Genomic DNA, 57,671 nt, shown 5'->3' with positions numbered 1-57,671 from the left:
CATTTCTTTCTTCCTTTAATTAAAGTGTAATGGTTTTTGGTGATTGTGCTGCATGAGGATGCTCTGTACCTGCATAAACAAAAAGGTTGGTGTATAATTTAGCACCAAGTTTTGTTTTAGGTAACATACCACGTACCGCTTTCTCGATAACACGCTTAGGATGTTTCGCCATTAACTCTTTAGGAGAAATGAAACGCTGACCACCTGGGTAACCAGTGTAAGAAATATAGCGTTTGTCGCTGAATTTATTTCCTGTCAATTTAACCTTATCTGCATTGATAACGATAACGTTATCACCGCAGTCTACGTGTGGGGTATACTCAGGCTTGTTTTTACCACGGATGATCATAGCGATCTTCGATGACAAGCGCCCCAAAATCTCGCCTTGTGCGTCAACAACAACCCACTGTTTGTTAACAGTTTTTGCATTGGCAGAGACAGTTTTGTAACTTAACGTATTCACTTGCTTGTATTTAATTTGTTAAACAATTATTTATTGACCCTAAGATTTAGGGACTGCAAAGATAGACAGAATTATTTAAATACCAAACAGTTGGAGAAAGATAGTTTGTTTATTTAATGCAGATACGAAAAATTAACCGCAGCAATATGAAAGAGAAGTTGCGATCAGTTCAATAAATGGAGAAAGCCAGGAAGTAGTATCCGGGAAGACTGGCTCCTTCAGATAGGGCTCAGAAGGGCTTCGATAAGGGTTGGGATAGGGTTGGCTTAGGGTTTAGCTATCCGAACCCTAAGCCAACCCTATCCCAACCCTTACCAGACCATAGACTCTTCCCGGACAGTACTTAGCTTCTTTTTCCTCGAAAAAACTTCTTTAACTATTAAAAGTTAGTATGAAAGTAGATTAAATTCTAAATGGATAGCCAATTGGTTCCAAAGGAGCAATCGCTAAATAGCAGCTTGATGCTTTCTAAAATACCGAAAACATAAAATCAGTTGCAGCAAGATGACCAACAGGAATACTCCGGTCGGAATCAAATAGCTCCAAACATCGGCATAATACCGATGGTCTATCGCAAACTGTACAACATATGTACAACCAAGTGCCAAATATGCCCAAAAACAAAGACAGCCCGTAGCCAACAGGCCAAGTATCAAATCAAAACGACCTTCTTCTTGTATCTTTTTAATCACAAGCACATTAAAAAGCACCAGGATGCCAATTCCCACAATTAACAGTAAATTGTAGGCTGTTATAAACAGCAGCGTGTAAGTCATGGCCAGGAAAATATTCAGATAAGACAGTTGTTTCAACATTTTCTCTAATTTACCACATAATCATTGCCTAATTTAACTCATTTCAACTCCATTTAAAAGCACAAACAAATTATTCGGCACCGTCTTTGTTAACTATTTGACGAAAATTAACAATTAAAGAACGTATCGGTTTTACCCTGTTCTACAGGAATATGGCTGATCGTGGATCACAAATCAAAAACTACATTTATGAAAAAGGAAACTAAAATAATTGCAGGAATACTAGCTGGAGCTGCACTTGGTGCTGCCATTGCGTTGATTATTTCATCAGATAAAGATGGAGAGATGAAAGACAAAGTATCAGATTGGTTTTGTGACCTATTAGATTCCTCAAAAGAAAAACTAGTAGATGCTGCGAGTCAGGTAAAAGACACTATTGCTAAAGTTAGAGCTTAAGGGAATTAATGAAGATTGCATTTCATGGGGCGGCACGTACCGTTACAGGTAGTAAACACCTGATTACTTTAAAAAATAACACTCAAATATTATTGGACTGCGGGCTGTTTCAGGGTCTTGGTAATTTGACTGAAGGATTCAATGAATCTTTTGGTTTTGATCCTGCTCAGGTAAATTCTCTCGTTTTGTCTCATGCACATATAGACCATTGCGGTTTATTACCTCGATTGGTTGCTGAGGGGTTTAGAGGAAATATTTACTGTACTCCTGCCACCAAAGACCTTTGTCGGATTCTGTTGCTGGACTCTGCAAAGATCCAAACACAGGATGCCGAGTACGCAAATAAGAAATTGCGAGAGGGCGAACCCGCTGAAATGCCTTTGTACACAGAAAAAGATGTGCTGCAAACCCTGGAACAGTTTAAAGTTGTTCCCTACGATCAGGATTTCCAAATCGACCCAAATGTGTCTCTAAAATTTACAGATGCAGGTCATATTGTGGGCAGTGCAGCAGTGCATTTGAAAATCACTGAAGATGGAAAAACGATAAACCTTACTTTCAGTGGTGATGTGGGTAGGTATGGAGACTTATTATTAAAAAGCCCCCAATCCTTCCCACAGGCAGATTACGTTATCATTGAATCTACTTACGGAGACTCCCTACATCAGGATGTTGCACCGATGGAAGATACTTTAAGAGAAATTATCGAGCAGACCTGTATCATTAAAAAAGGTAAAGTCATCATTCCGGCATTTAGTGTGGGCCGTACTCAGGAATTACTTTACGCATTAAATGCGATCGAGCTGAAAGGTGAGTTGCCTGATGTGCAGTATTACGTAGATAGTCCCTTGTCTTTACAGGCAACGGAGGTATTGAGAAACCACCCGGAAGTATACAACAACGGGGTAAAAGAAGTGATGAAAGTTGACCGCGACATCTTCGGGTTTAAAGGCTTAAAATTCATTGAAAGCGTGGAAGAGTCGAAAGCGTTGAATGGCGATCCCCGTCCATGTGTGATCATTTCTTCTTCCGGAATGGCCGAAGGAGGCCGAGTGAAACACCATATCCGCAATAACATCAGCGATCAGAAAAACACGATCCTGATGGTTGGTTACGCAGAACCGAGATCATTAGCGGGAAAACTATTGGCGGGGCAAAAAAAAGTATGGTTGTTTGGCCAGGATTATGACGTAGTTGCCGACATCCGTTCCATCAAATCGATGAGTGCGCATGGCGATTATGAAGATCTGCTACAGTTCTTATCCGGTCAGAATCCAGCCTTACTGAAACAGGTTTTTCTGGTACATGGAGAATACAAAGTCCAGCAGATATTTGCACAGCACCTACAGGATAAAGGCTTCCAAAATATCGTTATCCCGGAACAACATCAGGAATTTGAGGTCTAACCATTAAAGGTTTTTTTATCTTTGCCAGATGGACGTTTTTGGTGAAGCCTTAAAAGATCAGTTTAGAAAACCACCTGCAGAGACCCTGTGGGTACATAATTCTTATGATGAACCGGAAGAGATGCCGGTTGACATTTATTTTAGAGATGAAGCAGAAATGCCAGAGCTTGAGCTTAAAGCCATGGAACTCTGTAAAGGAAAAGTGCTGGATGTGGGTGCAGGTGTGGGTAGTCATGCCCTTGTGCTTCAAAATCGCGGCTTCGATGTGACTGGTATGGACATCTCCGCTCCTGCGGTTGAGATCATGAAGGAACGTGGATTGAAGCAGGCTATTGAAGGGAATATCCTGACCTATACCGATCAGAAATACGACACGCTTCTGTTCATGATGAATGGAATTGGCCTGACAGGTTCCATCTCCGGATTAACATCCTTCTTAAAACAAGTTAAAAACTTATTGAATCCAGGTGGGCAATTGATATTTGATAGTTCCGACCTCTCCTATCTTTACCAGGAAATTCCATTTCCGAGTCATGGGTATTTTGGGGAGGTGAGTTTCAGGTATGAATACAAGGGACTAAAAGGCAATTGGTTTAAATGGGTATACGTAGACCAAAGCACACTCCTGGAGATTGCGAAAGCAAATGGCTGGGATCCGGAAATTATTTTTGAAGATGGACAGGATCAATACCTGGCCAGACTGACTATAAAAGCATAATTGAATCAATAAAAAAGGGGCCTGTCGTTATCAAAACCGCAGGCCCCCTTTTCTTGTTGATCGATTAGGCTTTTTCTTCCCAGATCGCTGCTATATTAATAATCGTTTCTACTGCTTTTTCCATATCCTGAACTGAAGCCCATTCTTGTTTGCCATGAAATGCATGCTCGCCGGCAAAGATATTAGGACAAGGTAAGCCCATAAAAGAAAGACGTGAACCGTCGGTACCACCTCTGATGCTTTGTCTTTTTGGCGTAATTCCAGCTCTTTCTATAGCTTCTACACCATAAGCAATCACTTGTGGATATTCATCCAATACCTTTTTCATATTGCGGTATTGTTCTGTGATTTTAAGTTCGTAGGTAGAGTTTGGAAAGTCTTCAATGATGTTTCTTACTGTTGCATCCAACAATTCGCCGTTTGCTTCCAGTTGTTCATCATCAAAAGCGCGTAGGATAAAACGTGCTTCTGCCTGTTCTACACTTCCGCTGATCGTTACAGGATGAATAAACCCTTCTTTTCCTTCTGTAGATTCTGGAGAAAGGCAATCTGAAGGCAATGAACTGATCACATCTGACAAAATTTTGATGGCACTTTCCATCTTATCTTTTGCAAATCCAGGGTGCGTACTTACTCCTTTAATGGTCAATACTGCTCCATCTGCTGAGAAAGTCTCATCTTCAATGGATCCTAAAGTTTCTCCATCTACGGTATATGCAAACTTAGCACCTAATTTTTCCAGGTCTGCTTTATCTACACCTCTGCCGATTTCTTCATCAGGGGTAAATAAAATCTTTATTGTCCCGTGTTTGAAGCTTGGATTTTGCATTAAGAAAGATGCGGCTTCCATAATTTCTGCCAAACCGGCTTTATTATCAGCCCCTAACAATGTTGTTCCACTCGCCGTGAAGATGTCATTACCGATCTGGTGTTTCAAATCAGGGTGTTCCGACATTTTCAACACAATGCTATGGTCATCAGGAAGGATCAGGTCCTGTCCTTGATAATTGGCATGAATAATTGGTTTTACATTGGTTCCGCTACAGTCTGGAGAAGTATCCATATGCGAGCAAAAACAAATTACAGGTACATCCTTCTCTGTATTTGAAGGAATAGTCGCATATACGTAACCAAAATCATCAAGATGAGCATCAGTGATCCCCAATTCTAATAATTCCTCCACAAGAACCTTCCCTAAGTTCTTTTGCTTCTCTGTAGAAGGTACCGTGGTTGACGTTGGGTCTGATTGCGTATCGATTTGCACGTATTTAGCAAATCGGTTTTGAAGGGAATTGTTTTTATTTTGATAATTTAGCATAGTCTTAAAAAAAAACAAAGCTAAATAATTTGAAAGCAATTATCACTGGATGCCTGTCACTTCTATTCGTTATTCCTGCTAAATCTCAATCCAATTTCTATAAAGTCAGTGCCGGTGGAGGTTTCGGACTTACCCAATCTTTTACTGATGTTAAAAAAAGTAATTTCGGTTTGGCCGGTTATGGGGTAATTGACTACTACTTCAGTCCTTTTATCAGTGCAGGAATAGAGGGCCAAATGGGAGAAATAAATGGCAGTGACGCGAAGAAAGACCCTAACGCGAGACAATTTATCAACGCTTATACAGCGATTAACCTAAATACAAAATTCGGATTAGGGGCATTGATCGATTATAACCCCGGTAGCTTTGCGAGTAAAATCAAAGGGCTATACCTTGGAGCTGGACTTGGCGTAGTGATGAACTCGGTGAGTAACGTACGAAAAAGCACACCGACTCAGGTCACACGATATCCGGGTAAAGATCAATCCAATGACATTCTTGTTCCGATCAATCTGGGAATTAATTTTTATTTCACAGAAAGATCCGGTTATACCCGATACATCCTAAATTTCAATTATCAAAGCAACTTCACTTTGGGAGAAGGTCTGGATGGCTACGACAACTCTACTGTAAATTTCAAAAGCGGCAACCCTGATATTTATACTTATTTTTCTGCCGGAATACGATATCAGTTTGGCAGTATGGGCCTGCATAATAAAACCATATTCTAATCCAATATTCATGAACCGTTTCATACCCGCTCTTTTTCTTTGTGTCTCGCTTAATGGCTTTGCGCAACAAACCCCATATGAAAAAAGTGGAAAAACTGCTACCGCAACTTATACAGAGGCCATACAGCATTACCAGACTTTGTCGGATAACTATCCACAAGCCAGATTACTGACTTACGGGGCTACTGATTTCGGCAAACCTTTACAATTACTTGTATTGTCAAAAGACAAGGTATTTGATCCTGTTGCCATCAGAAAAAATAACAAAAGAATATTATTGATTAATAATGGCATCCATCCGGGAGAACCGGAAGGCATTGATGCAAGTATGATGTTGGCCAGAGACTTACTTCAGCGGAAACAATTGCCCAGTGATGTAGTCATCTGCATCATTCCTATCTATAACATTGATGGCGCCTTTAACCGTAACGGAACATCCAGAGCAAATCAAAATGGCCCTGTGGCCTATGGATTTCGGGGGAATAGTAAAAATTATGACCTGAACCGTGATTTTATCAAGACAGATTCCCGCAATTCCGCAGCGTTTCAACAGATCTTCAATATCTGGCAACCGGAAATATTTGTAGACACACATACCAGCAATGGCGCCGACTATTCCTATACCATGACGCTCATACCTACTCAAAAGGATAAATTGCAATCCGGTCTGTCTACCTATTTAACGGAGGCTATGCTGCCTTCCTTATACGATCAAATGAAAAACAAGGGTTATGAAATGACTCCTTATGTAAATTCTGTGGAAGAAAGTCCGGATCAGGGCATCACTGGTTTTCTGGAATCACCGCGTTATTCTACAGGCTACACAACCCTGCACAATACCATCGGCTTTATGCCTGAAACACATATGCTCAAAGCCTACGGTAAAAGAGTAGATGCTACTTATAAATTGTTGCAAACATATATTGATGTTGTGGAAAGAGATGCGGCCCTTATTGGTGAAAACCGGAAAAAAGCTGATGCTGCAGTTTCCTTACAACAACATTTCCCTATCAGCTGGACGCTCGACAAAAGCAAGGAAAGTAAAATTGTTTTTAAGGGTTATACCGCAAAATATAAACCCAGCGAAGTAAGCGGTCTCCCGAGGTTATACTATGACAGAGCTGCTCCTTATACTAAAGAGATCAAGTCCTGGAATACTTTTGTACCCGCAATAACAGTAGAGAAGCCCATTGCCTATATCATCCCGCAAGCCTGGACGAAAGTAATTGAGTTGCTAAAGTTGAATCGTGTAAAAATGCAGCAATTGTCAAATGACACAGAGATTCCTGTAGAAATATATGAGATCCGCGATTATAAAACAGCAACACGTCCTTATGAAGGCCATTATATGCACACTGCGGTGGTGGTAAATCCAGTGCAACAGAATTTGTTATTTTATGAAGGTGATTATGTTGTGTATGTGAACCAGCCAGTGAACCGATACATTGTGGAAACACTGGAGCCACAAGCCATGGATTCTTTTTTCAACTGGAACTTCTTCGATTCGATCCTTGGGATGAAAGAACATTTTTCTGCGTATGTATTTGAAGATACCGCAGCAGAACTGCTAAAAAAAGACCCTGCTTTAAAGGCGAAATTGGAACAGGAAAAGTTGGCAAAACCAGAATTATCAAAAAATGCGGAGGCTCAACTCGACTTTATCTATAAAAATTCCGTTTATTACGAGAAAACTCACCTGCGCTATCCTATTGGAAGAATGCAGCAAGCACAACAATTAAATTTAAAATAACAATGGATTACCTTACCCATACCCCCGTTGCCTCGATCATTTTCCTTTTCACCATCATTACCAGTATTTATGCTTTTAATGACCACGGACTGTTTGGGAAGTTTATGTTACACCCTTATAGCGTGTCCAGGAAGCACAAATTATACACGTTAGTTACTAGTGGTCTGATCCATGCGGATTGGATGCACTTGATTTTTAACATGATGACTTTTTACTTCTTTGCCTTTAGACTGGAAGCCTTAATTGGTTCCTGGGAATTTGGCTTGTTGTACTTTTTGGGTCTGATTTTAAGTGATATCCCATCGGTAATCAAACATAAAGACGACATGTGGTACAATAGCCTTGGTGCTTCCGGCGCCATTAGTGCCGTATTGTTTAGCTTTATCTTATTTGATCCGATGTCTAAGATGATCATTTTCCCGCTACCAATCCCTATCTGGGCATGGTTGTTCGGATTGCTGTATTTAGCGTATTGCTGGCAGATGTCAAAAAGGGCTCAGGATAATATCAATCATGATGCCCACTTTTTCGGTGCATTAACAGGAATGATCGTTACCGTACTTCTTGTTCCGGGGATCATTCCTAATTTTATTGCTCGCCTTATTGGGTAGCAGGCAAACAAGCCGGTTCAAAATAACTGATTGGCTTTGTTGGGTCTTTAATAATTTCAAATAACGTATGTCCCCAAGGTTTCCAGAAATCCTGTAATACCTGGGCATACGTTTTATGTTGCCAATGGTCGAACAAGGCCTTATTCATCGTCCCTCTCAGTGGCATGGCATCAATATAAATAGTTCCTTCTACTGGCATTACCGTATACTCCGGCAACCTGTTAAACAGATAGGCGGAATAATAGAAACGCGCGCAAAGTTCTTCAAATTGTTGAGCGGAAAGTGGTGTTTTACCGATCTGTTCCAGGATTTCCTGATGAAACTTCTTATTTGTTCCATTGTCTTGTAAGCAGGCAATAATCCCAAAATCTTTAAGTTTCAAAGAGAAGGTCAAGGTATTGATTTCATCTCTAAAGCTGAAGCTGGTATCTTGTTCTTCTAAAGGTACGACAACGATAGACCATGGGGTAAAATCTTCATATACTATCGGTCTGTAAATACTTTGAAGCATGGTATTCAGGTTTCCGAATTTATGCATCAGTCCCTGTGACATATTTACACCATCTGCAGAGATCTGCTGTAAACGTACTGCAGCATTCATCTCAATATAAATGAGGCTATACATAAACTTACCGATCCATTTGAATAGCTCTTCTTCTGATAAAGCAGAAACCGCAGCATAACCTTCCGCGAAAGCAGCAGCAATTTTATCTTCCAATGGCTGGATAAACTGAGTATATACTTCGGTATTGCAAGGTACCTTTAAGGTATTGTAAGCACGCACACTCTCGTCCAGCAGCTTGATCTGTTCCTCTCCGGAAAAGTTGGCGACTTTCAATAGCCAGTCGGGCAATACATTGATTTCCTCCACAGGAGCATTAAAGTTGTCACCACTTAAGAAGCAGTTTTTATATTTAAAATCGAAGTTTTTAAATGGCTGATATATCGTGCTATTCATACTGGGTACAATATTAAGTATATTATTTTTACATTCGTTGCAGCGCTGATTTTTTAACTTTGATATTACTAAATACCCAATTTATGTCCATGCAGGTCGCCTATACATCGTACAATCTGGAATTGAAACATCCTTTTACTATTGCCAAATTTTCGAGAACCAGTACTCCTGTGATGCTCCTTAAACTGCGACATGAAAATGAGGAAGGCTATGGAGAAGCATCGATGGTTCCTTATCTGGGAGAGAGTGTAACAACAGCTACTGAGTTTCTAAAAAAAGTAGACTGGAATCGATTTGTATTCCCCTTCAATTTCGAAGAACTGGGTGCTTATCTGGATCATATTGATACGGGGAATACGGCTATAAAAGCAGGTATAGACATCGCATTGAATGATTTAAATGGGAAGCTATTGCATAAAGCCTGCTATGAAATCTATGGTGCTGATCCTTCCAAAATGCCGCTTGCGTCTTATACCATTGGTATCGATGAACCGGAGGTGATTAAGGAAAAAGTACTCGATGCTAAAAATTTTAGCATTCTAAAAGTGAAGTTGGGAAGAGACAATGATAAAGAGCTGATTCAAACTATCCGCAGCCTAACAGATGTCCCTTTATATATCGACGCTAATCAGGGTTGGAACAACAAAAAACAAGCTATTGATATGATTTACTGGCTCCATGACCAGGGGGCGGTGCTGATTGAGCAACCGATGGATAAGTCAGATCTAGAGGGCAATGCCTGGTTAACTGGACGGAGTCCTATCCCTATCCTTGCGGATGAGGCTGTACAAAGGTTAAGTGATTTAGATGGGCTTCGAGGTGCTTACCATGGCATCAACATTAAGCTAATGAAAAGCGCCGGAATGTATGAAGCTTCGCTGATGATCAAAAAGGCACGTTCTTTTGGAATGAAGGTATTGATTGGCTGTATGAGTGAGACTTCCTGTGCTACCCAAGCTGGCATGGCGCTTGCCCCATTGTGCGACTGGGCTGATTTGGATGGCCCCTGGCTAACCAGGAACAATCCTTTTGATACCCCGCAAATCATTGCGGGGAAATATCAGTTGAAAAATCTACCAGGATTAGGTCTAGAAGGGATTAACCCTTCAATTCTGCTTCCTTTTTCTTAAGTGTTGCACGCATCTCTTTCATCAGTTGCAGCTTTACATACAGGAAGAAAATACCAGTAGCCACAAAAAGGGCCATGGCCAGGTATTGTTTGTTATTGAACCCCCATGTTCCACCGAAGATGGAAATGATCAGTCCTAAATTGTAAAAAACGTTTAATGCTATTTTCTTTCCCATGATTTAGTATACAGGCATATTAGGATCGAAAGCCTCTTTCCAGGCAACGATACCACCTTTAAGGTTATATAAATTGGTTAATCCAAGCATCTGCTCTAATTGCATTACTGCTGCTGCGCTTCTTTTACCACTTCTGCATTGAATAATTACTGGTTTATCCTGAGCAATCTGATCTGCTTCAATTAGGATACCACCTAAAGGGATGTTCAAACCATCAAGATTCGAAGTTTCATATTCGAAAGTTTCCCTAACATCAATCAATTGGAAGTCTTCTTTATTGTCGATCTTTTCTTTTAGTTCCTGAACGGTTATTTCCTTTATCATATTTTTAGCTTTTTTCAAAGATAAGCAATGCTCAAAATATTAAGGATAAAAAAACCACAAAATCACATTCAAATGAAGATAATGAGATCATTTCGAGCAAATTACTGTAACAACTAAGTGAGCTGGGCGTTTAATAGTCAGTCTTTAGTAACTTTGGATTTTACATCATGAATTCTATATCTCGTTTCTTCTGGTTCTGCTCGGGGGCGCACATTTCCACACTCGAGAAACACCCCACTGAACATAATAAATACCTGGGAATAGGTGCTACCATTTTCTTTACAGGTTTATTTGCCGCTCTATCAGGTGGCTATGCTATGTATTTCGTTTTTAAAGGAGATACAGCCGCAGTATTGTTTGCTCTGTTTTTTGGCTTGATCTGGGGATTAGCCATATTTAATATGGACCGGTATATTGTGGCCAGTATCAATAAAAACGCCAGTACGAACAAGCAAATTCTACAGGCTACGCCAAGGATTTTACTGGCCATCATGATTGGACTGGTGATCTCTCGTCCACTGGAATTGAAAATATTTGATAAAGAGATCAAGGAAAGGCTGAAAGTAAGTTATCTGAACAACCAGCGTTCCAAGATTGACACGTTAAATGCTTCATTCGGGAATAAGTATAAGATAGAGATCGGAAAACTTAATGAAGCAAAGACTGAGCGCGATTCTTTGGCGGGTGCCATTAAGACGGACCGTCAGAAGTTAAACTTTGAGATCTTTGGTAATAAGACATTGGAAACTTCCGGTGTAATGGGTTATGGTCCTTATGCGAAACGGAAAGAAGCTGAGCTGAAGCAAAGGGAGCAAAATTTGGATACATTAACAGCTGACGTCCGTGCCTTAGAGAAATTTGTGGACGGGAGAAAACAATTTGATGGGCTGATGACGGAGAAACTGTATACCGGGAAACAACTGGACAGTCTTAGCAATCTTGCGGGATTTGCAGATAGAAACTGGGCATTGGGACAGTTGAGTTTCAATACCGACGGTACCAGAGATGTGAATACCTCCCTTGCGGTCACTTTCATTGGCCTTCTTTTTATCTTCTTTGAATGTTTGCCTGTATTTGTGAAACTCATGAGTGATAGTGGTCCTTATGATCATTCTGTACAGAACCTGGAAGCCACACAAGTGTACGCTTCCGACAAGGATAAAGAGTACGAGATTGCCGTTATAGATGGCGTTCAGGAAACGCGTATTGAGACAGAGATTGAACGTAGAAAAAGACAGCTAACACATCCTACTCCGGTAGAATAGCCTCTTGTCTATAAAGTAAATAAGGATTTACTATTTAGCCTGGCTAGTACACCAGGCTATTATTCCTTAATCAAGGCGTAACATTTCGCTTTATCAACTACTCTAATCAATTCCTCATAAACCGCTACCTAAAAGCAGGAATGAGGAACAATGTGAACCATAAAAAAACAATTATATTCTGATGAAAAAAACCATTTACACTTTATTTATAGTGTTCCTGGCGCAGCAATCTTTTGCGCAGAACATTGATAAGATCATTACCCGACCATATGTGGAGCGCCTGATTAAGACGCTAAGCAGTGATGAGATGGAAGGCCGTGCCACTTACTCTCCGGGAATTGAAAAAGCCGCAGATTTTATTGCCGCTGAATTTAAAAGTATCGGCCTCAAACCCCTGGAAGGAACTAGCTTCCGACAGTCCTTCAGCAAGAAAAAGTTAAAACCGGTTAGTACGAAAGTAATTATTGATGGCAAAGAGGTTCCTGCTTCGGATATCCTTGTATATGGAAACACAGCGGAAAACCAGGTATTCGATAAGAGTAGCAGTGCTGGCTGGATAAAAATGGACCCAGAAAAACCATTCATGGCTCAACTCAGAGCATTGAGTAAAGAAAATAAAAAGCAGCTGGTTCTGGTAGATCCGAAATTTGCTGATGCTTTCAAAAGAATCCGCGATTACCTGGCTCAAGGTGCAGACCTTGATGAGAAAAAAGCGAATGATGATGCTACTGCTTTTGTTCTTGTACTCGGTGTAGATACAGTTGCTAATGATTTTAAAGTAGAATTAAAAAATAAGCTGGAAACATTGTCTTTGTTTAATGTAGCTGGTGTACTCCCAGGAAAATCCAAAGCAAAAGAGCTGGTGGTATTTTCAGGTCATTATGACCATTTGGGAATCATGAAAGCAGAAGGCACAGACAGCATCGCTAATGGTGCAGATGATGATGCTTCCGGCACTACTGCCGTGATCGCCCTAGCGAAATACTACAAAAAACTAAACAACAATGAACGCACGCTCATCTTTGTTGCCTTTACTGCAGAAGAAATCGGTGGTTTTGGCGCAAAACATTTCTCAGAAAAACTAAACCCTGATGAAGTGGTAGCGATGTTCAACATTGAAATGATTGGTAAAGACAGCAAGTTCGGTAAGAACACGGCCTTCATCACTGGCTTCGACAAGTCTGACTTTGGGAAGATCTTACAGAAAAACCTGGAAGGCACAGAATTTACGTTCCATCCAGACCCTTATCCACAACAAAACCTCTTTTACAGAAGCGACAACGCGACATTAGCCGCATTAGGTGTTCCTGCACATACCATCAGTACGGATCAAATTGATAGTGATAAATTTTATCATACGGTAAAAGATGAATTTGAAACACTGGATGTAGACAATATCTTATCGACCATCAAAGGGATTGCAAAAAGTGCAAATACAATTGTAAAAGGCACAGACACCCCTACCAGAATTCCTAAATTAAGTAATTAACTATAGCCCTATTTTATGACCTTTCTTAAACCTAATCAACTGTCATTTCTAGCCGCTGCAGCATTATCGGTCACGATGACATTGGGATTTACCCTCCCTGTTAATGCGCAAAAACAAGAAACCCTTTTAATCCGTAGCCCTTCAGTAAGTGCCAATCATATGGCTTTTGTTTATGGTGGCGACATCTGGATCTCCGACAAAGACGGTAGCAATCCAAGGCGGCTGACTGTAAACCCGGCCGTTGAACAAAATCCCTTGTTCTCTCCTGATGGGAAACAAATCGCTTTTACCGGAAACTATGATGGCAATACGGATGTTTATGTCATTCCAATTGAAGGTGGCGATCCTAAGCGTGTCACTTTTCACCCTTCAGCAGATGTACTGAGAGGATGGCTTGACAATAACCAATTGTACTTTACTTCGACCAGAGACTTTCAATTTGCTTTAAGTCCGAGGATGCACCAGATCAATATCGATGGAACTGCTGAAAAGGCATTACCTATGCCGGAAGCTGCGCAAGGGACGCCTTCAGCTGACAAAAGATACTGGGCTTACATCAAAAACTCAGACCCTTCTGAACGCTCGAATGTCGCTTTTAAACGTTATCGTGGTGGAGGGATGCCACAGATCTGGATCTTTGACACCCAAACAAAGGACATAGAAATCATTCCTGGTCCGGGTTCCAATAATGTGAAACCACAATGGATAGGCAATAAGATTTATTTCTTGTCAGACAGGGACCTGACCATGAACCTATTCAGTTATGATGTTAAAAGCAAAAAGACTGAAAAGTTAACGAATTTCAAGGATTACGACATCAAAACATTGACTGCCGGTCCAGGAGCTGTTGTTTTTGAACAAGCTGGTAAAGCACATATTTTAGAAACTGCGAACAACAAAGTTAGTAGTGTAGCCATCAATATTCAGGCAGATGCACCCTACAAAAGGCCTCATTATATTAATATGGCCGGTGATATCCGCAATTCAGAAATCTCTCCTTCCGGAGTCAGAGCTTTGTTTGAAAGTCGCGGGGAGATCTATTCTGTTCCTAAAGAAAAAGGTGATGCTAGAAACTTATCTAACTCACCAGGTAGTTATGAGAAATTCCCGGCATGGTCGCCAGATGGGAAGTATATTTCTTATTTGTCCGATAAAAATGGCAGTTATCAGTTGGTACTCCTGAATCAGGCAACGAAAGCAGCACCAATTTATATCCCTCTTGGAAAAACGCCGTTTTATTATCAACCAGTATGGTCGCCTGATAGTAAAAAACTATTCTATGGTGATGCTCACTTGAATTTGTTCTATATCGATATCAATGACCGTAAGCCGGTATTGGTGAAGGCAGATAAAGATGGTTCCTCTCCTAACAGGTCATTTAGTGCGCTACAGCCGGCCTGGTCGCCGGATTCCAAATGGATTTCTTATGTAGCAACCTTACCAAATTCGGTAAGTGCCGCCTATATATACAACCTGGATACTGAAAAACATACACAGGTAACTGATGGGATGAGTGATGTTAATGGACCTACTTTCAGCAGAGACGGTAAATATCTATTCTTCCTGGCGAGTACTGATGTTGGCTTAACCAATAGCGGATTACACATGTCGGCTTACCAACGTCCGGTAAATTACAACGCTTACGCACTGATTCTTTCTAAGAAAACACCTTCTTTATATAAAACAGAAAGTGACGAAGAGGTCGTAAAATCTGAGGATACACCAGCGAAGAAAAAAGAAGAGCCTAAAAAAGACGCTTCGAAAAAAGATAAGAAAGGAAAAGAAGAAGAGAAGCCAGCTGCTCCTCCGGTAAAGAAAACCACAGAGATTGACCTTGATGATTTGAGTGGTCGTATTATTTCACTTCCTATTCCTTCCAGTGGACTTCAAGGACTGGATGGTGCTGTAGACGGCCAATTGCTTTATTTTAGAAATGGAGAACTTGGTGCCCTGGATTTGAAAAAAATGGAAACCAGCACACTGGTTACCGGAATTTCTAGTCTGAGCATCAGTGCTGATGGAAAATCTATGCTATATGGCTCCAGAGGGAACTATTATATTGTTGATGCCGGAAAAAAACCAGGTAGCTCAGAAAGTGGAAAGCTAAAACTGGAAGGTATCAAGGTATTGGTAGACCCTGCAGCTGAGTGGAAACAGATGTTTGATGAGGTTTGGAGTATGGAGAAAGATTTCTTCTATGTAGAAAACATGCATGGTGCCGATTGGCCTGCGATGAAAGTGAAGTATGAGAAGTTCCTTCCATATGTAAACCATCGCTCAGATCTTTCTTATGTTTTCAATGAGATGATGGGTGAGATGGTTGTTGGACACAATTACATATCTCCAGGTGATGAGCCTGAAGCGCCTTCTGTTTCTGTAGGCATGCTGGGTGCAGACTATGAAATCGAGAATGGATTTTATAAGATCAAAAAGATTTTCACCCGTTTGGATTGGAATCCAAGCTTTAAAGCGCCACTTGCAGAACCTGGGCTAAACATCAAAGAAGGTGATTATATCCTGTCTGTAGAGGGTGTACCCTTGACTTCAAAAACTTCTATTTATAGTCTTTTTGATTTCAAAGCAGGTAAGCAGGTTGCAATAAAAGTGAACAGCAAACCAAGTTTAGATGGTGCGAGAGAAGTGGTGGTGGTACCTGTATCTGGCGGACAAGAGTTCGAGTTGAGAAAGATGGACTGGGTTGAAAGCAACCGTAAAAGAGTAGATAAACTAAGTGATGGCAAAATCGCTTATGTGTATATGCCTAATACCGGTCCTGATGGATACGCGTATTTCAACAGGTATTATTTCTCACAAATGGATAAAAAAGCCTTGTTGATAGACGAAAGAAACAATGGTGGCGGTTGGGTAGCAGATTATGTGATCGACCTGTTGAGCCGTGAGTTGATGAGTTACTGGGCCATCAGAGATGGGAAAAGTTTCACCACTCCAGGTAATGGAATCTTTGGTCCAAAAGCCATGTTGATGAATGAGAATGCAGGTTCTGGAGGCGATATGATGCCGTATATGTTTAAAAAGAGAGGCTTAGGTAAATTAGTTGGTCGTACTACGATGGGTATCCTTGTAGGAATCAGCGGTTATCCAAAGTTACTTGATGGTGGAAGCATCACCTCCCCTAACTTCGGTGTTTATGATACTGATGGAAAATGGATTATCGAAAATGAAGGCGTAGCACCTGATATCTTCGTAGAACAGACGCCTAAAGACTTACTGGAAGGTAGAGATCCTCAATTAGATCGTACCATTAAAGTGCTGCAGGACGAAATGAAAACTTATAAATACCCGAATGTAACTAAGCCTAAAGATCCAATACGCGGTCATTAAGCAATGAAAAGGCCATCTTTTATCAGATGGTCTTTTCCATTACATAATCATTCATAAAGAAACCGTTGCCAATTTCCAGGTTAACGGTTTCTTTTATTTTAAATCCGGCCTTTTTATAAAACTCCGTGGATTTATTGGCGCGATTCACATTTAATTCCAGGCTTTTACCACCTGCTTCCCTTACCTTGTCGAACACCTCATTGATCAGGAATTTACCCACGCCCATGCCATGAACTTCCGGCAACACATAAAGCTTGTGCAGTTTATAGGCATCCTTTCGGTCATCCAGCTTTGAATAAGAGGCAAAACCCACATCTTTATCCTCAATTTCTGCAATCAGAAAGGCATAACCGGCCAACAGCTGCTCTAGCAAAACGCCTTTATTATACATCTTTTCCAACATATAATCGATTTGTTCCTGGCTAATGATACCGGTATATGTAGGACCCCAGGTGACTTTGGCGATCTCCTGAATGGAACTCAGATCTTTCTCTTTTCCTTTCCTAATTAGGATCATAACTTTTCACTGATAAATAAATAGGAGGTGTTAAACGTGAAGGTGACAAATCCATCATTGATCACAACGAATTCCTCGTTTTCATTTTGTTTCAGGTTACTAGTTTCAAAATAAGACAACACTTCAATATGGAATACACTGTCTTTCGGTTTCCAAACCGAGAAGCCTGACTTTATTGCATAGGCTTTTTCCGTCGCCGTAAATACCACAATATTGATCTCATCTATATAACTACCCAACTCCCTAAGCTTGGTTTTAGTATCAATCACATTAACTGCTGCATATTTTTCTGCGATGAGGTAGTCCAATACCGCATCCAAGGGCTCCCCTTTTGCAGGAATAACTTTTGTATTCTCCTGGAAGAACTCCTGATCGGCAGGGTTCACTACAATGTCTACTTTTAGTCCAAGGCTAATGATTTTCTCATACAATGCAGCATTGACGATTAAAGTAGGACTCCACTCCAAGAGCTGGCCCAGATATTCTTCATTAAACGCGCCCAGATCATGAATATATAATGCGGGTTCTTGTTTTTCTCTAACGATGTGATGTGATGACATAAAGCAAATATATTGTATTTTTTTTCTTATTTTCGTTTAACTTACAAGACGCTTCTTCACGATACAGTAAGCCCTCATCAATGGACGATCAGCAACAGCAATTTATAAAAAATTGGAAGTTATTAGCAGAAGGTGAGAAACAAGGTTTGTATGCTTGTTTCAGCTACTTTTATGATGACCTATACCGATTTGGGTTATCCTTATACAGAAACCCCGAATTGATCAAAGAAAGCATACAAAACCTGTTTATTGAGCTTTGGCAAATTCGAGATAAGTTAAAAGAAGTCAACAACATCCAGCAATATGTTTTTACCATTTATAAGCGGATCATTTTCAAAACCAATCAAACTTTCATCAATACTACTGCTGGAGATGAGGTTTCTTTAGACGATATCGAAGAGCGGTTTATTGCAGAAAGTTCTTATGAAAGCATTCTAATTGCCAGTCAGGAGGACGAACACCTAAAAAAAAGGTTACTGTATGCTTTGAGTTGTTTAACACCCCGACAGAAGGAAATCATTCAAATGCGCTATTTCGATTGCTTGTCTTTTAAAGAGATTGCTGAACGAACCTCTTTGACTGAGCGGACGGTTTATAATACGCTTCATAATGCAGTAAATGTACTGCGGGAGTTGTTACTGTTTCTATGCCTGGTGATGCAGGGAGAACCATGGCAATAGAAAGAGGGTTTCCCCTCTTTCTGTACACGAGCAAATTTTGATTTATTGTACTAAAATTCATCAAAAGATCTTTCCAAAGAGAAACCATCCGGTCCAGGCCTGGCATTCGCTTGATAGATTTAGCTATTTCAAGTCTTTGGCAATGGTTGCCATCAGAGATTTATCCCCTAATACATCATAGTCTGCGGCCCATAAATATGCGCCTTTAAATCCTGTAGCCTTAATATATTTCGCTTTCTTCTCTATTAATGGGATGCCATTATAGAAAACCCCAAAGGCCATGTTAGTGGTCTCCTTACTGAAAGCCTGTGGATCATGATTTAAGATATCGAAATATTTCACATAATCGTAAGAACCCCAACTCAGGTTATTCCCATTGGCATCAATTGCTGTATAACGTAAACCAAAAGCAGGCATTCCCAACACGATCTTATCCTTAGGAAGTAGCGATAGCCAGTTTGCTGCACAGCTGACCATATAATCATAGCTGGAAGACTGCGCTCTGACTGAGCCCGGACTAATAGCACCATCTTCAAAGGCATGGACATTTACCCAATCCGCAGCCGCCAGATTGCCATACTGACCACGTAACCAGTTTGTGGCTACAGTGGCTGTTACTAGTGCTTTTGCTGGTAATGCTGCTTTCAATTCTCTAATCAGCGGTCCTACGGCTGCAATATTTTTATCACCGGAGATGCTAAGGTCAGTCATCATGACATCTACCCCATCCATTTTTCTGGCAATCACATAGGCAACTACCTGCTGAACTAATGCCGCTCTTTTTGCAGGGTCGATGATCACTGCACCAAAATCATTGCTTTCATATCTTGACCACCCATCAATTCCACTTAAATTTCCTGAAATCCCAAGAATCACGGGAGTTTGGTTGATATGTGCCTTGGCGACCAACTCATCCGCAGCGCGGTTCCTTTGTCCGAATGTCACATCTAGTCCGTCGGAATTTACCCAACCACATTTGAAAGCCACATGTGTTACTTTCCCCCAATCGATATCTTTTGCCAATCCATCCGCCGACAAATAAGCTAAAGCCACATTTGTAAAAGGCTTGAAGGTATAGGTACTTGGATTTACTAAAATATTTGAGGTCCGCGAAGTCGTTTTACCATTATAAGAGGCTTCCACACTGATCTTATATTCCCCACCGGCAGTAGGCTTAAAAACAAATGCCGTATCTGAAGAAACCACTTTATCGTTCACCTTCCATACTACACTTGCGCGGTCGGAAGGCGAGAATTGCAAGCCCGTAAAGACCGCGGATTCTCCTTCTGCAATGATGCTACTTGCAAGGCGAAAGGCCCCGTTTCTATCAAAAATTCTAGGGTAAAACTCCCCTTCCTTCCCCGCGTCAGTATCGTCTTTCTTACAACCAGAAAGGATGGAAAGACAAAAGAAAGCGGATAACAGGATATATTTTATGTTGTTCATCTTTTATAAGTTTGGATTAAGAAATTACTGTTTATCCCACCACACGCGTTTGGTCCAATCATCGAGACCGCCAAGAGCTTGTACAGCTTTTGCTACATTTGCTGCATTTTGCTCGGTCTCTTCTAGAGGATATTCCAATCTTCTTGGGATTTCATTGCTATTAGATTCGCTCATTACTCCTGGAATCAACTGCGGAAAACCGGTTCTTCTCCAATTGGCATAAGCTTCCTGTCCATTAAATATTAAAGCCAACCACAACTGCGTGTTGATCATTTCTATTTCTTTCCCAGGTATCATTTTGTTGCTATTGATGAAATTCGTCACCGCAGTATTGGAGATTGTCGGAGATCCCTGAAACAGGCTCAGTTGTCTCATGGCCGCAGCAATTCCTTTTTCATAATGACTTTGTGCATCACCACCCATGTTTAATCCAAAACGGATATTGGCTTCTGCCAATAAGAATTCTACTTCAGCATGAGTAAAGTGTAAAAATGGCGCATCACTTTTAATCAAGTAATTAGCAAATTCCGCTTTCTGCTCCGCATTCGTTAATCTCTTCTCTCCAAAACCTGGAATCTGTACGGGCAAAATATCCAGCCAATCGTTATAAGTATAGCTGGCTGGTTTTACGCCTACATATCCAATTTCAGCAACAACAAGGTCTGTCACATCTATACGGTCAAAGGGTTTAGAATTGATCTCTGTATAGCATCGGATCATATTTTTTAACCTTGGATCATTCGTTTTCACAAACTGATCGACTAAAGTAGTTGTTACTTTTGGAGGCAATTCCGCGCTGTTAATCGTTACCGCAACGGAATTCCCTCTGGCATCATCATCTTTAGATTGTACATTTTCATGCATTAACTTACAGATGTCTTCATGACTGGAGATCAGTCCGGCTGCAAAAGCGGCTTGCGCTTCTGCCTTTGCTCTTTCAGGATTACGTTTTACCAGGCGCATTGCATACCTCAAACGTAGAGAATTGGCAAACTTTTTCCAGGAAGCAATATTTCCGTTATAGAACAAATCACCTTTCAACTGATCTTTTGAGGGGTCAAGCTGTGCAGAAGCTTCCGTCAGTTCTTTAAAAAAATCATTATAGATAGATTCCTGCGTATCAAATTCTGGTCTGATGATCCCATCTTTATACCCTTTTCCTGCTTGCTTATAGGGGATATCGCCATACATATCTGTCATTCTGGCAAATAGCAACACCTTCATGATTCTACATGCTGCATTGATATTGGTTTTTGAGGGATCACCCTGGCTTCTATCTACAGCATCAACAATATTTAAAATATCGTTCCCGTAGTTTACATTCCAAAGAGCGGAGGTATAAGCTCTATTTTTGATATAAAACTGTCCACTTTTTACCAGATATATTCCTGCGGTATGCTGTATAAAAGGCATAGTCAGGATGGTGCTGATCTTTTCATTGACTTCAAAATTCCCTGAATAACGCAACTGTACATTTGCCAGTTGTAGGGCCGGATCTAATCCGCTGGATCTATGAGGATCTGTATTGACACCCCCAAATTTCTTACAAGAGCTAAGTACTAGCATCGTGATCAGGACAGCGGGTATGATTTGATTAAAATATTTTTTCATGTTCGTGTGATTTGAATTAAAATCTGAAGTTTAGGTTAAAGCCCCAGCTTCTTCTTGTTGGCAATGATCCATATTCCAAACCTTGTCCATTCCCATTGCTATAATTGGAATCCGGGTCTACATTAGGCACATTCTTATAGATAATAAATGGGTTTCTACTCACCACAGCTACCTGAATATCTTTTAGCCCCAATCTGGAAGAAAATGAAACAGGGACTCTGTAGCTTAGCGTAATTTCTCTCATTTTCACATAAGTCGCATCGTATACATAAGGCTTACCGACACCACTATCGCTAGGATAAACGCTACCCCAATACAGAGCAGGATCTACCGCTTCGGTATTTTCTACATAGACAGGTTTTTCATCCGTTCCCACATTAACAACGCCTTTCGGTACGTATCCACGTACATTGCCCGCTGCTTTCCATTGCTCAAATGTTTTACCGGCCGATAGCCTTTCCTCTTCAGACTTAATCCATTCCTCTCTACCCTCAAGTGTGGTATTGAGGCTGCCCCTAACCGCAGCAAACAGATTGGTCATCGAGAAAAGATCGGCACCTTGTTTCACATCGACTACGAAATTTAAGCCGAAGTTTTTATAATTCATCACACTAGATATTCCACCAGTCCAGCTGTAAGTTCCTTTTCCAATCACCTCACGGTAAGAATTTCTTTTTGGTGTTAAAGATTTTTTCGGGTCTAAAATGGTGTTCCCATTCTCATCCTTCAGTTCTTTATAGGCCAGGATTGAGCCATATGCAGCACCAGGCATCGCCACAATAGAGACCCCTAACCATCGTGCATCGGAAAGACTTAGGTAAGGAATACCATCTGCCAGGGATTCTACCTGATTGACATTTCTGGCGAAATTGACACTAAGATCCCAGTTAAAGTCTTTCCCAACGATCGGTTTTGTATTCAGCATCACCTCGATTCCTTTATTGGAAATCACCCCTGCATTAACAATCTGGTAAGCAAAACCTGAAGATATCGGTGCAGGGACCTTATTGATCTGGTCTCTTGACTTTTGGGTATAAAGGGTTACATCCAGTCCGATTCTATTTCCCAGAAACCGAAGTTCTGTACCCATTTCATAGGAACGGGTACGGGTAGGTTTCAGGTTTTTATTGGGTAGAATATCCCCGGAGATCCCTCCTTGTGAGCTTCCATTGAACGATAAGGGATTCAATCCATAATAAAGATCCAGCTGATAAGGATCGGTATCATTACCTACTTCCGCTGCGGATAACCTTAATTTACCAAAAGAAAGAATACTGTTGTCAATTTTAAAAGCATCAGAAAATACAAAACTAGTGGCTACAGAAGGATAAGTATAGCTATTGTGCTTTACTGGTAAGGTAGAAGAAGCATCCTGGCGCACGCTCGCATCCAGGTACAAATAGCTTTTATAACCTGCACTGAATAATCCATACACTGAATTCAGGTGTTTTCTTAAATGAGTAGGAATAATTGATTTATCGGCAAAGCTGTTTGGCGTTACCACATCTCTCACTGTCATGTTGGAAAAAGTGAGGGACTCACCTTTATTACTGACCCTGGAAATACTTCCTCCTAGTCTGGCAGACAAATGTAAATCCTTGGTCACCTGTTTTTGAGCCGTTAATAGCACGTCTGCCTCTGTAGTGGTAAAATTACGATTTAACAGATCCAGCTGACCAGTAATATTTCTTGGCGTAGTAGGTGGAGCAAATTTTTCATAGTCCATATCCATCTGGTCTGTGGCGACCCTTCCCTGCAGGTTTAACCAGCTCAAGATATTATAGTTCAACTGTATCGAACCCATAAACCTGTTTTTACTGGTTTTGTTTTTCATTTCGTTGATGATCCAGTATGGGTTGATATTATATACGCCACCACCCCATTCCAGATAATCGCCGGTAGCCGTTTTATAGGCATTTTTAAACATGCCTTGATCGAGTGTATTGGCCAGCCCGATAAAACTATTTCCAATATTAGAAGCGTCATCTGCCAATGCCGGTCTGTTGTTCACATTTTCATTCATGTAGAATGCTCTGGCTTCCATTGTCAGTTTAGACCCGAATTTTGAAGTCCCATTAAAGGTGAAAGAGTTCCTCCTCATGTTTGATTCCGGAACAATGTCGTTGTTTCTCAGATCTGAAGCAGAGAGGCGGAAAGAGGAAACATCATTTGAATTCGAGAAAGAGATCGTATTGGTAAATGTTGACCCTGTTCTAAAGAAATTACTGATATTATCTTCTACCAGTGCATACGGTCTATCGATGCCATCAAAAGAGGCTGTTCTTAATCCTGCATCAATTTTAGGCCCGAAATTCTGACGCAGACTGGTTCTCGCCTGGTCTGGGGTTAAGTTCAGTAACTGGTTATTTCCTTGTCCATATTGCGTCTGATAGCCATCAAAAGAAGTCAACTGATTTTCTAATGTGGAGGTGCTGTTAAATTCGATGCCCAGACCTTTATCACCTTTTCCCTTTTTCATGGTGATGAGAATAACGCCATTGGCGGCTCTGCTACCATAAAGTGCAGAAGCGGAAGGTCCTTTAAGGATACTGATCTTATCTACATCATCCGGGTTTATGGCCGAAATGGCATCTCCAAAATCCACGCCTCCGGGATTGTCTTTTCCTCCGGCCTGTCCGTAGTTGGAGTTGTCCATCGGGATTCCATCTACTACATATAAAGGTTGGTTGTTACCGGTAATGCTGGTATTTCCCCTAATAATTACCCTGGAAGATCCAGCTGGTCCACCAGCAGTACTGTTAATGATCAGACCGGGAACTTTCCCTGCCAATGAATTGATCACATTGGTTTCCCGGGCTTTTTTAAGTTCTTCGCCATCTACTTGTGAGACTGCATAGCCCAAGGAACGTTCTTCTCTTTTGATCCCTAGTGCCGTGACTACTGCTTCACGAAGTTCTGTAACTTCTTCTTTCAATACCACATTAACATTTTTATCGAGATCATTGGCGGTAAGTGTCACCAACTGGAAACCGATCATTTTAAAATGAATGACATCCCCTTTACTTGCAGCAATTGTAAAAGTACCATTACCGGAGGTCATGGTGCTTTTGCCTGTGGATTTATTGGACACGGCTACACCAGGAAGCGGACTATTGCTAAGGTCGGTTACTTTACCGCTGAGGCTAAATTCCTTCCTTTGCGCAACTTTATCTTTATTTGACCGTACCATAATCGTTTCTCCATTGATCTGATAGCGGATATCGATCTGTTGAGAAATCGCGTCCAACACCTGGTTGATTTTCCATTTATCGGCGGTTAAGTTAATTTTAGCACTTTCATCCAGGTCTAGTGGATTATAAGAGAAATGCACATTTGCTTCTTTCTCTATCTGTTTAAAAGCAGTTAATAAGGTCGCTTGTTTCCATTTAAAGGAATAGACTTTATCTTTCGATTGTGCAAATCCTGATAAGGAAACGATGCATACAAAACACAGGCATACTTTAAATAAAAGCCCATAGAAATAGTAATAACATGGTAAGTTTTTGTTCATGCTGGTTAAAGGTTAGTTTATTTGGTTAGTTTTTTTTGCTTATTCCTGGAAGCTGAGTTCTACACGATCTCCAATAATGACATAGGTAAAATGGTTAGAGAAACCTATGGCACTCAATACTTCCGTAAGGCCTTTATCATAGAACTTTCCAGTAAAGGCGATGGGGTTTTTAGGTGCGTTTTTGGCAATAATTTCTATCCCATAAGTTTCTTTTAGCAGGGATTTGATTTCTTGAAGAGAGGCTTTTGAAAAGACGAGATTTCTGTTGTACCAATCGGCAATCTTCTGGCGATTAAACATAGTTTTCACCAATTTATCCGGACCGGAACTAATGTCGACCTGTTCACCCGGCGACAATACCAATTCTTCTTTTACGTGATTGTTAACGATGGTACCAACACTTACTTTTCCTGTGTTTAACATCACGGAAGTTTCCTTTCTTCTGCTGTAATTGTTGATTTTAAAAGAAGTGCCGAGCGCTGTTGTTGTTGTTTTTCCAGTGATGACAATGAAAGGTTTTTCTTTGTTTTTAGCGACATCAAAATAAGCTTCTCCATTTAGCCAGATCATCCGGTTTTTTCCATTGAAATTTGGATCCAGTTTCAATTCCGTCAGTCCGTTGATGGTGACCTTGCTACCATCACTAAGGGTAATGGTTTTACGTTCGTTATAGGCCGTTTTGATCAAGATACCATTACTGGTTTCTATAGCTGTAGGAATGGTTGTTTCGTAATCTTTCTTATTGAGGATGGCGTATATACCTATTGTTACCAAGAACGTTGCAGCAATGGAAATCCATGACCTCCTGGTGTTGAACCAGAGCTTTCTGGTAGGAGCGTTGTATGTTGGTGTTTCTTGTATTCGGGACGGTATTACGACAGAGCTTTCTTCGAGTTGGTCAATCGCCATTTTCAACCGATCCAGTTCCTGTTCTTTTTCAAGAGGATCAACTTTTACAGCCAGCAGATAGAAAAGTGTTCTGGCTTTGAGGATTCGCTCTTCCAATTCGGGATGGGTATTTTTGATGTTTTCCCAGAACAGCACCGCTTCCTGATCATTTTCGAGACAATAGTTAAGGAAACTATCCTCGGTTAAAAAGTCTTCAACGGCGTAAGCGGTATATTTCATTCCAGTTTAGTATTTGGTTCTATCTACAAGTGCAGAAGGAATGGAATTTTTACCAAGGAATTTTAAAATATATTTTCAAGCTATGATTTTAAGCGGCGGAAACTACTTTAAACGAAGAAAGGCCGGTAAAAAAATTACCGGCCTTTTTATTACTATTTACTAACTAAGGTTTATTTTATGGGTTTTGAATCAGCTTAGGATTAACTGTCAACTCACTTCTCGGAATATAATATATCACACGTGGAGAAGTATAAGGAATCTCCTGAGTGATTTGTCCTGATGGTAAATGTGTACCAGGGTAATCTCTAACCATAGTACGTTTGTTTCTGAACACATCGAATTTACGTTGCGCTTCAAAAGAAAGTTCCAATCTTCTTTCGTCTAATACAATGTTTAATACATCCGTATATCCCATCATGTTTGCGGGAGAAAACAACTCTTGACCTTTTAAACCAGCACGTTCTCTGATTAAGTTAACATCTGCGAAAGCTTCGCTTGGTCTGCCCAGTTTAACCGCCGCCTCAGCTCTGGTCAGATACATTTCTGCAAGACGTAGAATCACTGGAGAACTTAAAGTTTCGATATTATCCTGATAAGAATACTTCATGATGTAATAAATAGGATAGCCATTACGCTTTGCTACAATTGGATTACCATTACCATCTAGCTTGTTATTTCCGTCTTTATCTTTTTCATAATTTGGACGAACAAAAGCATGACGCAAATCATTAGGGAACTTATCCAGCAGATTTCTATAACTCTGAGAAGCATACATCTCGCCATAACTATTGTCGCCACCAGCCGTAAAATACATGGATCCAATCGAATCATCAATACGATCATCTTTTATATCATGTTTAATTGCAAAAATAGTTTCCTGCAATTTCTGTGTTCCTCCTGGCGCTACTGTGTAATAACTCGCAAGGTTTGCTGAACTCACCAAAGCATATCTATTTGATTTGATCACTTTATCTGCATATTCATGAGCACCTTCATAATTACCCATGTATAAATAAACTCTGCTTAACAGCGCCATTGCTACTTCTTTAGAAGCAAAGATGTTAGTCTTAGCACTTCCCATCAGGTCGATAGATTTTAGCAAATCCGACACGACTAAAGCATAAACATCTTTTACTTTTGAACGTACATTCAGCTCCTTAACATCCGTATTTGTTTTTAGGACAATCCCTAATGATTCACCATTATCGTCTGTATAAGGACGACCAAAGAACCTTACCAAGTCAAAGTGAATCATTGCTCTTAAGAAATAATTCTCTCCAATTAGCTGCTTCATATCCGGGTTATTTCCCGGAATACCTTTCTCAATTACCACAGTAGCACCATAAAGTGCTTGATAACCTTTACGCCAGATTTGTTCTGTATTGGATTGATCGTCCACATGGCGATAATTGTAGGCATAGAATAAAGCATCCGTAGTGGTTCCACTAAGAGAAACGTTATCACTTGCATACTCCGAAAGCATGTGGTAATTACGCGTATAATAAGGATCTTTGATATAATTATAAGTTCCAATCGTTGCAGCCCGTAGCCCCTCAACCGTATTTACAACTTGATCACTGGTCAGCGCATTATAAGGCTGTAAATCCAGCGCATCTTTACAGGACGTAGCAGATAATGTTAATAATAACGCTACGGCCAATTTATATTTCTTTATCATCATTGTTCTTTTAAAAATTCTCCTTAAAAACTAACATTCACGCCAAACAAAATTTTCTTACTGATTGGGTATTTTGTACCTACTATACCAACAGAGTTATTCCCCTCAGTGGATAGTGAAACTTCCGGATCCATTCCAGAGAATCTGGTTAGTGTAATTAAGTTGTCACCACTTACAAAGAAGCGAACATTAGACAATTTTAATTTTTCTGTCACCTTATCGGATAAAGTATATCCTAAAGTAATGTTACGTAGTCTGATATATGAACCATCTTCCAGGTATCTTGAACTTGGTTTATTAGCATCGTTATTACCATTCGCTACTGCTTGAGGGTGTGTAGCCACATCCCCTGGTTTCTCCCAACGGTTCCATCCCTTTTTCAACAACATGCTGTTGTATTGTGGATAAGCACCATCTGCATCAAAAAGCTCACGATCAGAATTGTACACCAAACTTCCGGAAACAAAATTGATAAATGCATTCAGGCTAAAGTTCTTGTAAGAGAACTCATTCCCTAAACCACCCGTAAAATCAGGGGTTGAGGTACCTACAAATTGTCTGTCAGCTGCAGCCCAACTCGTTGTTGTAGCTTTGTATTCCGCACCATCCCCATCTGTCTTTGTGGTGTACCATAATGGTTTTCCATTAGCAGGATCTACCCCAGCCCACTCTTTCATGTACCATGAATTTAAATCACGTCCAACAGAAATCCTTTGGTACCCTCCTCTTTCAATATCTTGATTATTGTATAGATTCATCACTTTATTTCTGTTGATTCCAATGTTAAATGAGGTACTCCATTTGAATTCACCAGTGAGGTTTTTGGTATTCACTTCTATATCAATACCTCTATTTCTTACTGATCCAATATTCTCTGTAGAGTAATAGAATCCAGTCTCAGAAGCTAGTGGACGATCTATGATCAGGTCTTTATTGGTACGCTGATAAGCATCGATACTCAAATCAATACGGTTAAATAAACCAATATCTACACCTGCATTGATGGTCGTAGGCGTTTCCCAGGTTAAGTTAGGATTTGGTAAACTACGAGGGAAAGCACCCGGAATTCCACCATATTGCACATTTGCCACATAAAGGTCTAAGTGTGCATAATCGCCACCAGGCGTGTTTCCTGTTACTCCATAACTACCACGTAGTTTTAAAGTCTTCACGACGTCAGATTCAAAGAAACTTTCATTGGCAATGTTCCATCCGGCGCCAATAGAGTAGAATAAACCTGATCTCTTATTTGGTCCAAATTTTGAAGAAGCATCATTTCTAACGGATACTGTGGCAAAATAGCGGTTATCATAGTTATAATCCCCCATAAATAGCTGAGAAACAAACCTGCTCATAGATCTTGATCCGCCAAGCTTCTTCATCACAGCGGTAGCATCCATAGATCCTAACTCAGGAAAGATTCCTGTTCCAGTAGCTGAAAGCCCATCAACATAGTTTTGCTGAAATTCGAATCCTGCAATACCTGATAGGTTGTGTTTACCGAAACTATGTGCAGCATTGAACAAATTCGAAGTAATAAAAGAGTTAGAATAGCCATAAGCATTATACAACTCTCCATCATTTGCCTTTCCTCCAGGTGTACGTGCGTCAATCAGTTTTTCTGCACGTGAGTTATTCACCGTATAGCGGTTAGAAGTTGCAAAATTTAACCAATCTGTGATTTTATATTCCAATTTCACATCTGCGGAAAGATTTTGTCCGCGGGAGTTATCTCTGTTATACTCACTTACAAACAAGAAGTTATTTTTCTCTCTTCCATACCAATTTTCAGTATTGCCATCCACATATCGTGGGGTACCATCAGCATTGAATGGATTGTTCCATGGTAAGTTGGTATAAGATTGTCCTAAAGCACCACTTGGGTCATTGTTTGTTTTAGTAAAACCAGCATTAAGTCTGGCCGTTACTTTAAAGCGATCGTTAATTTTATGTTCCAGATTGGTACGGAAGTTAAAGCTTTTGTAGTCCGTATTCACTAAAGTACCTTGCTCATCGTAATAATTGGCTCCGATATAAAACTTAGTTTTTTCATCACCACCAGAGATACTCAATGCTTGATTGTTGGTATATCCTTGTCTGAAAGCTAAATCTCTCCAGTTGGTATTTATTGGTACTTCCGGCATAAAACCATTTAAATACCCCGGAAGTGTTGTAGCCAGGTTCTTTGAGGTCAGGTAGTCGTTGATCTCTTTTTCCGTTGGATTCGGAATCGTCGCTTGAAGCTGCTTAATATACGCCGCACGTTTCCCAGTATAATCATTCGTATACATGTACGCACTATAATCGCGTAACTGTTGGCCATTCATCACTTTAAAGTTTCCTTCGGAAGCATTGTTTACTCCAAAAGCGCCACTATAATCGATTTTGGTTTTACCAGCTTTACCTTGTTTAGTCGTGATTACCAATACCCCATTTGCTGCTCTGGAACCATAAAGTCCCGTTGCTGCTGCATCTTTTAATACGGTTACCGATTCAATATCACGAGGATTTGCAGATCCGCCAATCACTCCATCAACCACCATTAATGGCTCCGATCCTGAGCTAATCGTTCCGGTACCACGAATACGAATGCTTACTCCTCCACCAGGTTGTCCTGAAGGAGAACTTACATTTACGCCTGAGGCTTTACCTTGTAGCATAGCTGAAGTGCTATTGCTAGTTACATCCAGTAGTTTCTCCGCAGAAACCGTAGATACAGAACTCACGATTTGTGATTTGTTCTTAGTAACATAACCAACCACGACTACTTCATCCATCAAATTCTGATTAGGTTTCAGGCTGATGTTAAATGGTCCTTTTCCAGCTGCGCTGATTTCCTGAGTATCGTAACCCAGGTAAGAGAACACAAGGATTGCTTTATCATCAACGTTGAGGCTGAACTTTCCGTCAAAATCTGTCATAGTACCGCCCGCAGCATTTTTGATCTTTACAGAAACGCCAGGTAAAGGCAGTCCAGTTTCGTCAATCACCTTACCGGTCTTGACGCTGGTAGTCTGACTCATCCCTGAAAACACCGATAGTGCCACCAGGATTAGTGTCATTAAGGATTTCTTTAAGTAAGGAATCCAATTAAATAAGTTGTAATTCTTGGTCATGAATTATTCTGATTAAATGAGTTATTTGTCTGATTTGCCTAACATTGGCGCTAGACATTTTTAAGAGCTCGAAAGTTAGAGACTTAAAGGATCATGCTTCCGACAGAATCCCCATTAAATTCACGCAAACGTTTGATATTTGGAGGACGCCCATTTGAGCTTAGGAAGGGATTTTCGATGATTTAAAACAAAAAATTACCTTAATATTAAAAGGGTGCCATAAAGTATTTTTTATCCATAGGAAAATGGCACAAAACATATAGAATACTTCCTTTCAACCAGAAAATATCAAACGTTTGCGTAGTGTTTAAATGGAATAAATAGGGTTTTTTACTTCTTATGAAACGTTTACAGAAAATACAGCTACTGTACACTCATTATCAGTTAGATAAAAAGGAAACTCAACATAGAAACTATGATGATCTATTGTTGCGCTGCTAGTAGACTAGTCAGGTACGGTTACTGCTTTTCAAGCTATTGTTTCAGGGATTCTTGGTTAAAACCTTCAAGTTGCTGCATACTGAATTTGAGCGCCGGATACAACTGACGATAAATACTAAACAGTTCCTGATAAATTTTATGGTGGGCTGGATTAGGCTTAATACGCTCCTTTTCTCCCGAAGAGAGCGGATAATCTGTTGCTAATCCTATTACTTTAACTGCCATATATGCTGCACCGATCGCGGAAGCATCTTCTGTTTGCAAAAGTACGATCTCTTTACCAGTAATGTCTGCCAGAATTTCCATCCAGACCTTTGCATGTACAAAACCTCCACTCACATGGAGTTGTCCAATCGCTTCGGTATTCGGTTGCAATATCAATAATACCTCATTTAAAGCGTAACAAATTCCTTCCAGTACTGCTCTCGACAAATGATCCTGGTTATGCTGGAGCCTTAGTCCAAAGAATGTTCCACAGCTCCCCGAATCCCAAATTGGCGCGCGCTCGCCACTAAGGTAGGGTAGAAAAATCAACCCATTACTTCCCAATAAAGTGGTCTTTATGTTTTCAAATAAAGTAGTATAATCAGCCGTTGAAAGTTCTGTTTTTCCCAACACATTTTTTAAAAGCCATTGCAGAGCGATACCTCCATTATTTACTGGACCACCACAAATAAAGGTGTTTTCATCCAGGATGTAACTAAAAGTCATTGCTGCTGTATTGAAAATCGGCTTCGGACTAGAGATCCGTACTGCGCCACTCGTTCCAATCGTTAGCGCAGCCAGACCTTCCCCATTTACATCACTGCCAAGGTTTGCTAAACAGCCGTCGCTGGCTCCGATTACAAAAACAAGTCCTTCCTCATTTTTTCGCTGGTAACTGGTGCTTACCGGTTCTGATAGTTGCTCCTCCGTAATTCCAGCTAGGAATAATGCGTTCGCATCCCAGGTTAGCGTTTTCCAGGAAAATAGGCCTGTACAGGAGGCGATGGAATGATCTACTTTAAATTCTTTAAATAACCGGTACCAGATGTATTCTTTGATAGAGATGAATTTATAACTGCGGTTAAACAGTGCAGCTTCATTCTCCTGCCACCAGATCAGTTTACAAAGTGGAGACATGGCATGAATTGGTGTTCCTGTTTGCTGATAGAGGTCCATTCCTGATTCAGACTCCAAGATACGTTTGGCAATATCTGAGCTTCTGGCATCTGCCCAGGTCATCATTGGTGCCAGAGCATTGCCCTTTTCGTCTACGCTAATCAAACTGTGCATCGCACTACTTAAACCTATTGCTTCAGGAGATCCGCCCATACGCATTTGCATTTCTGAAATACATTGATTGAATGCTTCCCAAATCAATTCCGGATTTTGCTCACTGTATCCGGGCATGGTTGAAAATAAAGGATAATGATGCTGAACCGAGTCAATTGGTTCGTAATTAAGATTTAGTGCTACCGCCTTTGTGCTTCCCGTTCCAATGTCTATGCCCAGAATATACTTCATACCGCTAATTTATTTGTATTGATGCTCTAAATTCCAGATCGCTGGATTTCTCTATTTTCCAAATGAACCATTTTAACACCGGAAAAAAGAAAGAATAATTCAGAACCTTACAGAGTTGAACAAATTAGCAAGCCAGAAACTATTTGGATCAATTATAAATAACTCTATATTTGCAGGCATTCGCATTTTATTTTGTCAGAATCAACCGCATTTCACTCCAACGACTCCATTATAATTGATGAAAATACTTTTTTTCAGTTATATGAATGCTATTGGCAAAAATTATATCAAATCGCCTTAAAATATTTGGGAGATCGCTTTGAAGCGGAGGAAGTAGTTCAAGAATTATTCACTTCTTTATGGCAGCGCAAAGCGACATTAGTATTGCATCGGGAAACCGTGGAAAACTATCTGGTGAGATCCGTTCGTTTTAAGATTGCGAGGATGTATAAAGATGAAATCAGAAAAACGGGAAAGATTAACGAATTAAAGGAGCAACAAGTTTCATTTAATAACCACACGGAGAAGCAAGTTCTGTATCATTTTTTAAAACAGGATATAGAGAAACTGGTCATCTTGCTTCCGGAGCGGTGTAAGGATATTTATAATTTAAGTCGCGAAAGAGGGCTTAACAATAAGGAAATTGCGTTAGGCCTTTCCATTTCTGAAAAAACAGTAGAGAATCAATTGACAAAAGCACTATCCTTTCTGCGCAATGGTCTTAAAAAATATCCAAGAACATAAAATGCATAGGGGAAAACCGATTCAATTGATAATATATATAAAACTAAGCCATGAATCCTGAGCTATTAAAAAAGTGTTTATCTGGCAAGGCATCTGATGCAGAGTGGGAATCTTACCTCAGCTGGATGAATGGAGATGCGGCAGAAAGTGATTTGGAGGATTTCAATGAGGATGCTGAACCGATAAAGAACAGTATACTAGCTAAGATATTACAGAAAAATGAGCAGCAGCGCATTCATGCTCAAAAGAAAAGGACATTGGCTATTGCCATTGGAATTGCGGCAAGTTTATTTTGCGTCTTATACCTATCCGTTTTGTTCCATAGTGGCCCCGAATTACAGCAGGAACAGGTGTATCGCTATGAGGATCAATACAGTCAGGCAGAGAACAACTTTAATGGCATTATTGTACAGTTGGCAAAGAATAGTCAGGTGAGCTTAAATCAACAAAGCAGTTCCAATATCAACCTTCATTTTTTAGGCTCGGTGATGCTGAGTAACCGTTCTTCTGAAGATCAACACATTACCATTCAAAATCATAAGGATGAATTGAAAAAGATGTGTCTTCGTAAAGGACATTCCTATTTTTTAAGCTATTTAAACTTTAAATTTGAAGAAATTATCATGGTAGATAAACAGAGTATGAATGAAATCCCTCCTGCTTTGGCCATGAATATGCAACAACAATTCGATCTTTAAATTTTAGTCCTGTGAAATCCCATCCCTCAAAAAAACAGTCGCTCTTAAGTATTTCATTGCTCCTGACATGTCTGTTATTTTTGTTGGCTTGTCGGCAGAATGCTAAGGAAACCAGCTATAAATATGGCTTGCTCAGTTACGATAGCCTGGAAAACAAGGCTCATTTAACAAGGGTTAATTCTTTAATGGACGCTAAAGAAATCGGGCCAAGAACTGAGGTCAACTTTAATGGATTTATTTTGGCGTACAAAGATTCCAGGTATTACGTAATGGATCAGGAGCAAAAATCTTTTGTTTGCTATGCGCTGACAGAAAACGGGATTAAAGCGATCAACAAAATCTCTATGAAAGATATTCCATGGGAGCCTTACATGTCATGGGTAAACTGGGTCGATCCCCATACCATCCTGATTGGGACGGTCAACAACCATAAATTCAATTACTTTGAGGTTGATTTGGATGCAATGAAGATTAAGCGAAAGGGCTTTTTAAATGTTCCGGCGACTAGTGCTGATAACAATTATGTAGGGGTTTCTGCACAATTGGTAAAAGATAAACTATTCGTGAGCTACACCTTTCAAAAAGGGATGATGAGAGAGCACATTGTGCCATGCGAAGACACGATGTATTTGGCACAATTCAACTACCCGGATTTAGAATTGGAAAGCACTGCACAAGATAGCCGAACTACCTGGCCAGGTTCATATGCGATACTAGCGTCCAACTCTATGGTTTTTCAAGACCATGTTTATGTTTTAGGGCAGCCAGGAGGTAGAACGGGGAATCGAAAAGGCACACCATCTTCCATCTTGAAAATAGATACTAAAAAAAACATTTTTGATCCCTCCTATAATTTTCAAATCGCCAATGGCATACAGGAAGAAGCTTATACGCTACAGGATATTGGGGATGGCCTGGCCATTACCAGCGTGGTGCAATTAGATAAAGTCCGCAGTTTCGAGAACTACATGATCAACAGGGTGGCTAATTACGTACTCGTAGACCTGGAGCATCAAAAGAAAACTAAGCTTAACCTTCCTGACGTTCAACTGGATTGGATCTTTAATACGATATATGAGGATGACTTCGCCTATATCTCCGTCTACCAACAAGATGGCAACAGCCAGATCTGGCAATACAACCGAAAAGATGCGGCACTAAAAAAAGGGCTACTGATCAAAGGCGCCATTTTTCGCATCAACCGCTTAGAAAACTAAACAAAAAACTCTTATTTAAAAATATTCTAAATAGCATAGGGGAAAAGTGTGACTTGTGCTAATTAGTATATAGAGGGTCATACAGTTCGTACCTGTATGACCCAAACCCTAAGAAAGGGTTACTCTTAAATCGAAACATCTAAAAGTAATGCAAATTAAGAAAATCTTGCTAATGGGCATATTATGCGCTAGCGTATTTTGTGTGCAAGGACAGAAATTAAACAAAAGCAGCATCAAAGGGCAGGTGTCTGACGATCAAAAAGAGGCCATACCGACCGCCACAGTCCGGTTAATCCCCATCAACAGAACCCAGGCTACCGATCAAAAGGGTAAATTCAATCTTACTGATCTAGCCGCCGGAAACTACACCATACAGATCACAGCCATCGGTTTTAAAAAGATAGAGCAAAAGATCAGTATCAAGGAAAATCAGGATCTGCTCTTGAATTTCTCCATGAAAGAAGCCCAGAACGATTTAAATGACGTTTCGATTGCTGGAAAAACAGAATCACGCAAGGCTAAAGAAGCAGGTTTCGCCGTGAATTCTATCGACTTAAAACAATATGCAAACACCACCAATGACCTGAATCAGATCCTGAACCGCTCCGCCGGTGTAAAGGTGAGGGAACAGGGAGGTTTAGGTTCAGATTTTGAGTTTTCGATCAATGGCCTATCAGGAGGACACATTAAGTTCTTTATTGATGGCATTCCAATGGAATCTTATGGAAGCGGAATGACGCTAAATAATTTCCCTGTAAACCTTGCTGAACGTGTAGAGGTTTATAAAGGCGTAGTTCCTGCTTACCTGGGCTCAGATGCTTTGGGTGGTGCAGTGAATATCATCACCAAAAAGAACAAAGGAAAATCTCTTGACCTGAGTTACAGTGCGGGTTCCTTTAATACTCACCGCGCAGGCTTAACAGGAAGTTTTACAGATGATAAAACTGGTATTACCACCAATGTGAGTTCGTATTACAACTATTCCGACAATAATTACTACATGTATAACAATCCATCAGCCAATGCGCTGATAGAGTTACCCATTCCCGGAGGCTTTGAGCAGGTGGAGAAACTTCGTCGTTTCCATGATCAGTATGAGTCCTTTATGGGGCAGGTGGAAGCAGGAATTTCCAATAAGAAATGGGCAGATGTATTTGTAGCCGGTGTGACGTACACTTCAAACTATAAGCAAAGACAAACCGGTGCAACACAGCAAAAAGTGATTGGTAAGATGACGAATGATGGTCATAACATCATTCCTTCCATTCGTTACCGTAAGGAAAACCTATTGATCAAAGGACTATCAGCAAGTGTATTCGCCAATTACTCCGCCAATAAAAACATCCTGACTGATACCAGCGGCAATGATTTCCTATGGGACGGCAGTTCAATACCAAGAAGTAAAAATGGCAGTTTCGGTAGTGAACTTTCTGGCGAAAAAAAATCTATCTCCCATTTAACTGGCCATAACGTCCTGGCACAGCTAAACCTGGGTTATACAATTTCCCAAAACCACATGGTTAATCTGAACAATAACTATAACAGTTCTTATAGAGAAAGCTATAATGAGATCGACCCTTATAACCATCTTTACGATAGGTCCAACCGCTTAAATAAAAACATTACTGGTATCAGCTACCAGCAGCAAGTCTTTAATGGCAAAATGACCAACAATTTCTTCGGAAAAATGTACGGTTTAAGTGGAAAAACTTATGATAAAGATGGGATTGGCACCAGCAATAGCAAGCAATATTATGGATACGGAGTAGCTTCCAGCTATAAATTCAGCCCTGTGATCGGGATGAAAGCCTCTTTTGAACATGCTTACAGATTACCTAGCTTGGTAGAATTATACGGTGACCGGGAAGTAGTAAAAGGAAATCCAAATTTAAAACCGGAAAGCAGTAACAACTATAACGTCGGCCTATTTTTCGACAAAAGAATAGGAAAAGGAAAAATCTGGGCAGAAGCATCCGGATATTATCGCGATGCCAATGATTACATCACTCCCGGGAAATCTGCATCAGCGAATGACGGTAGTGCTGCAGAGTATAACAATGAGAACGGAATTATCATCAGAGGATTTGAGACTGAAGTTCGCTATGATTACAACAACCTATTTTCTGTGTTGGTCAACATGACCTATCAAAGTGCAGTCAACAGGCAACAATTTGCAAAAGGATCTGTCCGCGAAAGTGCAACTTACCTCAGTAGAGTACCTAATGAGCCTTGGTTATATGGAAATGCTGATTTCAGCATTGGAAAAGACAATCTTGTTGGTAAAGACACGAGGGTTCAATTTAACTGGTTTACCCAATTCATCAATGATTACTCTGTTAACTGGTCCAAATTGGGCAGTAAGAATACTAAAGACTATATCGCCCGTCAGTTTATACACAATGTCACTTTGACTTATTCGATGCATAAAGGCAGATACAATGTATCGCTGGAAAGCAGAAACCTAACCAATGTGATCGCTTATGATAAGTTTAAGCTGCAGAAACCCGGCACTTCATTCTTCATCAAATTACGTTACGCCATTTCGCAATTCAATTAAAATAAATATAATCTATGAACATGTTTACTACAATTAAAACAAGACTATTGGTTCTGGCCACAGCACTGGTCTTTATCTCTGGCCTTTCTGCCTGCAAAAAAGACAACAAAGGCTCCGGTACGGATGAAAAAGAAAATGGCGAATATGCTGTGATCTATTCTGTTGGAGATGATAGTTACCTGTTAAACATCAACTCTTTAACAGAAGGCAAAATCAGTCCAAAAGGCAATGGTATTGATGTTTCAAACATATTTACCTGGGGAGAAAACATCATTCAAAAGGGAAGACATTTCTACTTCCTAAACCCTACAGGAAGATTTAGCAAGCATTTATATCAGGACGGTAAGTTGACAAGAGAAGGGGAAATTCCTTTTACGGCCTTCCCAAGCCCATATATTGGCTGGTCTTTATGGTTGGATAACAACCAGGTGATGTTTGGCCCAAGAGGAAGTAACCTTTATGCGATTATTAATGTGAGCAACATGACGATCGTGAAAAGTGGTGAATTTGATCTTCCAAGTGTTCCTGCAGGACACAGCAGAAGAGTTTACTCGGCATTTACCAGTGGAAACAGGGTCATGATTGGATATGGACTATACAATGAAGTGACCCAATTGACAAATGATGAGTCCTACCTGGCTTCAATGGATCTTCCATCATTAAACAACTTTAAAGTAACCAGCAAAGATGGTCGTTCTGCTCCTGCAGGTCCACTAAGAAATGGTTATTTCGGTCAGTTTGTTGACAATGGCAACGACTATCTATTGACGCACCCTATGCCAATGCTAGGTGGGAATAAACCGAATATGCCTACTGGTTTCTTCAGAATTAAAGCTGGTACTGATACTTTTGATCCTAATTATTTCTTCAATATTTCTGCCCTTACAAATGGTGATAACCAATTGGGTGTATGTTATGTTGGAAACGGGAAAGCGATCCTTGCGAGTGCAAAAGATGCTAAAAATCGCGTAAAAGTAAAAGACGACTGGTGGTATGCTGACATGTGGGAATATCTTGTCGTAGATGTAAACACGCAAAAAGTGATTAAAAGATTAGACTTTCCGCCTCTATTGAACTCACGTTCAGCGATTGTTCTTGATGGTAAAGCCTATATCGCGGTAAATGATCCCAAAGCAGATGCTATTTATGTATATGAATATGATCCAATTGCGGATACACTTAAAAAAGGGTTAAGAATAGACGGCGGATCTGACAATACCCCAATCCTTTACAAATTAAATTAATAGCGTTTCTCCGCTAATGTTGATAGAAAACCCCGGGCTTCCGATGGAGTCGCGGGGCTTTATCTCCTCCTATTACCTATAAAACGTTATGTTCAACAAAATAAACGCATGGCTACACCTTTGGCTGGGACTGGCCTCAGGAATTGTAGTGGTAATTCTCAGCATCACCGGTTGTGTGCTGGTATTTGAGCAGGAAATCAAAAGCCTCAGCCGCCCATGGCTGCATGCTGAACAACCTGCAAATGCAAAAGTATTGGCACCTTCTATATTACACCGCGCCGTGGAGCAGGCATTACCAGGAAAACATATTGAATCGGTTTGGTATCATGGTGTTGGCAGAACCGCCCATTTTAATGTCCATGAGTCGGACTCCTTGGTTTATGTAAACCCTTATACCGCCGAGGTGATTGCCATGGTCGATGATGAGGATTTCTTTCACTTTATGGATGAAGGACACCGACACCTATGGATGCCGCGCGCCATCGGCCGTCAGGTGGTAGGCTGGTCTACTTTTATTTTCTTTTTGCTAACACTCAGTGGCATCGTTTTATGGTGGCCAAAGAAATGGAATAAACGAGGTCGTGACCAGAGTTTCAAGATCAAATGGAAAGCTCGTTTTAAACGGGTAAACTACGATTTACACAATGTACTGGGTTTTTATTCCTTATTGATTGCCCTGCTGATGGCGATTACAGGTTTAATCATGAGCTTTTCCTGGTTCGGTCAGGGAGTTTATTGGCTAACAGGTGGCGAAAATAAACCTAGACAAAAAAGACAAAAGATGGAGGTTTCAGGTCCTTCCATAAATACTTCCCTGCAAAATGCAGACATCATCTGGCATAAAGTAGTGAATGACATCGCCAGATATAACAAAGATCAGATCATTATTCACTTCGCTGAAGAACCTGATGAGGCGATTTATGCCTGTACCGACATGACATTAGGTTTTTGGAGAGACCTGAATTTTGATCCTTTGACTTTGGAGCTACTACCAAATTCGACCAAGCGTCTGGAAGACATGAAGTTTCCAGATCAGGTACGTAAACTCAACTATGCCATCCATGTGGGTGCCATTGGAGGCTTGACTACAAAAATATTGTACTTCCTGGCCAGCTTAATTTGTGCCAGCTTACCCATCACTGGTTTTTATATCTGGTGGGGTAAAAAGAAAAAAACTAAAAAGCCTACCGTTGCAGTAAAACAGCCGAAGCAAGTTCTAAGCACTCCCTAACATGATGAAAATATATATTCTTGCCCTTCTTTGTACGCTTTCTATTGCTTTTTCTATGACAGTAAAAGCCCAGAAAAATATCTACGGTAAATTATTGGACGAAAAAGCACAGCACATTCCTTTCGCTTCTGTAACCGTATTGCGGTATGCAGATTCTGTAAAGGCTTATGCCGTGATGACGGATACGGCGGGAAACTTTGTCCTTTCCAGAGTTAAAAATGGCAGATACTTATTGAAAATCAGCTACATAGGATACATGGATTACTATTCCACAGTGATTGAACTCAGCAATGCCAGAAACTTGCACCACATGGGAGCCATCCGTTTAAATCCAGACAGCCGGTTGCTAAACACAGTAAGCATCAGTGGTCAACGTCCCCTAATTGAGCAAACTTTAGACAAAACTGTGATGAATATCGAAAAAAGCATATTCGCAGAAGGAAATACAGCATTAGAGTTGCTCAATAAGGCCCCTGGCGTAACAGTTACAGAAAATGGAGAAGTATCGCTAAAAGGTAGATCCGGAACAACGATCATGATCAACGGAAAACCAACTTATCTTTCCGGAGATCAACTCGCCAATTTATTGAGAGGAACCAATTCTTCTTCCATCTCCAGAATTGAAATTATGTCTAATCCTACCGCACAATATGATGCTTCGGGCAGCGGTGGAATAGTAAATATCATTATCAAAAAGAATCTCCTTATCGGATTTAATGGCAGCATCGACGGCAATATCGGTGCAGGAAACGACATCAGAAATGGCCAAGGCATTGCTCTAAGTTACAATACGACCCTACTGAATACCTATGGAAGCTATAATGCCAACAATCAGAATCTGGAAAGTAAGAGTAGTGCCGAACGCTTATTTTATAATGGAAACCTCCAGACAAAGTCCGCTTTATTGCAAAGTATCCTACAGGAAAACCAGGAGAAAGCTAAGCTGCGCTCCCATAATTTTAGGTTCGGGATAGACCTGAATCTGGACGAAAACAATACTCTTGGCTTTTTAATGAATGGTGCTGTAGGAAAGTATCCTACACAACAACCCAGCACCAGCATCCTGAGGGATGCCAATGGCGAAAAACGCTGGTCTGCCCTAACACAAACCAATAATAAAGAGCGCTGGACTGACCTGCTCTACAACGTAAATTATGTACATAAGTTTAATAAAGAAGGTCATGAACTCAAAGCAGATGTAGACTATGTTTATCATTTCTCAAAGATGAATCAACAGTTGGATACGCGTTATCTGTTGCCAGATGGGATATCCAACAGGGCTCCCTCAGGTCGTAAAGGAGATATCCCTTCCAATGATGATGTGTATGCCGCTAAAATAGATTATATCCTTCCATTAGGCAAAAAAACAAAACTGGAGACCGGATGGAAAGGCAGTTATGTACGTACCGAAAACAACCTGCAATATGATACCCTAAAGAACAATAGCTATCTATCGGATGCCAGTACCAGCAACCATTTTATTTATAAAGAACATATACAGGCCGCTTATCTGAACCTGAATACCGCATGGGCTGAATACCAGCTGCAAGCAGGATTACGCGCCGAATACACGAATACCAAAGGCCATCAAATCACTTCAAATATGACCTTTAAGAAGGATTATCTGGGACTTTTCCCAAGTCTGTTTCTAACCAGGGATTTCAGTGAAAATCACCAGTTGAAAACTGGCTACAGCAGGAGAATTAAGCGCCCAAGTTATTGGGACCTGAATCCTTTCCGGGTATACGACGATCCCTTTGCATTTTATGAAGGAAATCCCTTCTTAAAACCAGCAATAGTAAATGCAATTGAGTTAGGCTATGCATTAAAGTCGCGATATTTTGCCTCCCTAAGTTACAACCATACTGCAGATGTTATCGCCGAACAGGTAGGACAGTTAGATGCCGGAGCCACAACCTTCCAACGCCCTGAAAACATCGGATCCTTTGATAATTTTGGATTAAGCATCACCGCCTCTACACAGATTTTTAAATGGTGGACAGGAAGTCAGTTTTTGAACGTTTACCACAACAGATATAAAATCAATGGCCAAACAGAAACTGCTATAAATAGTGGAAATACATTAAGTCTCAACTCCCAAAATACATTTAACCTTGGCAAAGGATGGAAGGCAGAATTAAGCGCCTTCTATATTTCAGAAGAGGTTTCTGGTATCACCACCACCAGTCCATATAGTATCATTTCCTCTGGCATCCAAAAAGAAGTACTCAAAGGAAAAGGAAGTCTAAAATTTATGGTGAATGATATTTTTGAGGGTTACCGTATCAAAAGAAAAATGGCGTATGAAAGTGTCCTATTCCTAAGTCGCCATAATTCCGACAGCAGATATGGCCTGTTATCCTTTAGCTACCGCTTTGGCGCAAAAGGTAAGCCGAAAAATGAAAGAAGTACAAGCAGCGAAGATTTAAAAGGAAGGATGTAAGGCCGATGAAGGTACAGCATAAGATTTCCGGAATCAGTAAAATCATCCTTCAGTACCTCGAAGAAACTGGTGATACTTTAGATGCAGAAGCGCTATGGCTGGAACTTCGAAAACAAGGACACCATATGTGTGTTTGCTCCGTTTATTTGAATCTGAAGAAACTAGCTAAGCTCAACAGTTTAAAAAAAACACAAACCGCAGACCGGAAATATGTATACGCTCTAAATATCACAGGAACAGATTAAATTAACCTATGACATTGATCGCCATAATAAAATTAAAAATGTATTTTTTTCAATTACAGAAAATATAGAATGGTTTAATTAACTTAGGTTAGGTTAACCCTCTTATCATTTTCAACGATGATTACATTTTTAAAAAGGAAACTGCAGGATGTTACTATTTCCACGAAATTGTATTTCACGATTGGTATCATGGCCTTCTTGGTTATTATTGAACTATTCACCCTTTGGTTTGCTGTAAGTACCCTTTCTTCGGTAAGGGCATTTGTAAACGGCGAGGGTTTATGGTCAAAGGCACAGAAAGATGCCGTCTATAGCTTGTTTCTTTATGCCAACTCGCACAAAGAAGCCGATTATCAAGCGTTTAAACAATTTCTTAAAGTTCCTTTGGGAGATAATAAAGCAAGACTTGAACTTCAGAAGCCGAACCCTGATCTAGAAATCGCTCGTGAGGGATTCCTACAGGGGCGGAACCACCCGGAAGATGTTGATGGTATGATCCACTTAATTACCCGATTTCACAATATATTCTATATAAATAAAGCAATTGCCGCCTGGGGTAAGGCGGCAACAACAATGGACCAATTGATAACCATTGGTGATCAGCTTCACACCATAATCAGCGCTGATGTTCTTGACCAGAAGAAGATTGATGAGGTTATGGCGCAGGCCAAGGATTTAAATAGAAAAGTTACAACCCTTGAAGACGAGTTTTCATTTACTCTCGGTGAAGGTTCCCGCTGGCTCGAAAATATTATATTAAATCTATTGCTTACTATATCGCTTACTATAGGGACAACAAGTATCCTGATCACTGTTTCCGTAAGCCGTGGCATAGAAAAGGGGATCCAAGAAATCGTTGCCGGAGCGGCACTTGTAAGCCGGGGAGTCTTAAATGCTAGGGTTACCGTTTATTCAGGCGATGAGATCGGTATGCTTGCAAACTCTTTCAACAAGATGATTGATACCCTTGAATATAGTTTATATAATATACGTAAACTTCAGGATGCCGAGAAGACCCTCAAAAAAGAAAAGGAAAAAGCAGAAACTTCAGAAAAGACTAAACAACTTTTTCTGGCTAAAATGAGTCACGAAATCCGTACCCCAATGAATGCCATCCTTGGGTTCGCAAGGTTACTGGAAGAGACCATTGAAAACAAAGAACAGCAAGAATACATACAGATCATTATCAAATCGGGGGACGACTTGCTGGTTATCTTAAATGACATCCTTGATTTTTCCAGAATGGAGGCAGGTAAACTTGTTTTTGAAAGCATTCCGCTCCATCTTAAGGAAATTATCCATTTGAACATTCTAATGATGGAACCGAAATGGAAGAAAAAAAACATTGAAATCAATTACCTCATTGATGAAAAAATCCCTGAAACAATAATGGGCGACTCCGTGAGGCTAAATCAAATACTTATAAATCTCATTTCAAATGCACTGAAATTTACAGAAAAGGGCCATGTCAGCATTTCCGTTATCTGTATTGAGCAGAATGAAGAAAAAATTATACTTGACTTTGGGATCAAAGATACCGGCATTGGGATCGACGGGGGAAAGCTGGGGCAAATTTTTGAGAGCTTTGAACAAGCAACAAATGAGACGGCCCGCAAGTTCGGTGGCGCAGGGCTCGGTCTAAGCATAGTAAAACAGTTAGTCCAATTGCAACACGGAGAAATTTTTGTGAACAGCAAACTCGGACTTGGTTCAGATTTCCATTTCCGATTGCCCTTTTTAAAGGTTAGCAGCCATGTTAAAAAAGATATTGCGGAGAAACTTCAAATGGGAGTTCAACTTGGGACAGGTATTCATGTATTAGTTGTAGAAGACAACCTAATTAATCAAATGCTCGTCATAAAAATCCTGAAACAACGGGGTTTTGAAACGGAAACCGCAGAAACCGGCCTGATCGCATTGGCCAAATACGAAAAAAAACATTTTGATATTGTGCTGATGGATGTTCAAATGCCAGAAATGGATGGCTATGAAGCCACAAAAAGAATACGGGAACTAAAAGACCATAAAAAAAACATTCCAATTATTGCAATGACCGCCCATACTATTAAAGGAGAATATGAGCGCTGCCTGGAAATTGGAATGGATGATTACATTTCAAAACCTTTTGACAAAAAAGAGTTATTTGAAAAAATATTTAAACTTCTAAAAAAGGATTGAACTTTCTCAGATTCTCAATCCTTATTACACAAGAAGCCCAACAGTTATGTATAACTGCTGGGCTTCTTAGTGGTCCCGACGAGAATCGAACTCATATCTAAAGTTTAGGAAACTTCTATTCTATCCGTTGAACTACGGGACCCGAACCTACCTGATTACGCTACCATTACCATGGTTTGCTACAGGAGCCACAAAAGTAAGTTTTCCATCTGAATTTTCAGACATTAAAATCATTCCTTGTGACAAAATTCCTTTTATTTCTCTTGGCGCAAGATTCACTACTAAACTTACCTGCTGACCTACAATATCTTCCGGCTTAAAAAACTCAGCAATTCCAGATACTACTGTACGCTGATCAATTCCAGTGTCTACTGTTAATTTCAACAGCTTTTTAGTTTTCTCTACTTTCTCTGCGGCAATGATGGTGGCAACACGAATATCGATGGCACCAAACTGCTCAAACTGAATATTCTCCTTTGCAGCGGCAACTTCTACACTGTTCAATAAGTTGTCAGATTTACTCTTATTCAATTTATCAATCTGTGCTTGAACCTCTTCATCTTCGATCTTCTCAAACAACAACTCAGGCTCATTCAGCTGATGACCACGGTGTAGTAAATTAATACTTCCCGCATTTTCCCATTGGTGACCACCATAATTCAGCATTTTCATCAGCTTATCTGCTGTGAAAGGCAAAAATGGCTCAATCAGGATCTCAATGTTAGCTGCAATCTGTAAACTAATGTATAAGATCGTACGCACTCTATCTTCATCCGTTTTAATTACTTTCCATGGTTCAGTTTCTGCCAGGTATTTATTACCTAAGCGTGCAACATTCATCACCTCCATTAAAGCCTCTCTAAAGCGATAATTTTCAATTGAAGCACTAATCTTTGCCGGATAAGCAGCAAGCTCATCAATCACAGCCTGATCAACCGGAGTAATCTCCATACACATTGGCACCTTACCCGCGAAATACTTATGCGTCAGTACCGTTACTCTATTGATGAAATTCCCTAGAATCGCCACCAACTCGTTGTTGTTTCTTGCCTGAAAATCTTTCCAGGTAAAGTCATTATCTTTTGTCTCCGGAGCGGTAGCTGTTAACACATAACGTAGCACATCCTGTTTACCCTTAAACTCTTCCAGATACTCATTCAACCAAACTGCCCAGTTTTTAGAAGTCGAAATCTTCTCACCTTCCAAATTCAAGAACTCATTTGCAGGCACATTATCTGCTAAAGTATAACCTCCATGCGCCATTAACATCGCAGGGAAAATCACACAATGGAAAACAATATTATCTTTCCCGATGAAGTGGACTAATTTCGTCTCATCATCCTTCCAATAATCTTCCCAGTTGCCTTTAGTTAAGCCGTTTTTATTGATATAATATTCCTCTGCTTTAGGGTTCCAAACATCCAGACGGGCGTATTCGAACAGCTCCTTAGTGGCTGAAATATAACCGATAGGCGCATCAAACCATACATATAGCACTTTACCTTCGGCATCTTTAACTGGTACTTTTACACCCCAATCTAAATCTCTGGTCATTGCACGTGGCTGTAAACCTGCATTTAACCAAGACTGACATTGTCCATAAACATTTGGTTTCCACTCTTTATGACTTTCAATATAAGTTCTCAATTGATCCTCATATTTGTCTAGTGGCAAGAACCAGTTTTTCGTTTCTTTTCTAACCGGTTTCTCACCAGAAAGCGTAGATTTAGGATTGATCAGGTCAGTTGCATTTAAAGTACTTCCACAGCTCTCACATTGATCTCCGTAAGCATTCTCATTACCACATTTCGGACAAGTTCCAGTGATGTATCTATCCGCAAGAAAAGTCTGTGCCTTTTCATCATAATATTGTTCTGTCACCTCTTCAGTAAAAACCCCTTTTTCATAAAGGTTCTCAAAAAAATCGGAAGCAGTTTGATGGTGCATCAAAGAAGAGGTACGGTGATAAATGTCAAAAGAAACACCGAAATCCCTAAAGGAATCTCCAATGATTTTATGGTATCTATCAACGATCACCTGAGGAGTCACCCCTTCCCTTTTAGCTTTAAGGGTAATTGGCACACCATTCTCATCTGATCCACAAATAAACTTCACATCTCTCTTATTCGAACGCAAATACCTTACATAGGTATCCGCAGGCAAATAAACACCTGCTAAGTGTCCAATATGCACTGGCCCATTTGTATAAGGCAAAGCGGCCGTAACCGTATATCTCTTTATTTTACTATTATCCAAAACTATTTTTATTATTTTGTCAAATATAAGTGTTTTACCTATGATTAAGCAGCCGCCATATTTAAAAAAAGGAGACAAAATTGGAATCGTCTCTCCCGCAAAGAAATTAACCACAGACCTGAGCAAAGCTATTGGCGTTTTAACACACTGGGGACTTGAAATCATAATGGCTGAACATGTCTATGCCTCGCATGATCAATTTGCAGGCACAGATGAGCAAAGACGAAAAGACCTTCAAAACTTTTTAGACGATCCAGAAATCAAAGCCGTTTTTGCTTCCAGAGGAGGTTACGGAACCATCCGAATCATAGATGAGCTTGATTTCTTGAAATTTCAGGAGCAACCAAAATGGGTAATTGGTTTCAGCGACATTACGATCTTATTGTCTCATATTTTGGCGCAGACTAACACCCAAAGTATTCACGGACAAATGCCAAAGACCTTTGAAGATGGTACAGCCGAATCTCTGGAATCTTTAAGGAAAGCACTTTTTGGCGAGGCATTAACTTACAGTTATGATAGCGAATTTGAGAACCGCCAAGGCAGCGCAACAGGAACTTTGATTGGTGGTAATTTGACCCTATTGCTGGCCGCAGAAGGTTCAAACTCTGCATTCGATTATACAGATAAAATTTTGTTCATAGAAGACGTGGGGGAACATGAATACGCAATCGACAGGATGATGAGAGCGCTCAAAAGAAGTGGTAAACTCTCCAAACTGAAAGGACTAATTGTTGGGGCATTTAATGGTTACGAAATAGAAGAGTTGCCATTCGGACAATGCCCGGAGCAAATCATACAAGAGGTTGTAAAGGACTACGATTATCCGGTTTGCTATAATTCTCCTGTAGGGCATATTAATGACAACAGGGCCATGATAATAGGAAAATCTGTTCAGTTAATCACCGAACAGAAAAAAACATCTCTAAAATTTCTATAAAAACCTGATAGTTCCGGCTACATCTTTTAAAATTTCCAATGATTCTGTACAAAAGATTATTCCTGGAGAATCACAACTTATACCAAAGAATTTGAAAACAAAATGGGAATTATAAAGGGCCCCTGATTCTGCATTTGCGAAATATCAGTACCTCTTCATAGTAAACGAGGGAGAGCATAAAAATGGAAGCGCTTAAAATAGCTTAACCGCCTAAATTAAGAGTATCAGTCCTAAGCGCAATAGTCAGGAGACAGAAGGAGTTATATCCCCCGAATTATCCAAGATTGAAGAATGAGTAGTATGATGTTCATAGAAACAACATACTACTTTAAAAATTAATTAAATCGAATCATAGTAAGCGAAAATCTTAACAAGGTCTGCATCGTCTTTTAGATTCAGTTTGTTCTCAGATAAATACTTCTTTACCTGTTCTACTTTTGGTCCCTTTAGTGCGCCCAGAATTGAATTTTTACTTCTCGTAATTTCAACCAATGAATTACCATCAATTGCTATATAGTACTTTGCAGTCTCGACAAAAGTCTTCGTCGTGGTGGCAGAGTTATACTCCCTGGCTTCTTTAATATCTTTACTTATTAGTTTTAATAATTTAGCCCCACCGTCATAAAGTACTTCGTAATAAGCATTCTGATCTGATTTATCAGCTAAGTTATAACCAGTCCGGAACAAACGGTCATAAAGCCTGAATTCCAGTGGTTTTTTAACAAAGGCCAAAGCCTCATTATTCTTACCTTTAAAAAGCAGTATGTAATCTTTAACATTCAGCTTTAGATCAATGTCTTTAAAGGTATCTCCATTCTCTAGTTTCACTATCCCTTTTATCCAGTCTTCCGTCAAAAAAGGGGAGCCCTTAATATCAACATATTCTCTGCCAGCTATAGGACGGCCTAGATTATCATTTAAAAGCATGTTTCCCCCGGCTCCCGCCTGGGACATTGCATTTTCAACCTGAAAAAGACACGCGATAAGGATTAAAAATCTAAAGTTAAAAGTTTTGGATAGCGTCATAAGAATAATTGGTTTTAATGGGTTAAAAATAAAAGAAGAGTGCCCTTACAGGCACTCTTCTTTTTAACTATTTCCATTCTGGATCTTGAACCAGATTTTTATTGATATTGATTTCCGATTGAGGAAATGGCATAGCCCAGTTTTTAGAATTAGCGGGCAATGTCACATAAGCTGCTGGTATTGGTGCACCATTACCATTTGAATTATCTCCATGGACTGCATCACGAACAATCGCTACATTTTGACGTTTCAAATCATAAAAACGATGACCTTCAAATGCAAGTTCTAAACGACGTTCTTTATCGATAGCAGCCAATAAAGCAGCGCCGGTTTCAGTACCTGCTACATATGGAACATACCGCTGAGCACGAAGGATATTTAATGTCGCTAAAGCTTTAGCTTCATCTTTAACAGAGCTGTTTTGCGCATAAGCTTCTGCTTTGTTTAATAAAACTTCAGCAACACGCAGCACTTTATAATCCAAAATATTCGCCGTACTTCCAGGACGTGAAAGCCATTTAGCAACATGATTATACGTCGTTGAAGCAGGAACATATAGCCCCGTTTTAATATAAGCTGCCTTTCTCACATCTGTAGCTGTATAAAGTGAATAAAAATCAAAAGTTGGCACGTATTCAGATTTAGTTCCATCCGAGCCTATAGTCTGGCTATAATATGTACCAATCTTCACATTGTCTTCATCCAACATTTTAATTTTAAACATTACACCTTTTTCAGTTGCATCGATAAAGATGTTCGGAACATCAGCAGCACTTCCAGGATTATCAGAAGTACCAGGAGCTACCGCCAAAGCACGGTCAGCAGCAGCTGCCGCATTTGCCCAGTCGCTTTTATTTAAGTATACTTTTGAAAGTAGACCGATAATTGCCGCTTTATTTAAACGTCCTACACCATTACTAACATTAGCAAGACCTTCTGCCTGTACAAAATCTGCAATAATCTTATCATAAGACTCTTTCATTGTATTACGTGATGGCAACAACGAAACATCAATACTAGTTACGAAAGGAATACCAAGATCCGTATTCTCAGTTGCTGCAGTATAACGTTTTGCATATAGTCTAAGTACATCAAAATGTGCCATTGCTCTCACAGCCAATGCTTCAGCTGTAATGTTGTTTTTCGAAGCACCTGCAGGAAGTTTATCAATGTTCAGGAGTATTGCGTTTGCTCTACGAATTACCGAATAAGCATTCCCAAATAACCCTGAGGTAGAATTTGAAGAATAAATCCATCTGTTAAATTCCTGATAAGATCTTCTACCCGTCGAGTTAATGATCATGTTATCAGAAAGAATATCTCCAAATAACACGGACTCTCCTCCAAGGTAGGAAGCCTGTCCCCTTAGCCCTGCATACATCCCTTTTGTTGCCAGGTCAAAATCACCTGGATTGTTAAACACGATATCACTGGAAATCCCATTAGACGGCGTCTGAACTAATTCTTTCTTGCAGGATGAGAAAGCCATTACTCCCAAAATGCCTATATATAATATTTTCTTTTTCATTTTTTTAAAATTAGAATGTAATACTTGCACCAAAAGTAAATGCTCTAGATGGTGTGTATGGGTATAGCGAAAGTACACCAGGTTGATCAGTACGTTCATTGTTACCTGTTCCTACCTCTGGATCTCCTTTGTAATCTGAAGCATGAGTAAACAAGTTAGTTCCTTGTAAATACACACGTACATTCTGAAGTTTCACTTTATTTATCCATTGTTTTGGAAGATCATAGCTCAACATTACATCTCTTAAGCGAATATAATCACCTTTCTGAAGATATTTATCTACAGCATCAGGTTGAGCCGCGCCGGCTACAGGAGCTTTATACTTTACCACATCACCCGGTTTTCTCCAATAATTCAATGCATCAGCAGCCTGTGGTGTTGAAGGATCATTTCCTTGGTTCACTAAATCTCTCCATACGATGTTATAGATATAGTTTCCATAATTATAGAACAATGATGCACTCAATGTAAGGCTCTTGTAAGCAACAGATGTACCAATTGTACCGAAGTATTTTGGGTTAGCTGATTTATTAAGTGCTACCTGATTTGCTCCAACTTTAGTTACATCACTGAAAGTATTTCCATTTTTATCATAGAACATCTCTTCACCTGTCTGAGGATCAATTCCTGCCCAACGTGTTAAATAATAAGTGTTTACTGGTAACCCAACTTTTAAGGTCGTGTAAGCTCCTGGCAATTCTTTTACGTCCCCGTAAAGTTTTTCAACTTTGTTTTTATTGTTAGAGATGTTAAAGCTTAAATTCCAGGTAAAGTCATCGTTTCTGATTACGTCACCATCAATGCTAAACTCTACACCTTTATTTGACAATTCAGCCGCATTTTCTAAACGACTGGTAAAACCTGTTGTTTGTGATTTAGGAACTCTGTACAATAGGTTTTTAGAGTATCTTTCGTAATAATCAAAACTACCTCTTAAACGGTTATTAAACATCGCAAACTCTAAACCTATGTTATAGGCAGTGTTGTCTTCCCATGATAAATTAGCGTTACCCAATACGGTCTCGCCAATTACACTCTGTCCATTGTATTTACCGAAAGAGTAAACACCTTGAGAATCAAAGTTACCAATCTGATTGTTACCAGTTGTACCAACAGATGCTCTTACTTTCAATTGATCAACAACTGATCCCATAGCCTCCTGAATGAAATCTTCTTTGATCGCATTCCATGCTACACCAGCAGACCAGAATGTACCAAAACGATTGTCAGTACCGAATCTCGATGAACCATCTCTTCTAATGGAAGCATCCGCAAAATATTTTTGCTTATAATTATATCCCAACTTTCCGAAATACGAAACCTGAGTCCAGGCTGTTCTTGATGAGGTAACCGAATTTGGTCTTGCCCCGTTATTCTGAGTACTGTAATAAGTATCTTTTGAAGGATAACCTTTACTGTTGAACTGATAAGCAGTTCCTTTACTTTGCAAATATTCGAACCCGATTAAACCATTTAATTCATGATCATCAGCAATTTTCTTAGAATATGAAGCTGTATTACTCCAGATATAGAAGAAATTTTCATTACCATTGTCATCTTTATAACCTGGAGCAGCTGTTCCAAAAATTGCCGCATCTACAGGTGAGCCAGGAACATAAAATGTTTCCGCAGCTGTTTTCGTATAGTTCATACCAATACTTGATCTCACCAATAAGTTTTCAATCGGCGTGATGTCAGCAAAAGCATTTCCACTTGCATATACTCTATTGGCAATGGCAGGGGCATCTAAGATCGATTGTATTGGATTTAATCCCTGGTTGGTTGGGTTATAGTTTCCATTAGGCAATCTTAATGGCTCGTAAGAGTTTAAGAAATAAAAAGATCCAAACGGAGACAATACGTTATAACTCTCACGAACATTTGTATCACTAGTATAAGCACCAGTAATACTTGTACCAACTTTTAACCATTCTTTTGCTTTATATTCTGTATTTAAACGACCACCAGTTCTTTTAAATGAAGAACCAAAAGCAATACCATCTTCCGTATAACGATTCAGGTTAAAATAATAAGTCATTTTCTCAGTAGCTCCTGATAAACCTAACTGGTGACTCTGTACCTTTCCTTTACGGAACAAATCATCAGCCCAATCGTGATTTACTGCCTCTAAAGTACTCCACATAGCATTTCTATCTGCAACCGGAATAGTGAAGATACTCGAATTAGCTGGGTATTTTCCGGCAGTAATTCCAGCATTAACCGCTGATTTTAGCTGATCATTCTGGAATTTTGCATCAAATTCATACTGCAATTTATCAGGAATATTCATTAGGTCAAAATTGTCCTTATTACGCTTTCTGATACCACTTTGGAAATCATAAGTGAATTTAGCTTCACCCATTTTCCCTTTTTTAGTCGTAATCAATAACACCCCATTTGCTGCTCTTGAACCATAAATGGCCGTAGAAGAAGGATCTTTTAATAAGGTCGCATTTTCAATATCGTTAGGATTTACCGAGTTAAGGTTAGGTGCATCAACACCATCCACTAGGATCAATGGTTGATTTCCACCTGTAATAGAAGAGGTACCACGAACACGTAAAAATGGTGGATCACCAGGTTTACCTGAGTTACCCAATACCATTAAACCAGGTAACTTACCTTGAAGTGAGGCTGCAACGTTCGCATTTGGAACATTAGCTAGCTGTTCTCCTTTAATAGAAGCCTGTGCACCAGTGTTACTTGCTTTGGTCTGCACACCATATCCGGTTACTACAACCTCATTTAATCCTTTTGAATCATTTTCTAATGCAACATCAATTACGTTAGCAGACCCAATTGATCTAACTGCTGTAAGAAAACCCAAATAAGAGAATTCAATTGCTGTAGCATTTTTTGACACTGTTATGGAATATTTACCATTTCCACCAGTTTGCGTGCCACCAACTGCTCCTTTGAGCCTTACAGTTACGCCCGGGAGTGGTTTTCCATCAGTTCTGTCCGTAACCGTACCAGTAATTGTCCGATCTTGAGCCATCACAGATCCTGCGACGAACATCAAAATGAACAAACTTTGTAAAAGTTTTTTCATAAAAAATAAATTTAGGTTAGTTAATAATGACTGAATATAGGCGATTTAGTATGCCTGCCTACCAGAAATGGGTACCAAGAAAAACAAATGACAATAAAATGACACTTACAAACAGTGGTTTGTTTGCCTCAATGAATGCTAAAAACGCCATTATTTTGACGACCAACACCGTTTTCTGCTTGTTTGTTCTAAATAAAAATCCAAACATCAGCAGCATGACAATATTTAACATTTTTTAACGACTTAAATGAAAATATTTACTCCCCCCGACAGAAAACACAAAAAACTAAATTTATTCCATTCAAAAAATACCTTTTAAAATTACAGGAAAGAAACGGAGGTTTCCAAGCTATAAATTAGCGAGTCAACCTCCGTTATTTGCAAAACATTAATTATTGTCTTTCATTAGTTTATTCAACGATAATTCATCAGAAGAAATTGGCCAGATATACCCACTCTCTGTTGGCAGTTTACCCGGTGCTCCTCCTTTTCCTGGAATCGGCAGTAACAAACGTGTCAAATCAGGAGCCCTTAAGCCTTCTCCTAAAAACTCTATTCGTCTTTCAGTCAGTAATGCTGTAGTGAAATCAGCTACCGATGCTGGCGCCAAAGTAGTAGTTGCATCCGAACGTTGGCGAACGGCGTTAAGCAACAATAAGGCTTGTGGATCTATAGAATTTGTACTTCTTACCCTTGCTTCGGCAAGATTCAACAAGACTTCCGACCAACGAATCACAGGAACCCAGTCTGTATACGGATTAGGAGCAATAAATTTTGAAACAAACTGCTTCCCACTGGCCGCCTTGAACACCAAACTCCTTCTCTTATCGGTCGCTTTCCAACTTACATCCGAGACAATACCAATAGAATTAAGCGAGAATTCCGTAGTACCTGGTGTAGCATTCGTAAAATAGAAATAACTAGCCATTGAGTTTTGTGTTCCTGGATAATCCAAAGGCGATGCACTTGTACCCATAGGTAGTGAAAACACAGATTCTGTGGTGGTATACGGAGCCTTAAATACCGTAGTAATATCGGGCTGCATCTCATTTACCACCCCTGAAGTTGCTTTAAAAGGGGCAACAGCAGGAACTATTTTATTGGCTTCAAGAATTACTTCCGGATATTTACCCATAGATAAGTATACCCTTGTTTTTAATGCAATCGCTGTGTTTTTATGTGCCCTTGTCGTATTTAAGATCGCATTTGCATTTGTCAGCTTCAGGTTCGCTTCTGCAAAATCCAAATCAGCAAGAATTTGCTTGTAAACATCTGCAACAGAGCTTCTAGCCATATCCGAAAAACCTTGGCTGATCACACCTGTCAACCTCAATGGTAGCCCAGGTTTGCTACCATCACCATCAGCATATGGACGTGCATATAATTGCAATAAGCTATAATAAGTAAGTGCCCTAACCAAACGTGCCTCAGCAATATACCCTGCGGCAACAGCCTCGCCTACCACGCCGGTTCCTTTCGCTGCCATTCCGTCAATAAACACATTACAACGGTTTATAGCCAGATAACCTTGCGCCCATAGCGTTTTTACAGAGGTTGCACTATTGGCCACATTCATACTCCAAACATCTGATGCCGTCACAAGATTAGAGGTCTCATTGATAAAATCATCCCCTCTAACATTACCATATACCAAGTAGCGTCCGCCATATAGCGTCCCGGCTTTTAGTGAGGTGTATAAGGAAATCGCCTGACTTTCAATACGAAATGGAGTATCAAAAGCAAACTCAATTGAAACGGTAGTTTCAGGAACAGGATTTAACTTCTCCTTTTTGCAGGAGCCAGACAAAACCGCGATCGTGGTTAGCGTCGCTATATATAAATTTCTTTTCTTCATGATTGATAATTTTGAGTCTTAAAAACCTAGACTTAGCCCCATTGTATACGTTCTTGCATTAGGTCCGGAATTCCTATCTGAACCCTGACCTGCAGCATTCACCCCATTCGAAGCCACTTCAGGATCTGGTCCTGGATATTTCGTGATGATAGCCAGATTCTGCCCTGATACATAAAATCTTAAATTGCTGAGTTTATACTTACTCAATAAGTGCTGAGGAATCGTATAGCCAAGAGATAGGTTTCTAAGTTTCACAAAATCTCCCTTGAATACATTGATGTCTAATGGAATGGTATTTCCGTAAGATACATTGTCTCCATATACTGGTCTTGGAAACTCTGTCACATCACCTGCTTGCTTCCAACGGCCCAAAACATCAACTGCATTATTCCAGAAACGTTGGTCATGCAAACCTGCATTTGTTCCATAAGAAACATAAAATCCAAGTTGATAAGTCAACATTACATTTAGGTCAAACCCTTTATAACGAAAAGTATTGTCAAATCCACCATAAGCTTTTGGAGCAGTATTTTTATACATCACCCCGTCAGCTGCCTGTGTAATTGCAGGCGCAGCAGTACCGTCGTCCAGATATCTCCAGTTAGGCTGCAATGCTGGGTTAATGTGCTGATAAGTCACTTTTCTTCCAGCGCCATTAATAAATATTCTTCTTCCGGTTGCTGGATCTACCCCCCCTGTTTTCACTACATACAAATAACCTAGAGAATAACCTGGAGCTGTTCTGTTTACATTCTCTCCTGTAGCCGTGCTACCTGTTGCAAAAATGATCTCATTTAAACCGGGCGCTAATGCCGTAACTTCATTTTTATTAAAGGAAATATTAAAATTACTGGTCCAGCTGAAATCATTCGTCATCACCGGTTTACCAGAAATGGCAAATTCAAAACCTCTGTTATACATGCTTCCTGCATTCAATAAGATACTGGAAGGAACACCGGTTGAAGGTGCCTGAGGAACATTGATAATTAAACCATCAATATTGTTTTTATAATAAGCTACCTCTGCAGTTAAGCGGTCATTTAGCACACCAAAGTTAAAGCCTATATCAGTTTTCTTACTAGTTTCCCATTTCAGCTCCTTATTACCTGCAGCATTATATACCGAGGAAGCGATACCTCCGTATAAGCCCGGACTAAAAGTTGTAAATGTTGCATAATTTTCAATTCCTCCAATATTCCCTACCTTACCATAACTTCCTCTTAGCTTGAAGCTGCTAAAAATATCGCTCATACTTGAATTGATCCAGAAGTTTTCTTTAGTGATTTCCCATCCTGCAGAAGCACCCCAGAAAGTTCCTTTTTTCTGTCCAAGCGCAGAATATTCATCTTGCCTTAAATTAGCACTCAAGAAA

General features: G+C 40.0%; 43 protein-coding genes and 1 tRNA gene (2 of these 44 only partly in view). 21 read left to right on the top strand and 23 right to left on the bottom strand.

All coding sequences use genetic code 11. The annotated features are described in order from the left end of the window. The 3 genes from rpsI to R2S10_RS14280 all read right to left on the bottom strand — a co-directional run. Positions 1-3 carry the 5' portion of a 30S ribosomal protein S9 gene (gene rpsI / locus R2S10_RS14290; RefSeq protein ID WP_069378174.1) on the bottom strand. Its footprint begins 384 nt before the window's first position, so only the first 3 of its 387 coding nucleotides appear in the window; the start codon lies at positions 1-3; the stop codon falls past the left edge of the window. Between the two features lie 16 nt (positions 4-19). Continuing rightward, on the bottom strand, positions 20-463 hold the full coding sequence (rplM, locus tag R2S10_RS14285) for a 50S ribosomal protein L13 (protein ID WP_062550778.1): 444 nt from the start codon (positions 461-463) through the stop codon (positions 20-22). 446 nt (positions 464-909) lie between these two features. After that, entirely contained in the window at positions 910-1,278 is a 369-nt protein-coding gene (locus tag R2S10_RS14280) for a hypothetical protein (protein WP_316841094.1), read from the bottom strand. Positions 1,279-1,467: 189 nt separating this feature from the next. On the opposite strand from R2S10_RS14280, the gene R2S10_RS14275 reads away from it, so the two are divergent. The 3 genes from R2S10_RS14275 to R2S10_RS14265 are packed head-to-tail and all read left to right on the top strand — an operon-like array spanning position 1,468 to position 3,798. Then, positions 1,468-1,674, top strand: a complete 207-nt coding sequence (locus R2S10_RS14275) for a YtxH domain-containing protein (RefSeq protein ID WP_062550780.1) — start codon at positions 1,468-1,470, stop codon at positions 1,672-1,674. 8 nt (positions 1,675-1,682) lie between these two features. After that, entirely contained in the window at positions 1,683-3,080 is a 1,398-nt protein-coding gene (locus tag R2S10_RS14270) for an MBL fold metallo-hydrolase (RefSeq protein ID WP_316841093.1), read from the top strand. Between the two features lie 28 nt (positions 3,081-3,108). After that, the gene (locus R2S10_RS14265; protein ID WP_316841092.1) at positions 3,109-3,798 is read left to right on the top strand and encodes a class I SAM-dependent methyltransferase; all 690 of its coding nucleotides are present in this window, start codon (positions 3,109-3,111) and stop codon (positions 3,796-3,798) included. 64 nt (positions 3,799-3,862) lie between these two features. On the opposite strand, the gene pepT is transcribed toward R2S10_RS14265, so the two are convergent. Further along, positions 3,863-5,116, bottom strand: coding sequence for a peptidase T (gene pepT, locus R2S10_RS14260; RefSeq protein ID WP_316841091.1), 1,254 nt, complete (start codon positions 5,114-5,116; stop codon positions 3,863-3,865). A gap of 29 nt (positions 5,117-5,145) precedes the next feature. Between pepT and R2S10_RS14255 the strand changes: the two genes are divergently transcribed. Genes R2S10_RS14255 through R2S10_RS14245 form a run of 3 tightly spaced genes read left to right on the top strand, consistent with a single transcriptional unit; the run spans position 5,146 to position 8,208 of the window. Next, complete coding sequence (locus tag R2S10_RS14255; RefSeq protein WP_316841090.1) at positions 5,146-5,847, top strand: outer membrane beta-barrel protein; 702 nt, start codon at positions 5,146-5,148, stop codon at positions 5,845-5,847. Positions 5,848-5,857: 10 nt separating this feature from the next. Further along, a complete protein-coding gene (locus R2S10_RS14250) occupies positions 5,858-7,597 on the top strand; it encodes a M14 family metallopeptidase (RefSeq protein ID WP_316841089.1) in 1,740 nt (579 codons plus the stop codon). 2 nt (positions 7,598-7,599) lie between these two features. Further along, positions 7,600-8,208, top strand: a complete 609-nt coding sequence (locus tag R2S10_RS14245) for a rhomboid family intramembrane serine protease (protein ID WP_316841088.1) — start codon at positions 7,600-7,602, stop codon at positions 8,206-8,208. Here R2S10_RS14245 and R2S10_RS14240 read toward each other — a convergent pair. After that, positions 8,198-9,166, bottom strand: a complete 969-nt coding sequence (locus R2S10_RS14240; RefSeq protein ID WP_316841087.1) for a hypothetical protein — start codon at positions 9,164-9,166, stop codon at positions 8,198-8,200. The two genes, R2S10_RS14245 and R2S10_RS14240, sit on opposite strands and share 11 nt — an antisense overlap. Positions 9,167-9,249: 83 nt before the next feature. On the opposite strand from R2S10_RS14240, the gene R2S10_RS14235 reads away from it, so the two are divergent. Then, on the top strand, positions 9,250-10,296 hold the full coding sequence (locus R2S10_RS14235) for a dipeptide epimerase (RefSeq protein ID WP_316841086.1): 1,047 nt from the start codon (positions 9,250-9,252) through the stop codon (positions 10,294-10,296). On the opposite strand, the gene R2S10_RS14230 is transcribed toward R2S10_RS14235, so the two are convergent. Both R2S10_RS14230 and R2S10_RS14225 read right to left on the bottom strand, forming a co-directional pair. Beyond that, complete coding sequence (locus R2S10_RS14230) at positions 10,265-10,471, bottom strand: DUF6358 family protein (protein ID WP_182958556.1); 207 nt, start codon at positions 10,469-10,471, stop codon at positions 10,265-10,267. The two genes, R2S10_RS14235 and R2S10_RS14230, sit on opposite strands and share 32 nt — an antisense overlap. Positions 10,472-10,474: 3 nt before the next feature. Continuing rightward, the gene (locus R2S10_RS14225; protein WP_062551225.1) at positions 10,475-10,792 is read right to left on the bottom strand and encodes a rhodanese-like domain-containing protein; all 318 of its coding nucleotides are present in this window, start codon (positions 10,790-10,792) and stop codon (positions 10,475-10,477) included. 170 nt (positions 10,793-10,962) lie between these two features. Here R2S10_RS14225 and R2S10_RS14220 point away from each other — a divergent pair, with 170 nt between their 5' ends. The 3 genes from R2S10_RS14220 to R2S10_RS14210 all read left to right on the top strand — a co-directional run bounded on the left by R2S10_RS14220 (position 10,963) and on the right by R2S10_RS14210 (position 16,891). Beyond that, a complete protein-coding gene (locus tag R2S10_RS14220; protein WP_316841085.1) occupies positions 10,963-12,060 on the top strand; it encodes a DUF4407 domain-containing protein in 1,098 nt (365 codons plus the stop codon). 181 nt (positions 12,061-12,241) lie between these two features. Further along, positions 12,242-13,549, top strand: a complete 1,308-nt coding sequence (locus R2S10_RS14215) for a M20/M25/M40 family metallo-hydrolase (RefSeq protein WP_316841084.1) — start codon at positions 12,242-12,244, stop codon at positions 13,547-13,549. A 15-nt stretch (positions 13,550-13,564) separates the two neighbouring features. Then, complete coding sequence (locus R2S10_RS14210) at positions 13,565-16,891, top strand: PDZ domain-containing protein (protein ID WP_316841083.1); 3,327 nt, start codon at positions 13,565-13,567, stop codon at positions 16,889-16,891. Positions 16,892-16,913: 22 nt separating this feature from the next. Here the strand turns inward: R2S10_RS14210 and R2S10_RS14205 are convergent, their stop codons facing one another. Next, a complete protein-coding gene (locus R2S10_RS14205; protein ID WP_316841082.1) occupies positions 16,914-17,408 on the bottom strand; it encodes a GNAT family N-acetyltransferase in 495 nt (164 codons plus the stop codon). Beyond that, positions 17,405-17,968 carry a thiamine pyrophosphokinase gene (locus tag R2S10_RS14200; RefSeq protein ID WP_316841081.1) on the bottom strand — a complete coding sequence of 188 codons (564 nt, stop codon included), beginning with the start codon at positions 17,966-17,968 and terminating at the stop codon, positions 17,405-17,407. The genes R2S10_RS14205 and R2S10_RS14200 overlap by 4 nt, the downstream gene beginning before the upstream one ends. A gap of 80 nt (positions 17,969-18,048) precedes the next feature. On the opposite strand from R2S10_RS14200, the gene R2S10_RS14195 reads away from it, so the two are divergent. Continuing rightward, a complete protein-coding gene (locus tag R2S10_RS14195; protein WP_316841080.1) occupies positions 18,049-18,648 on the top strand; it encodes a sigma-70 family RNA polymerase sigma factor in 600 nt (199 codons plus the stop codon). Between the two features lie 123 nt (positions 18,649-18,771). Here the strand turns inward: R2S10_RS14195 and R2S10_RS14190 are convergent, their stop codons facing one another. The 7 genes from R2S10_RS14190 to R2S10_RS14160 all read right to left on the bottom strand — a co-directional run bounded on the left by R2S10_RS14190 (position 18,772) and on the right by R2S10_RS14160 (position 33,085). Then, entirely contained in the window at positions 18,772-20,094 is a 1,323-nt protein-coding gene (locus tag R2S10_RS14190; RefSeq protein ID WP_316841079.1) for a glycosyl hydrolase family 18 protein, read from the bottom strand. 24 nt (positions 20,095-20,118) lie between these two features. Then, positions 20,119-21,705 (bottom strand): SusD/RagB family nutrient-binding outer membrane lipoprotein, encoded by a 1,587-nt coding sequence (locus R2S10_RS14185; protein ID WP_316841078.1) that lies wholly within the window; start codon positions 21,703-21,705, stop codon positions 20,119-20,121. Between the two features lie 16 nt (positions 21,706-21,721). Next, complete coding sequence (locus R2S10_RS14180; RefSeq protein WP_316841077.1) at positions 21,722-25,216, bottom strand: SusC/RagA family TonB-linked outer membrane protein; 3,495 nt, start codon at positions 25,214-25,216, stop codon at positions 21,722-21,724. Positions 25,217-25,255: 39 nt separating this feature from the next. Beyond that, a complete protein-coding gene (locus R2S10_RS14175) occupies positions 25,256-26,344 on the bottom strand; it encodes a FecR family protein (RefSeq protein ID WP_316841076.1) in 1,089 nt (362 codons plus the stop codon). A 175-nt stretch (positions 26,345-26,519) separates the two neighbouring features. After that, entirely contained in the window at positions 26,520-28,025 is a 1,506-nt protein-coding gene (locus R2S10_RS14170; RefSeq protein WP_316841075.1) for a RagB/SusD family nutrient uptake outer membrane protein, read from the bottom strand. A 20-nt stretch (positions 28,026-28,045) separates the two neighbouring features. Continuing rightward, the gene (locus tag R2S10_RS14165; protein WP_316841074.1) at positions 28,046-31,138 is read right to left on the bottom strand and encodes a TonB-dependent receptor; all 3,093 of its coding nucleotides are present in this window, start codon (positions 31,136-31,138) and stop codon (positions 28,046-28,048) included. 474 nt (positions 31,139-31,612) lie between these two features. Then, positions 31,613-33,085 (bottom strand): gluconokinase, encoded by a 1,473-nt coding sequence (locus tag R2S10_RS14160; protein ID WP_316841073.1) that lies wholly within the window; start codon positions 33,083-33,085, stop codon positions 31,613-31,615. A gap of 192 nt (positions 33,086-33,277) precedes the next feature. Between R2S10_RS14160 and R2S10_RS14155 the strand changes: the two genes are divergently transcribed. The 9 genes from R2S10_RS14155 (at position 33,278) to R2S10_RS14115 (ending at position 45,642) form a co-directional block, all read left to right on the top strand. After that, positions 33,278-33,829 carry an RNA polymerase sigma-70 factor gene (locus R2S10_RS14155; protein WP_316841072.1) on the top strand — a complete coding sequence of 184 codons (552 nt, stop codon included), beginning with the start codon at positions 33,278-33,280 and terminating at the stop codon, positions 33,827-33,829. A 50-nt stretch (positions 33,830-33,879) separates the two neighbouring features. After that, positions 33,880-34,527: a hypothetical protein gene (locus tag R2S10_RS14150; protein WP_316841071.1), complete on the top strand. Its 648-nt coding sequence runs from the start codon at positions 33,880-33,882 to the stop codon at positions 34,525-34,527. 11 nt (positions 34,528-34,538) lie between these two features. Continuing rightward, the gene (locus R2S10_RS14145; protein ID WP_316841070.1) at positions 34,539-35,744 is read left to right on the top strand and encodes a hypothetical protein; all 1,206 of its coding nucleotides are present in this window, start codon (positions 34,539-34,541) and stop codon (positions 35,742-35,744) included. 148 nt (positions 35,745-35,892) lie between these two features. Next, positions 35,893-38,301: a TonB-dependent receptor gene (locus R2S10_RS14140; RefSeq protein ID WP_316841069.1), complete on the top strand. Its 2,409-nt coding sequence runs from the start codon at positions 35,893-35,895 to the stop codon at positions 38,299-38,301. 20 nt (positions 38,302-38,321) lie between these two features. After that, positions 38,322-39,545: a DUF4374 domain-containing protein gene (locus R2S10_RS14135; RefSeq protein ID WP_316841068.1), complete on the top strand. Its 1,224-nt coding sequence runs from the start codon at positions 38,322-38,324 to the stop codon at positions 39,543-39,545. A gap of 88 nt (positions 39,546-39,633) precedes the next feature. Continuing rightward, the gene (locus R2S10_RS14130) at positions 39,634-40,776 is read left to right on the top strand and encodes a PepSY-associated TM helix domain-containing protein (protein ID WP_316841067.1); all 1,143 of its coding nucleotides are present in this window, start codon (positions 39,634-39,636) and stop codon (positions 40,774-40,776) included. Position 40,777: 1 nt separating this feature from the next. Beyond that, complete coding sequence (locus R2S10_RS14125) at positions 40,778-43,219, top strand: TonB-dependent receptor (RefSeq protein ID WP_316841066.1); 2,442 nt, start codon at positions 40,778-40,780, stop codon at positions 43,217-43,219. A gap of 5 nt (positions 43,220-43,224) precedes the next feature. Beyond that, entirely contained in the window at positions 43,225-43,464 is a 240-nt protein-coding gene (locus tag R2S10_RS14120; RefSeq protein ID WP_316841065.1) for a transcriptional repressor, read from the top strand. 117 nt (positions 43,465-43,581) lie between these two features. Beyond that, positions 43,582-45,642 carry a response regulator gene (locus R2S10_RS14115; protein WP_316841064.1) on the top strand — a complete coding sequence of 687 codons (2,061 nt, stop codon included), beginning with the start codon at positions 43,582-43,584 and terminating at the stop codon, positions 45,640-45,642. A gap of 70 nt (positions 45,643-45,712) precedes the next feature. Here R2S10_RS14115 and R2S10_RS14110 read toward each other — a convergent pair. Beyond that, a tRNA-Arg gene (locus R2S10_RS14110) sits at positions 45,713-45,784 on the bottom strand. 5 nt (positions 45,785-45,789) lie between these two features. Next, a complete protein-coding gene (metG, locus tag R2S10_RS14105) occupies positions 45,790-47,898 on the bottom strand; it encodes a methionine--tRNA ligase (RefSeq protein ID WP_316841063.1) in 2,109 nt (702 codons plus the stop codon). Positions 47,899-47,938: 40 nt separating this feature from the next. On the opposite strand from metG, the gene R2S10_RS14100 reads away from it, so the two are divergent. After that, positions 47,939-48,838, top strand: a complete 900-nt coding sequence (locus R2S10_RS14100; RefSeq protein WP_316841062.1) for an LD-carboxypeptidase — start codon at positions 47,939-47,941, stop codon at positions 48,836-48,838. A gap of 339 nt (positions 48,839-49,177) precedes the next feature. On the opposite strand, the gene R2S10_RS14095 is transcribed toward R2S10_RS14100, so the two are convergent. The 5 genes from R2S10_RS14095 to R2S10_RS14075 all read right to left on the bottom strand — a co-directional run. Then, positions 49,178-49,864, bottom strand: a complete 687-nt coding sequence (locus tag R2S10_RS14095; protein ID WP_316841061.1) for a hypothetical protein — start codon at positions 49,862-49,864, stop codon at positions 49,178-49,180. Positions 49,865-49,931: 67 nt separating this feature from the next. Next, positions 49,932-51,392: a RagB/SusD family nutrient uptake outer membrane protein gene (locus tag R2S10_RS14090; RefSeq protein WP_316841060.1), complete on the bottom strand. Its 1,461-nt coding sequence runs from the start codon at positions 51,390-51,392 to the stop codon at positions 49,932-49,934. A gap of 10 nt (positions 51,393-51,402) precedes the next feature. Further along, complete coding sequence (locus tag R2S10_RS14085; protein WP_316841059.1) at positions 51,403-54,444, bottom strand: TonB-dependent receptor; 3,042 nt, start codon at positions 54,442-54,444, stop codon at positions 51,403-51,405. Between the two features lie 388 nt (positions 54,445-54,832). Further along, positions 54,833-56,299 (bottom strand): RagB/SusD family nutrient uptake outer membrane protein, encoded by a 1,467-nt coding sequence (locus R2S10_RS14080; protein ID WP_316841058.1) that lies wholly within the window; start codon positions 56,297-56,299, stop codon positions 54,833-54,835. A gap of 18 nt (positions 56,300-56,317) precedes the next feature. Beyond that, a protein-coding gene (locus R2S10_RS14075) for a TonB-dependent receptor (RefSeq protein WP_316841057.1) crosses the window boundary here: on the bottom strand, positions 56,318-57,671 show its 3' portion. It continues 1,829 nt past the right edge of the window; the window shows 1,354 of its 3,183 coding nt (coding positions 1,830-3,183); the start codon falls outside the window, past its right edge — the gene reads right to left on this strand; it ends in the stop codon at positions 56,318-56,320.

The sequence above is a fragment of the Pedobacter gandavensis genome, assembly GCF_032678745.1.
GTDB classification, from domain to species: Bacteria; Bacteroidota; Bacteroidia; order Sphingobacteriales; family Sphingobacteriaceae; genus Pedobacter; species Pedobacter gandavensis_C.
The sequence above is the reverse complement of the archived record's forward strand: the minus strand, read 5'-3'. Positions and strand labels throughout refer to the sequence as shown.

What these genes read in the sequence shown, in the direction of transcription:
- R2S10_RS14280 (WP_316841094.1), bottom strand. Translation starts at nt 1,278, where the DNA reads ATGTTGAAACAACTGTCTTATCTGAATATTTTCCTGGCCATGACTTAC.
- R2S10_RS14275 (WP_062550780.1), top strand. Translation starts at nt 1,468, where the DNA reads ATGAAAAAGGAAACTAAAATAATTGCAGGAATACTAGCTGGAGCTGCA.
- R2S10_RS14270 (WP_316841093.1), top strand. Translation starts at nt 1,683, where the DNA reads ATGAAGATTGCATTTCATGGGGCGGCACGTACCGTTACAGGTAGTAAA.
- R2S10_RS14265 (WP_316841092.1), top strand. Translation starts at nt 3,109, where the DNA reads ATGGACGTTTTTGGTGAAGCCTTAAAAGATCAGTTTAGAAAACCACCT.
- pepT (WP_316841091.1), bottom strand. Translation starts at nt 5,116, where the DNA reads ATGCTAAATTATCAAAATAAAAACAATTCCCTTCAAAACCGATTTGCT.
- R2S10_RS14250 (WP_316841089.1), top strand. Translation starts at nt 5,858, where the DNA reads ATGAACCGTTTCATACCCGCTCTTTTTCTTTGTGTCTCGCTTAATGGC.
- R2S10_RS14245 (WP_316841088.1), top strand. Translation starts at nt 7,600, where the DNA reads ATGGATTACCTTACCCATACCCCCGTTGCCTCGATCATTTTCCTTTTC.
- R2S10_RS14240 (WP_316841087.1), bottom strand. Translation starts at nt 9,166, where the DNA reads ATGAATAGCACGATATATCAGCCATTTAAAAACTTCGATTTTAAATAT.
- R2S10_RS14235 (WP_316841086.1), top strand. Translation starts at nt 9,250, where the DNA reads ATGTCCATGCAGGTCGCCTATACATCGTACAATCTGGAATTGAAACAT.
- R2S10_RS14230 (WP_182958556.1), bottom strand. Translation starts at nt 10,471, where the DNA reads ATGGGAAAGAAAATAGCATTAAACGTTTTTTACAATTTAGGACTGATC.
- R2S10_RS14220 (WP_316841085.1), top strand. Translation starts at nt 10,963, where the DNA reads ATGAATTCTATATCTCGTTTCTTCTGGTTCTGCTCGGGGGCGCACATT.
- R2S10_RS14215 (WP_316841084.1), top strand. Translation starts at nt 12,242, where the DNA reads ATGAAAAAAACCATTTACACTTTATTTATAGTGTTCCTGGCGCAGCAA.
- R2S10_RS14210 (WP_316841083.1), top strand. Translation starts at nt 13,565, where the DNA reads ATGACCTTTCTTAAACCTAATCAACTGTCATTTCTAGCCGCTGCAGCA.
- R2S10_RS14205 (WP_316841082.1), bottom strand. Translation starts at nt 17,408, where the DNA reads ATGATCCTAATTAGGAAAGGAAAAGAGAAAGATCTGAGTTCCATTCAG.
- R2S10_RS14200 (WP_316841081.1), bottom strand. Translation starts at nt 17,968, where the DNA reads ATGTCATCACATCACATCGTTAGAGAAAAACAAGAACCCGCATTATAT.
- R2S10_RS14195 (WP_316841080.1), top strand. Translation starts at nt 18,049, where the DNA reads ATGGACGATCAGCAACAGCAATTTATAAAAAATTGGAAGTTATTAGCA.
- R2S10_RS14190 (WP_316841079.1), bottom strand. Translation starts at nt 20,094, where the DNA reads ATGAACAACATAAAATATATCCTGTTATCCGCTTTCTTTTGTCTTTCC.
- R2S10_RS14185 (WP_316841078.1), bottom strand. Translation starts at nt 21,705, where the DNA reads ATGAAAAAATATTTTAATCAAATCATACCCGCTGTCCTGATCACGATG.
- R2S10_RS14180 (WP_316841077.1), bottom strand. Translation starts at nt 25,216, where the DNA reads ATGAACAAAAACTTACCATGTTATTACTATTTCTATGGGCTTTTATTT.
- R2S10_RS14175 (WP_316841076.1), bottom strand. Translation starts at nt 26,344, where the DNA reads ATGAAATATACCGCTTACGCCGTTGAAGACTTTTTAACCGAGGATAGT.
- R2S10_RS14170 (WP_316841075.1), bottom strand. Translation starts at nt 28,025, where the DNA reads ATGATGATAAAGAAATATAAATTGGCCGTAGCGTTATTATTAACATTA.
- R2S10_RS14165 (WP_316841074.1), bottom strand. Translation starts at nt 31,138, where the DNA reads ATGACCAAGAATTACAACTTATTTAATTGGATTCCTTACTTAAAGAAA.
- R2S10_RS14160 (WP_316841073.1), bottom strand. Translation starts at nt 33,085, where the DNA reads ATGAAGTATATTCTGGGCATAGACATTGGAACGGGAAGCACAAAGGCG.
- R2S10_RS14150 (WP_316841071.1), top strand. Translation starts at nt 33,880, where the DNA reads ATGAATCCTGAGCTATTAAAAAAGTGTTTATCTGGCAAGGCATCTGAT.
- R2S10_RS14140 (WP_316841069.1), top strand. Translation starts at nt 35,893, where the DNA reads ATGCAAATTAAGAAAATCTTGCTAATGGGCATATTATGCGCTAGCGTA.
- R2S10_RS14135 (WP_316841068.1), top strand. Translation starts at nt 38,322, where the DNA reads ATGTTTACTACAATTAAAACAAGACTATTGGTTCTGGCCACAGCACTG.
- R2S10_RS14130 (WP_316841067.1), top strand. Translation starts at nt 39,634, where the DNA reads ATGTTCAACAAAATAAACGCATGGCTACACCTTTGGCTGGGACTGGCC.
- R2S10_RS14125 (WP_316841066.1), top strand. Translation starts at nt 40,778, where the DNA reads ATGATGAAAATATATATTCTTGCCCTTCTTTGTACGCTTTCTATTGCT.
- R2S10_RS14120 (WP_316841065.1), top strand. Translation starts at nt 43,225, where the DNA reads ATGAAGGTACAGCATAAGATTTCCGGAATCAGTAAAATCATCCTTCAG.
- R2S10_RS14115 (WP_316841064.1), top strand. Translation starts at nt 43,582, where the DNA reads ATGATTACATTTTTAAAAAGGAAACTGCAGGATGTTACTATTTCCACG.
- R2S10_RS14100 (WP_316841062.1), top strand. Translation starts at nt 47,939, where the DNA reads ATGATTAAGCAGCCGCCATATTTAAAAAAAGGAGACAAAATTGGAATC.
- R2S10_RS14095 (WP_316841061.1), bottom strand. Translation starts at nt 49,864, where the DNA reads ATGACGCTATCCAAAACTTTTAACTTTAGATTTTTAATCCTTATCGCG.
- R2S10_RS14090 (WP_316841060.1), bottom strand. Translation starts at nt 51,392, where the DNA reads ATGAAAAAGAAAATATTATATATAGGCATTTTGGGAGTAATGGCTTTC.
- R2S10_RS14085 (WP_316841059.1), bottom strand. Translation starts at nt 54,444, where the DNA reads ATGAAAAAACTTTTACAAAGTTTGTTCATTTTGATGTTCGTCGCAGGA.
- R2S10_RS14080 (WP_316841058.1), bottom strand. Translation starts at nt 56,299, where the DNA reads ATGAAGAAAAGAAATTTATATATAGCGACGCTAACCACGATCGCGGTT.